Origin of the sequence: Mycobacteroides sp. H001 (assembly GCF_001440005.1) — a bacterium.
Lineage (GTDB): Bacteria > Actinomycetota > Actinomycetes > Mycobacteriales > Mycobacteriaceae > Mycobacterium > Mycobacterium gwanakae.
This window is the reverse complement of the sequence record NZ_LJYH01000024.1, coordinates 401,924-459,594: the sequence shown is the minus strand read 5'-3', so window position 1 is coordinate 459,594 and position 57,671 is coordinate 401,924. Positions and strand designations below refer to the sequence as shown.

The following is a 57,671-nucleotide window of genomic DNA, read 5'->3' as shown; positions in this document are numbered from 1 at the left end:
CCTGCGCCTGGAGCTGGAACCACAGCACACACACGTGCTGGGCGTACACGCGGGATTCATCGACACCGACATGGTGTCCGCCCTCGACGTTCCGAAGACACCGCCCGGCGTGATCGCAGCACGCATCATCGATGCACTGGAGAAGGGCGATAACGAGGTGTTGACCGACGAGCTCACCGCGCAGGTGAAGTCGCAGCTATCGGGCCCTGTCGAGAATCTCGCCTACCGTCCCGGCCACTGACCTCGCATCCACCAGGAGAAGATCGACATGCCCCTCTGGACTATCTACCACACGCCAAACATGTTTTCCGACAAGGAAAAAGCCGATCTGGCCACGAGCATCACCGAGGTATACGTCACTGTCGGGCTTCCGCGGTTCTACGTGGTCACGGTGTTCAAGGAGATCCCACCGTCCGACTTCTACGTCGGCGGAGAACCCACCACACACGCGGTACGGATCGTCGTGGATCACATCGCACGGACGCTGCCCGACAAAGCCGGGCGCGAGCGCATCACCCAGCACCTCGGCGGCGTCCTGGCACCGCATCTGGACCGGGCGGACCTGCACTGGGAGTTTCACATCGACGAGACCAGCGAGGAGCTCTGGATGATCAACGGACTGGTGCCGCCGCCGATGAACTCCGACGCCGAACGTGACTGGGCCCGAACCAACCGGAGCAGTCCTTACCCGGCGCCCGTCTAGCCAATCAGCTTGCGGAACTTACTGCGGTGGAACACGATCGGAGCCACTGCGGAGTGCACGGTCAATCCGTGGATGTTGAGGATGACGATCGCGTGGTCACCGGCAGGCACCTCGGACTGGATGGAGGTCTCGATCCAGGCGGTGGTGCCGCCGATGAACACGGCACCGCTCTCGGTGGTCGAGGTGTCCAGGCCCGCGAACCGATCGCCGGTCTTGGCGGCAAGCGTGCGGGCAGCATCGTCATGCGCCTCACCCAGCACACTGATACCCAGACGTGGGGCCACCCGCAGGTTGGGCCACGTTGTCGAAGAGTTCTGAACGCAGAACGCCACGAGCGGCGGATCCAGGGAAACCGGCACAAACGTGCTGGCGGCCAATCCGGTTCGCGTTCCACCGATCTCGGCAGCAATGGCAACCACGCCGGTCGGGAAGTGCCCGAATGCCTCGCGCAGCGTCGCCGCGTCCAAAGTGGTATCGCTCGTCATAACTGGATGTCACCTCTAGTCTTGCTTCATGACGTCACATGTGACCCTACGCGTCGACGGCGAGGTAGCCCGCGTCACCTTGTCCCGGCCCGAGAAGCTCAACGGACTCACCCTCGACATGCTCAACGGGCTGACTGCCGCCGCCCGCCATATTGCCTCAGATACCTCGATCCGTGTGGTGGTGTTGTCCGGTGAGGGGGACGCCTTTTCTACCGGGCTGGATTTCGCGGCCGCAGGCAAGGACCCGGCGCGCGTCGTCGCGAACTTCATTCCGCTCCCCTGGCTGGGTACCAATGGTTTTCAGGAGGCGTGCTGGGCCTGGCGCCGGTTGCGCATCCCGGTGATCGCCGTCATCCACGGCCGTTGCTACGGCGGCGGGCTTCAGTTGGCCCTGGCCGCCGACTTCCGGTTCACCACACCCGATGCGGAGTTCTCGATCCTGGAAGCCAAGTGGGGCCTGATCCCCGATATGTCCGGAAGCGTCACGCTGAGTCAATTGATCGGAATCGACACCGCCAAACGGCTCACCATGACCGGTGAGATGTTCGACGGCTTCTACGCCAAGGAAATCGGACTGGTGACCCAGGTAAGCGCCGACCCCGAGGCCGACGCCGCCGAACTCATCGACCAGATCCTGTCGCGCTCCCCCGATTCGGTGGCAGCCACCAAGACCTTGTTCGACAAGGCATGGTCCATGGTCCCGCGCCGCGCGTTTGGCCTGGAGCGACGCCTGCAACTGCGGCTCATGCGGGGACCCAACTTCGCCATCGCACGCAAGGCCGGCATCGATAAGACCGAACCTCAGTTCAAGGCCCGCAGTATCTAGCCCTCTGTAAGAGGTTGCCTACTCGGCCCTTGGCCCCGTGATCTTTGCTTCGCTCGTTACGCCGCAGGCACACAGTCACGGAGCTCGGGCGCCATGCCGTACGGGCCCCACATCTGACGCTCCGCATCCTGCCGGGCTTCAGGCTCGTTACTTCCGTGGCCGATCACAGAGCCAGCCCACTGCTTCATGCCGAAACCCATGCCCGGCATGCTTCCCGGGCCAAACCCAGGTGGGCCGAAATTGTTGTTGGCATAGACCTGACACTGAACGGCAACCGGGCCCTCCCCCGGCACCGCCGAAGCAGCGGGTGCGGCGAACACCGAAACCAGCACCGCCGCCACACCAACCCCCGCGACTACCGAACAAATCGTCCGCATAGCTCCTCCTCCTCGGTATCTGGCAATAGTTTGCCACAACCCGAGTATTTCGAGCACAAAAGGTTCGCGGAGGGAAATCCGACGATCGCTAGCGCAGATGCCCGTGCGCGGCCGCCACATCGGGATGCGCCCGTAGCCGGCTTTTCCAGGCGTTCTCGCCGTAGGTCGCATGGATCGGATCGTCCGGGTCCGTCGACGCACCTCGAGCCCGCGCCCGAAGTTCCGGCGGGAGATCCAGCGTCGGGATACGCGCGTCAAGCCTGGGATTGAAGAAGTAGGCGATCGAGATCCGGGGCGTGCCCGTCAGCGTGACGCGATGGCGCGTCGCACGCAGATACCCGCCGCTCGCCCGCTCGAGCAGCTCACCGATGTTCACGATGAATGCACCCGCCCGCCCCGGCGCCTCCACCCAAGTGCCGTCCACCTCCACCTGCAGTCCGCCCACGTCCGGTTCGGCCAGCAGCAAGGTGAGCACACCAGAGTCGCGATGCGCACCCACTCCCTGGTCGGTAGTGCCGCGGGCCGGGTACCGGATGACCTTGATCAGGGTCGCAGGTTCAGAGCCAAAAGCCTCGTCGAACACTCCATCCGCAGACCCAAGAGCAATGGCCCACTCCCGCAGTAGCTTTCGCCCCACCGCAGCCAGCTCAGCGTCCCAGCTCGCGAGGGCTGCTCTTAGCTCGGGCACCCCCTTCGGCCACTGGTTGGGCCCCTGCAACCACAGGTAATCGAGATCCTTTCCGCGCGCAGTCGCCCGACGTTCCGGCCCGACATCAATCTGCTCACGCCAATCGGTCAGCCCGCCGGTCAACTCTCCGCCCAACCGGGTAAACCCACGAAAATGGGGGCTGCGCACCATGGCAATGGCATCCTTGTCCTCCGCGGGCAGCGCGAAAAGCCTGCGGGCGGCCGACAACACCTCGTCCACCAGCCGCGGCGAGACACCGTGGCCGGTGAGATAGAAGAACCCCACCTCATGGGTGACCTCGCGCAGCACCGCACGCAACCGATCCGGGTCGCCGGAAAGGTCTACGACGGGTAGCTCAACCATGCCCCCATGGTCCCCCGTCCGGCCTCGCGGGGGCCACCGTCTTGACCGCCATGAGGAAATATCACAAGTACGATGACCACACGGCCGGGCGAGAGGGACGCACAGGGGAAATGACGTCATCGGAGATGCCGCCGTCGGGTCCAGATAGCCAGCAACCTGGAGACCTACCGCCGGGAACGGTCATATCCGGATACCAGGTCGAGCGCGTCCTCGGCCGCGGCGGCATGGGCACCGTGTACCTGGCCGCCAATCCGAATTTGCAACGTCCCGAGGCTCTGAAGATCCTCAACGCCCAGGCCTCACGCGACCCTGACTTCCGGGCCCGATTCATGCGCGAGGCCTCGCTGGCCGCGTCTCTGGATCACCCCAACATCGTCACGGTGCACAACCGAGGCGAAACGCCCGAGGGCGATCTGTGGATTGCCATGCAATACGTCCAGGGCAGCGATGCGCACTCGGAGTCGAGGAACGGACGCATGTCGCTCACCCGCGCCATTCACATCATCAGCGAGGTGGCCAAGGCGCTCGACTATCTGCATGCCCGCGGTCTGGTACACCGCGATGTGAAGCCGGCCAACATCCTGCTGTCCGAGGGCGATCGGCGAATCATGTTGGGCGACTTCGGTGTCACTCGCGCGCTCGACGACAGCAACTCGGTTACCTCCGCGGGGAACGTGACCGCCACGATCGGGTACGCGGCACCGGAGGTGCTGTCCGGCGCCGCGGTCGACGGGCGCGCCGATGTGTATGCCTTGGGCTGCACGCTCTTTCGGATGCTCACGGGTCAACCACCATTTGGCTCCGGGGGCTCGCTACCCGCGGTTATCAATGCACACCTCTCGGCGCCGCCGCCCCGCATCTCCCAGTTCGCCTCTGTGCCCGAGTCAATGGACGCATTGATCGCCAAGGCGATGGCCAAGAATCCCGCCGATCGGTATCAAAGTGCCGGGGAGTTTGCCCAGGCCGCGCAACAGATTCTGGCCGACCCGCATCAGCACCGGCAGACCGTGACCCAACCCGTATCCACCGTGACGCCGCGGCCCGCACCCCATCTCGTACAGAACCCCGCCACGCCGACAGACTCCGCGCGAACATTGGTCAAGCACAGACGCATCGTGGCGATTGTCGGCACCATCGCCCTGCTGGCCGCATCGACGGTGGTCGCTGTCGTGATCTGGCCCCGCCATGGTGGGGGTAAACCCGCTCCCTCGTCTGGCGCGACCGCCTCGGTGGTGAAGCCGGGTGAATCACTTGCCGGACAACCCAACACCGTCCTGGACACCTTGCTGCCTGGCCAGTTCGACTATCCAGACGGATGGGAGAAGAACCCCTCGCCCACATTCAGGTCGGGCGAGTTCAACCCGGCCGTGGCGCCCGGTGCGGCGACCATCATTGGTGGGACCCCAGTGGGGTGCAACACCATTGATCCCGTGTGGGCGCTGCGCGCCCAGGGCCGTGAGACACCGACGTTGTATCTGCGTGATCGCAAGAAGCCCGAGAGGGAGATCCTGATCCGGGTTGTCCCGGCATCCGATGCCCTCTCCCCGGACGGCACCTCCGACGCATTAAAGAGGTGCGACGCGGTCGCGTACACGATCCCCGGCGCGAGTACCACGTGGCGATGCTCGTTCGAGTTCGATGAGCCGGCTCCGGTCCAGAATGGCCAAAAAGAGCTCACCGCAACGGAATCGTGCTTCATGTTTCCATCCGGAGCGAACAGCATTCGGCAGCACGTGTCATTCAATGTGGTTCGCGGCCTGCTCGTGTACATCCTGGCCAGCGGTGCGTCGAACCGAAACGACGCGGCAGGCTCTCTTAGCGCGACCGCCCTGAACTTCGCGACCGCCATGAAGATCCTGCGTTACGGCCGCTAGTTCTTGGGAGACCAGGGTGTGAGCCAATCCGTGGGCTCCCAGCCCTCGGCGGCCGCCAGCAGCTCGTACATCGTTGCGCCATCGACGGACTCACGGATGATGTCGGCGTGGCCGGCGTGCCGGGCCAACTCCTCGATGAGGTGCAGGGCCACCCATCGCACACTCCACGCGTCGACGTCCTTGGGAAACCACGGCGCCGACGGAACAGGCACCGGAGTCTCCAGCCCCTTGTCCTTGATCGCGGCGAGGATCGCTTCACTCTGCGCGGCGAACGCCGCCAGTGCCCCCGCAAGCGTCTCGTCTTCACGCAAGGTGAACTCGTCGTCGGCCCGCTGTCGGTCCGGTCCCGGGTCGGGCGCAGCGACGATCTTGTCCATCCACGCGCGCTGCATGTTGGTGACGTGTTTGATCAACCCACCGACAGAAAGAGTGCCCGCGGTTGGGGTCAGGCGAGCCTGCTCGTCCGTCAATCCGAAGGCCACGATCCGGAACGCATCTTGCTGCTGGGCGATGTACTCGACCAGCCCGTCCAATTCGGTCGCGACGGGCGGAGGCATGGCAGGCATACGGGGGTTCCTCTCAGGGGCTGTGAGCTGGCACGCATAAGCCAACACCACCGGTCCGACATCACTCGCCCGGAACCGTGAAAAATGCCCCCTGACCTGCGATATCTAATTGTGACAACAACCACAAGGCCAGGACTTTTGTCATACGCTACTCAGCGGTATAGTTCAGTTGTTACCGGTGGGTAACTTAATCAGTAGTAAGAACCCAACCGAATATCAGAACAGCCCCACGAGACCCAGTTAGACCCACGAGAAAAGGCAATGACGCACATGGGCCACTACAAGTCGAACGTCCGCGACCTGGAGTTCAACCTCTTCGAGCTCTTCAACATTCAGCAGGTATTCGGTGGTGAGGAGTACCCCGAGCTGGACGAAGAGACCGCTCGCACGTTCCTTTCCGAAATGCGCACCCTCGCTGAGGGGCCACTGGCCGATTCCTTCGCTGAAGGCGACCGCAACCCGCCGGTCTTCGACCCGGAGACCCACTCGGTGGCCATCCCCGAAGCTTTCAAGAAGTCCGTCAAGGCAGTCACCGATGCAGGCTGGGATCGCCTCGGCCTGATCGAAGAACTCGGCGGCAGCCCGGTTCCGCGCTCGCTCATGTGGGCCATCCAGGAGATGATCCTCGGCGCCAACCCCGCAGTCTGGATGTACAGCGGCGGTGCCGGTTTCGCGCAGATCTTCTACAACGTCGCCACCGATGAGCAGAAGAAGTGGGCCGAATTCATCGCCGAGCGCGGCTGGGGCGCCACCATGGTGCTCACCGAGCCCGACGCCGGTTCGGACGTGGGCGCCGGCCGCACCAAGGCCGTCAAGCAGGAGGACGGTTCCTGGCACATCGACGGTGTGAAGCGCTTCATCACCTCGGCCGACTCCGATGACATGTTCGAGAACATCATGCATCTGGTGCTGGCCCGCCCCGAGGGTGCCGGCCCCGGCACCAAGGGTCTGTCGCTGTTCTTCGTGCCCAAGTTCATCCCCAACTTCGAGACCGGCGAGCCGGGCGAGCGCAACGGCGTCTTCGTCACCAACGTCGAGCACAAGATGGGCCTGAAGGTTTCGGCCACCTGTGAGCTGAGCCTGGGCCAGCACGGCGTTCCCGCCAAGGGCTGGCTGGTCGGCGAGGTGCACAACGGCATCGCCCAGATGTTCGACGTCATCGAGCAGGCCCGCATGATGGTGGGCACCAAGGCCATCGCGACTCTGTCGACCGGTTACCTGAACGCGCTCGAGTACGCCAAGACCCGCGTGCAGGGTGCGGACATGACGCAGCTGACCGACAAGACTGCTCCCCGCGTCACCATCACGCACCACCCGGACGTGCGTCGCTCGCTGATGACCCAGAAGGCTTACGCCGAGGGCCTGCGCGCGCTGTACCTCTACGCCACCACCTTCCAGGACGCCGTGGCCGCCAAGGCCATCAACGGTGTGGAGGCCGAGGAAGCGGTACGGCTCAACGACCTGCTGCTGCCGATCATCAAGGGTGTGGGCTCCGAGCGTGCCTACGAGAAGCTCACCGAAAGCCTGCAGACCTTCGGCGGATCCGGCTTCCTCCAGGACTACCCGATCGAGCAGTACATCCGTGACGCCAAGATCGACTCGCTCTACGAGGGCACCACGGCGATCCAGGCCCAGGACTTCTTCTTCCGCAAGATCGTCAAGGACCAGGGCAAGTCGCTGGCCTTCGTCTCTGGTCAGATCGAAGAGTTCGTCAAGAGCGAGACCGGCAACGGCCGCCTGAAGGCCGAGCGTGCGCTGCTCGCAACGGCTTTGGAAGACGTGCAGGGCATGGCAGCGACCATGACCGCCAACCTGATGGCCGCCCAGCAGGAAATCACCCAGGTCTACAAGGTCGGAACGGCCTCCGTGCGCTTCCTGATGAGCGTCGGCGACCTGCTGATCGGCTGGCTGCTGCAGCGTCAGGCCGCCGTGGCCATCGAGGCTCTGGACGCGGGCGCCACCGGCGCCGAGAAGTCCTTCTACGAGGGCAAGATCGCGGTTGCCTCGTTCTTCGCCAAGAACATGCTGCCGCAGCTGACCTCTACCCGGGCCATCCTGGAGAACGTCGACAACGACATCATGGAGCTCGACGAAGCCGCCTTCTGATTCAGCAACGCAAAGGCCCCCTGTTCCTCCGGGAACAGGGGGCCTTCTGCATTCCGGGGTACCGCCGTGATCACACCCCACCTAAGGTTGCCGTATGCCTCGTTACTACCGCGACCAGCACGCGTGGAAAGACCTCCAGATGCTCCTTCCCGAGCGGCTGCGCCTGGATGAGTCGACGGCACCGCACGAGGAGTTCTGGGACTGGCGTGGCAACCAGGTGCACCTGGACCGGTACCCCAATCCCGCGGCACCGGTGAAGGTGGTGCTGCTGCACGGCGTCGGCACCAACGGCCGTCAGATGTCGCTGATCCTCGGTGCGCCGTTGGCGAGCAGGGGCTTCGAGACGATCGCGATCGACAATCTCGGCTATGGGCTCACCGATGTAGCGCCGGGTTCGGTACCGGGATACGGCGACTGGGTGGACCTGGTGGTCGACTATCTGGAGTACGAACGCCGCCGCGACGTGCGACCCATCGTGCTGTACGGGCTGAGCGCCGGCGGGATGCTCGCCTACCACGTCGCGGCCAAGGCGCCGCGTGACACGGTGCGCGGAATCATCGGCATGACGTTCCTGGACCAGCGAGTGCGTGAGGTGGCCGACGGCACCGCCCACGACCTGCTCACCGCACGCGTCGGGGTGCCTTTTCTGCGGCTCGCCGCCAAGACACCGGCCCGGCGGGTGCGCTACCCCATGTGGCTGGCCGCGAAGATGAGCACACTGGCCAACAGCCGGGCAGCGATGAAGATCTTCATGAAGGACCGCACGTCCGCCGCCAACTGGGTCAGCGTGAAATTCCTGGCCGAGTACATGAGCTACGCACCCGCCGTCGAACCCGCCAATTTCGATGTCTGTCCCATCCTCCTCACCCAGCCCGATGAAGACCGTTGGACCCCTTACGAATTCAGCCGGCCCGTGCTGGACCCCATCACCAAGGTTCCGGTGACAGTGGTGCCGCTCGAACAGGCCGGGCACTACCCGCTGGAGGATCCTGGACTGAAGCAACTCGAAGAGGCGGCGGTCGGATTCATCCGCGCAGTCGCCGGCTGACCGCTTCGGTCAATCTTCGGGCAAACTTGACGCATGACCGAAGCCCGACGTGCCGTGCTGGTTCTCTCGCTGGTCGCAACCAGCCTGTTGACCTTCCTGCTCGGGGTCACCGATCCGGCGGCGCCCCTGTTCTACCCCACCCGGTTTCTCATCTGGAATCTGTTCCTGGCGTGGCTTCCCGTCTTCGCGGCACTGGCATTCTCTGCCGTCCGGCGCAAGATCTGGCTGATACCGATTGGCTTGGTGTGGCTCGCATTCTTGCCCAACGCACCGTATCTGGTCACCGATCTGGTGCACCTCATCGACGGCATCGCATTCTGGCGTCATGTGCTGCAGTACGGCGTCGCGGCCTGGACCGGGATCATCCTCGGCGTGGTCTCACTGCGGTTGGTACACCGGCGAATTCAGCGTGATTTCGGCATTGTCACCGGATGGATAGTCGTCGTCGTCTCGGTCGGGCTGTGCGCCGTCGGCGTGGTGATCGGCCGCTTCCAGCGCTGGAACTCCTGGGACCTGATTCACCGTCCCGGCGCGGTCGCCGCGAGCACCCTGGAATGGGTCAGCTCTCCGTTCGCGTTTGTGGCCCACACCGGTGTGGCCGTGGCGGTCGCCGCGTTCTTCGGGCTGGCCTACCTGACCGTGTGGTCGCTATCGGCTCCCGACGAGAATTCCGAAAAGGACCCCGTGCCAACAAATGCCGCAAAGGTGCCCGTCTAGCAGCCTTTCGGCCCCGTCTCACACATCACCGCGCCAATGCCCCGACGCGTTCGGCCAGTTCGGCCACGGAAAGGCGCCCATCCAATTCCACGGTGGCGCTCTGGCGCAGCAGCGGCTCCACCTCGTCCGTGTACCGGGCGATCTCGGCACGCTCGATTTCGGTTCGACCGTAGGGGTTGTCGGTACGAGAGCTCACCCGTGCGATGGCAACCTCCAACGGCACGCTGAGCAGCACCACGTGGCCGAAGCTGTCGTAGAAGTCCACCTGGTTGTCCACGGTTCCGGACACGACGACATCCGGATACCGGCTCAGCAGCGCCGCCATCCTGACAGCGTCCCAGCCGCCGTCAGACAGCGTCCAGCCGTCGTAATCGGTGTCGACGGTCCGAAATCCGCGACGCGCCAGCTCCGCCAGCAGCGTGCTCTTCCCTGTTCCCGACATGCCCGTCACCAACACCCGCGCCACATCTGAACCATATGCGGTGGCGGCTCGTTGAAAGCAGGAGAAGAGTGGACCCCAAACGGAGGTGACGATGGAGCAGGCAGCACGACGGATCATCGCGGGCCTTATCGCCGCGGGCGCCGCACTGGCGGCCGGACAACTGACCGCCGCAGCCGTCGCACCGGATTCCGCACCCTTTTTCGCGGTCGGGAACATGGTCGTCGACCACACCCCGGCGGCCATACGCGAATGGGTGATCGGGGTCTTCGGTACCTCCGACAAAGCCGTGTTGTTCGCGTGCCTATTCGCGATCATCGCCCTACTCGCGGCAACCGCCGGTCTCGTGGAGCGAGAACGACGGTATGGCTCGGCGCTTATCGCGGCGCTCGGTGTCGTCGGCGCGTTGGCTGCGGTAACCCGGCCGACCGGGGCATTCACCTGGATCTGGCCATCAGTGATCGCGGCCGTGGCCGGAGTGCTCGTACTGCGAGCCCTGGTGGGCCGTGCCGACGGCCAGGACGCGCCCGACCGACGCAAATTCTTCGGAACAGCAGCGGTTTTCGCCCTCGGATCAGCCGGCACCTACTGGCTCGGCAACCGCTGGAGCAAGGGTGCCGTCGTCGCCGAGGAACGCCGCGAGGCTGTACTGCCCGCACCCGTCGCGCCCGCTCCGCCGCTGCCCGAAGGCATCAACGTCAAAGGTGCGGCCCCCTACATCACCGGTAATGCGGACTTCTACCGCATCGACACGGCGCTGCGGGTGCCCCAGCTGACCACCGCCGAGTGGCAGCTCAACATTCACGGCATGGTCGACCGCCCGCGCATCCTGACGTGGGCAGACCTGAACGCCATGGCCGCAACGGAACGCGCCGTCACCTTGACCTGCGTCTCCAACGAGATCGGCGGAGATTTGATCGGCAACGCGATGTGGACCGGCTTTCCCATCAAGGCGATCCTGGAATCCGTTGGAGTCCACGGTGATGCGGACATGCTGTTGTCGAAGAGCGCCGACGGCTGGACGGCCGGCACCCCACTCGATGTACTCACCGATGGCCGTGACGCCATCTTGGCCGTTGCGATGAACGGGACACCGCTTCCCGTCGAGCACGGATACCCGGTCCGGCAGGTGGTGCCCGGGCTGTACGGCTACGTGTCCGCGACCAAGTGGGTTGTCGACTGGGAGATCACCCGATTCGACACCGCACGGGCCTACTGGACCGTTCGCGGCTGGTCGGCGCGCGGCCCCATCAAGACGGGATGTCGCATCGACACGCCCCGAACGGGCGGCCGCCTGGGCACAGGCACTCAGATCGTGGCGGGCACGGCATGGGCCCAGCATCGGGGCATCACCAAGGTGGAAGTACAGATCGACGACGGCCCCTGGCAGCCCGCAACGCTTGCTCCCGAGTACTCGGTCGACACCTGGCGGCAATGGTGGTTCGGTTGGCAGGCGACGCCGGGTGAACACATCATCACCGCACGCGCCACCGACGGCACCGGAGCGGTGCAGACCGATCAGATCGCGTCCCCCGTACCCGATGGGGCGACGGGATATCCGAAACGGCTTGTCACGGTGGCGGCCTGACTAGCTGAACTCCACAATGCTGCGAATATTCTTACCCTGCTTCATGTCCCGATATCCCTGAGCGATCTCGTCAAGGGCATAGGTGCGGGTCACCATCTCGTCCGTCTTGAGTTCACCGCTGGCATAGAGCGCCAGCATGGTGGGCACTGCCTCAAACGGGCTCCAGTTCCCGTAGATGACGCCCTTGATCGTCTTCTGCATCAACGTGACCATGCTCAGATCCAGTGACACATCCTCGGGACGGAAGGCGCCCATGCTGGTCATCGCCACCGTGCCGCCCTTACGGATGGAGTCCACAGCGGCCGTGAGATCGCCCGGCTCCATCCGGCCCACCGTGATCATGGTGGCGTCCGCGCCCTGACCGTTGGTGTAGGAGCGGGCCCGATCGGCGGCTTCCTCCATCGAGGCGAACACCTCAGTCGCGCCGAATGTTTTTGCCGCCTCACGCTTGTACGCCACCGGGTCGACCAGCAGAACATTCGCCGCTCCTGAATGCGCGGCCCCCTGGACCGCGGCGGCACCGACTCCACCCAGGCCCATGACGATCACCGTCTGCCCGGGCTTGACCGCGGCGGCGTTCACGGCGGTACCCCATCCGGTGCCCATCGCACATCCCAACAGACACAACCGATTCAACGGAAGCTCTTTGGGAACCTTGTACGCGGACTGAACCGAGACGGTGGTGTACTCGCTGAACGCCGAGAGCCCCAGCTGCTGCCCGCACGGCTGCCCGTCGAGACGCAGCCGGTAGCTGGTGGGGTCGTCGAATCTGGATCCGGTGAGCGCATAGGCACCGGCATCGCAGAGCTGCTGCATACCGCGCGAACACCACAGGCAGCGGCCGCAGGCGGGCAGAAACGTCAGCACCACATGGTCTCCGACGGCGAATTGCGTTGTGCCATGGCCAACCTTCTCCACAACGCCGGCGCCCTCGTGACCCCCACACATCGGCAGCATCTCCACCGGGAAGTCTCCGGTGGCGATGTGATCGTCGGAATGACACAGACCGACCGCGGCCATCCGGACCATGATCTCGCCGGGTCGCGGATCTTCCACCTCTACCACGCAGGGCTCGAATTCCCCTGGCACGCTACGTATCACCGAAGCGTGAGAACGACGATAGGACGTCATGCACTCGCCCGCTGGGCACGCCGGACAGCAGACGGTTCGCCCTTGTCGTGCGCTGCGAAATTGGCCAGTTCACGGCCGCGCATCCGGTTGATCACTCGCTGATGTTCGCGGGCATGGTAGGCGAGCGGCGAATAGGTGACACGCTCGGGCAGCACCCGAGCGGCGACACGATAGGCGGTGAAAAACCTGCGCAGCAGACGCTCATCCCGCTGGGTCCATGCGACGCCGAGAATGTCCCGCACCCGCTGATCCATGGCCCCGAAAGTCAGGACGAAGAATACGCGGGAAATCGGTGCCAGCACGGGCTTTAACGCTGCGACCACGAGACTCGAGGGAACCCAACGCGGGAGCCGGCGCAGCAGCGGTGAATCCTCGATGCCGCTCAAAGGATCGACCAGTTTCCCCAGATTCTCTGCGACCGCAGGATGATTGATCAGAACCTGCCCGACCATGCGGTCGTAGTACTCCCAGAACTCCGCGCGGGTTCTGGGATACCCACGCTCGGGCACCTGTGTGATCCGGGCCAGTAGACGATTGTCCTGAAAGAGCTGCTCGTCTTCCTCGTCGGTCAGGTCCCGTCCCAGGAATCGCGGCGTCACCCGGCGCCCCGCCACATACGCCGTCGCGATCACCCAGGCGTACGCCTCCGGGTCCAGGGCGCTGATGTGCTTACCCTGCCTCCCGCCGCTCTCACCCTGCATCTGCAGCGGCTTGTGCATCGTGCGTAACCAGTAACCCTGTTCGATCGCGGCCTTACCCCCGAAGATCCACTGCTGCACCGCGTCGAAAGAACGAATGGCCCGGCCCGCCGGGTCTCGATCTGCCACCGAGTACCGATCGGTCACATCCCCGATCACCGGATGCATGCCCTGCATGATGAACGCCGCACCGACAGCGGGCAGATACAGCCATTGCCCACCCAGGGACGCGGTCACACCGAGGGGATCGAACAGCTCGGGCACCGGCTGCGCCCAATCTCGCGAAACCGGGTCCTGCGTTGCCGGGGACTCCACCAGTGCAGTCACAACGAAACCTCCTTGTGTCGTTACCCGAGAAGCTAACGTGAACACCAGGTCGCATATAAGTCTCGTCTGGGGGCCGTCATGGCATCGGAAAATCGCAGTTCACGGCTGCGCAAGGCGCCACAGCAGCAGAGATCGCGGGAACTGGTCGCAAAAATCGTGACGGCGACCGGGCAGCTGCTGCGCACCGAAGGCCCGGAGGCGATCACCACCAACCGCATTGCCGCCATCACGGGTATCGGCAAGGGCTCGATCTATCAGTACTTCAGCACCAAAGACGACATCATCATGGCCGCGATCCGGGACGCCGCTGACCGACAGCTGCCGGGTGTCCGGTCAGCGCTGGCGGCCAACGCACTGGCGCCACCGCAGCAGATGATGGACTCCGCCATCGACATGTTGATCGCATTCACCACCGACAACGCCCCTACCCTGCGCTATCTCAACGAGAATCCCGAGTTCGCACGCGAGGTCGAGGCCAGCTCGAATATGCCGGTACTGATGCAGACGATGATGACCCTGCATGTTCAGCAGTATCGCGATCAGTACCACGCCGATCTGGAAGCCGAGACGATCGCGTGGCTCTTCATCAACTCGGCAATCACCACCACGCTGATGTTCTTCCAGACCGATCGGAGTCCGATCGATCTCCAACAACTGCGGGTGGGCCTCAAACGAATGGCATACGGTCTGCTGACTTCGTAGCCGTACCGGCGGGCTGCCCAAAAATTAGGTAGCCCCGCGCCGCCGTCGGGTCGGGGGGTCGGACGGTGGCGCGAGGCTACCCATGTATCGACACCTACTTCCAGAGCGTTACAGCCTCTCCGAAAAATCTTGAAACTTTTTTTGACCAGATTCCGGGAATGACAAAACCCCCGGTCACAGGCGTAGTGCCGATGACCGGGGGTCTCGATGGGGTGCTTAGGTCGCTCAGGCTTCCAGGATTGCGGTCACGCCCTGGCCGCCCGCGGCGCAGACCGAGATGAGTCCGCGCACCGGCTTACCGGTCTCGGCCTTCTTCTCGGCGAGCTGCTTGGCCAGCTGGGCCACGATGCGGCCGCCGGTGGCCGCGAACGGGTGCCCGGCCGCCAGCGACGAGCCGTTGACGTTGAGCTTGGATCGGTCGATGGCGCCCAACGGCTTGTCGAGGCCGAGGCGCTCCTTGCAGTAATCCGCCGACTCCCACGCCTGCAGTGTCGCGAGCACCACCGAGGCGAACGCCTCGTGGATCTCGTAGAAGTCGAAGTCCTGCAGGGTCAGGCCGTTGCGGGCCAGCAGACGCGGCACCGCGTAGGTCGGCGCCATCAGCAGACCATCGGGACCGTTGATGTAATCCACCGCGGCGGTCTCGCCGTCGACGAAGTAGGCCAGCACGGGGATGCCGCGCTCTGCGGCCCACTCCTCACTGGACAGCAGCGCCACCGAAGCGCCATCGGTCAACGGGGTGGAGTTACCCGCGGTCATGGTGGCGTCGCCGTGTTTCACACCGAACACCGGCTTCAACGTCGCCAGCTTCTCCACGCTCGAGTTCGGGCGCAGGTTGTCGTCGCGGTACAGCCCCAGGAACGGGCTGATCAGGTCGTCGAAGAAGCCGCGGTCGTAGGCAGCGGCCATCTTCTGGTGGCTGGCGGCGGCCAGCGCGTCCTGCTCGGTGCGCTTGACGCCCATCTGCTTGGCAGTGATGGCGGCGTGCTCGCCCATGGACAGCCCGGTGCGCGGCTCGCCGTTCTGCGGAATGTCGACGCCGAGCGCGGCCGGCAGCTTGCCCAGCAGCTTGAGCCGGGTGACGTTGTCCTTGGCACGACGGATCGCCAGCAGGGTGTGGCGAAGATCATCACCGAAGTTGATGGGCGCATCGGAGGTGGTGTCCACACCGCCGGCCAGCACCGACTCGTAACGGCCCAGCGCGATGCCGTCGGCACCCACGATGGCCGCCTGCAGACCCGTGCCACATGCCTGCTGCAGGTCGAACGCCTGCGAGTACGGGGACAGCGGGCTGCCCAGCACCGATTCGCGGGTGAGATTGAAATCACGGCTCAGCTTGAGCACCGCACCGGCGATGACGGCGCCCAGGCGCTCGCCCTTGAGGTTGAAGCGATCGGACGCGCCGGTGATGGCGGCGGTCAACATGTCCTGGTTGGAGGCGTTCGCATAGGCGCCGTCCGAACGTGCGAAGGGGATGCGGTTACCACCGAGAACCGCGACGCGGCGGCGACCTTGCGAAGCGTCTGACTTGCGTGCCGAGCTAGTTGCCACTTGTCTCTCCACTGTTGAGGGGGCAGGATTACCGAGCATTCTTACTCTGGAGTAAGTTCTTTGTCGAATTCACCCTAGACCAATTACGAAGGACGGCACATGTCCCCCAAGCTCACTGACGACCTGTACGCGCTGCTGGTCAACTCCGGGCCCGGCAACCTGCTCGCCGGCCGCCTGGGTATCCCGCAGCCCGAGAACCTGCGCCGCTACAAGAAGGGCCAGCCCGCACTGGCCGGGCCCGTGCTGATCGGCGGCGAGGGCCGCCTCGCCGAGCCGCTGCGCGCCGCGCTGGCCGAGGACTACGACCTGGTGTCCAACAACCTCGGCGGCCGCTGGGCTGACAAGTTCGGCGCCCTGGTCTTCGACGCCACCGGTATCACCACACCGGTCGAGCTCAAGGGACTGCACGAGTTCTTCACCCCGCTGCTGCGCAATGTCGGCAAGTCCGGCCGCCTGCTTGTCATCGGCACCACCCCGGACAAGGCAGCCACCACCGACGAGCGCATCGCCCAGCGCGCCCTGGAAGGCTTCACCCGCTCGCTGGCCAAGGAGTTCGGCAATGGCGCCACCGTGCAGCTGGTCTACGTGCACCCCGACGCCAAGACCGCGGCCACCGGCCTGGAGTCGACCGTCCGCTTCATCCTGTCGGCCAAGTCGACCTACGTGGACGGTCAGGTGTTCTACGTGGGCGCCGACGACTCCACCCCTCCCGCCGACTGGGACAAGCCGCTGGCCGGGAAGGTCGCCATCGTCACCGGCGCCGCCCGCGGTATCGGCGAGACCATTGCCGAGGTGTTCGCCCGTGACGGCGCCGCCGTCGTCGCGATCGACATGCCGTCCGACGACCTGACCGCCGTCGCCCAGAAGGTCGGCGGCACCTCGCTGGCCCTGGACGTCACCGCGGCCGACGCCATCGATCAGATCACCGCGCACCTCAAGGAGCACCACGGCGGCAAGGCCGACATCCTGGTCAACAACGCCGGCATCACCCGCGACAAGCTGCTGGCCAATATGGACGACGCCCGCTGGGACTCCGTCATCGCCGTGAACCTGCTTGCCCCGCAGCGTCTTACCGAAGGCCTCATCGACAACGGCACCATCGGAGAGGGCGGACGCATCATCGGCCTCGCCTCCATCGCCGGTATCGCCGGTAACCGCGGCCAGACCAACTACGGCGCCACCAAGGCCGGCATGATCGGCATCACCCAGGCGCTGGCCCCGTCGCTGGCCGAGAAGGGCATCACCATCAACGCCGTCGCACCGGGCTTCATCGAGACCAAGATGACCGCCGCGATCCCGCTGGCCAACCGCGAGGTCGGCCGCCGCATCAACTCCCTGAACCAGGGTGGAGAGCCGGTGGATGTCGCCGAGACCATCGCCTACTTCGCCAGCCCCGCCTCGAACGCGGTGACCGGCAATGTGGTTCGCGTCTGCGGCCAGTCCTGGCTGGGGGCGTAGCCATGGCTCAGCCGTCCGGGCTCCAGAACATGGTGATGGCGGCAGTGGGTGCACTGCCGTTCATCCCCCGTCCGTCCACCCTGCCCAGCAGGGTGGTTCGGACCCACGGTGTACAAATCGACCCCGCACACGTCGCCGCCTACGCCAAGGTGACCGGCTTGAGCTTCACCGACAAGGTGCCGGTGACGTATCCGTTCGCGCTGCAGTTCCCCTCGGTCATGGCATTGGTGACGGGACTGGACTTCCCGTTCCCGGCCATCGGCACCGTGCACCTGGAGAACCACATCACCCAGCACCGCGCCATCACCGCGACCGACACCGTCGATATCGAGGTGCGCACCGAGAACCTGCGCGAGCATCGCAAGGGCCTGCTGGTGGACGTCCTGACCGACATCACGATCGGCACGGACACCGTGTGGCAGCAGACCATGACGTTCCTGCGCCAGCAGCGCACCAGCCTGTCCGACGGGCCCAAGTCGGAACCGCCCAAGGCCGTCAAACTGCCGCCGCCGAACTCGACACTGCGGATCAGCGGTGGACAGATCCGCAGGTACGCATCGGTGGGTGGGGACCACAACCCGATCCACACCTCGTCGATCGGCGCGAAGGCGCTGGGCTTCCCGAAGGCAATCGCTCACGGAATGTTCACCGCCGCAGCAGTTCTGGGGAACATCCAGGGCGAGATCCCCGACGCTGTGCGTTACGACGTCAAGTTCGGCAAGCCGATTCTGCTGCCCGCCTCGGTGGGCGTGTGGATCGAGAAGGACGGCAAGGGCTGGGACATCGCCGTTCGCAATCCCAAGAAGGGTGATCCGCACCTGAACGGAACCATCACCCCGCTCTGATAGCACCTCGTTGAAGGCCCGCGACCGGTAATCCGGTCGCGGGTCTTCTGCGTTCGCCGAGTGTCGACTTTCCGCGCGAAATCGCGAGAAGGCGGCCCAACAACTCGACACTCGGCGGCGAAGTGTTGCCAGGCCCTCCGGTAATACTCACGCTGATCTCGACGGCTGCACTTCGGCGAACCGCTCGTTAGGATCGCTCGTCATTTCCTGCAGCAAATTCGAGGAGTACGTCGTGCCAGCGGACGAGGATCACCAAGAAGCGCCATCCGTCGACTGGCGCGCACTGCTGCGACAGCTCCCTTTGTTGAACATCCTCGGCGTGGTCGCCGTCCTCGTCGCGGCCACCCTGGTTGTGGTCAAGAATCTGCCCGATCACAGCACCGACCAGCTACTCAACGTGTCCTACGACCCGACGCGCGAGCTCTACAACGTCCTCGACGGCACCTTCACCAAGCAGTACAAGGACAAGACCGGCAAGACGATCGAGATCAAGCGCACCAACGGTGGATCGGGGCGCCAAGCCCGCAGCGTCCTGGATGGCAGTCAGCGCGCCGACGTGGTGTCGCTGGCATCTGTGAGTGACGTGGACACATTGAGCCTGCGCGGGCTGATCGCGCCCAACTGGCGGCAGCGGCTGCCCAACAACTCCGTCCCCTACACCTCGACCATCGTGTTCGTCGTGCGCAAGGGCAACCCGCGCGATATCCACGACTGGCCCGACCTCGCCAAGGAAAACGTCGCCGTCATCACGCCGAACCCCCGCACCTCCGGGAACGGGCAGCTCTCCGTGCTCGCGGCATGGGGCTCGGTGGTGACGCGCGGGGGCACCGAGGCGGACGCACGTTCCTATCTCACGGCGCTGTTCCGCAACGTGGCCGCGCTCGACAGCGGAGCACGCGGTGCCACCAACACATTCTCGGTTCAACGGCTCGGCGACGTGCACCTGACGTGGGAGAACGAGGCGATCAACGAGGTGAACGCCAACAAGGGCGAACTCGAGATCGTCTATCCGCCGGTGAGCATCCGCGCAGAGCCTGCGGTCGCCTGGGTGGACGCCAACTTGCACGACACCAAGCGCGCCGCGATCGCCAAGGCGTATCTGGAATACCTGTTCACCGATGAGGCGCAGGAGGTCGCCGCCCAGCGCGGTTACCGTCCGATCAAGCCCGAAATCCTTGCTCGCCACAGCAATACGCTGCCCGCGATAAACCTGTTCCCCATCACGGCCATCGCGACCAGCTGGGATGACGCACGACAGAAGTTCTTCTCGGACAACGGGATCTACGAGACCATCCCGCGCACTACCGACCGGGGCACCACCACCTTCGCCTCCGACAGACAAGGACGCTAGATGCCCTCGGCACTGCGAGTATTCGAGAACTACGACGCGCTCAAGGCCCGTCGCGACATCGTCGCCGGCTTGACGGTGGCGGCGATATCCCTTCCCCAAGCCATGGCCTATGCGCTCATCGCCGGGGTCGACCCGAAGTACGGTGTCTACTCCGCGATCGTGGTCACGGCCATCGCATCGATCTTCGGGTCCTCGTCGCATCTGATCAACGGACCCACAAGCGCCATCTCACTGCTGGTGTTCAGCTCGCTGGCATTCCTTGATCCGGAGAACCGCACCGGGCTGTTCGAAGCCCTGTTCCTGCTGGGTGTGCTGGTCGGCGCCATCCAGATCCTCATCGCCGTCTTCAAGCTCGGTGACCTCACCCGATACATCTCCGAGTCCGTCGTCATCGGATTCATGGCAAGTGCTGCCCTGCTGCTGGCCATCGGCCAGCTGGCCAATGCTATTGGTGTGCGGGACAAGGGAGATGGGCACATGCAGGTGCTGCAGCGTGCCTGGCTCACCCTGTTCCACGGCGATGCCGTGAACTACCGCGCGTTGGTCCTGAGCGTCTCCGCGGTGGTGTTGGCGATACTCCTGCGCCGTCTGGTTCAACGCTATGGCCTGCCGCAGATCGACATGCTGCTGGTGCTCATCGTGACGGCGGTCATCGCGTACGCCTATGGCTGGTCGGTGCCGGACGGCACAGGACATACCGATGTGAAGATCTCCGGCAAGATCCCCGCCAGCCTTCCGGAATTCCACATCCCCGAGGTTCAGGTGAGCACCCTCGGTGAGCTTTCGCATGGCGCATTGGCCATTGCGTTCATCGGTCTGATCGAGGCGTTGTCGATTGCCAAGGCCATCGCACACCACACCGGACAGCAGATCGATTACAACCGTCAGATCCTCGCCGAGGGGCTGGCCAACCTCACCGGTGGCTTCTTCCAGAGCCTGCCCGGGTCGGGTTCGTTGTCCCGATCGGCCATCAACTACCAATCCGGTGCGGCGACCAGGTTCTCCGGAATTGTCAGCGCCGCAACGGTGACCATCGCGCTACTGCTGTTCGCGCCGCTGCTCCGGTACATCCCGCAGGCGGCGCTGGCCGGCCTGTTGTTGGTCACCGCGGTGCGGCTGGTCGACTTCCGGCGCCTCTCGTACGCGCTCAAGGCCTCGCGGTACGACGCGGGGCTGGTCATCATCACGGCGCTGGTCGGCGTGGCCGTGAACCTGGACACCGCGGTGCTGATTGGTGTGGTGCTCTCGATCCTGCTGTTCGTGCCGCGCGCGGCCAAGCTCAAGGCTGCCGAACTCATCGTCACCGACGAGGGTGTGATCCGTGAGCGGACCCCCCAGGACAACCCCGCCGAGGCCGCCAGCTCGGTTCGCGCGTCGTCTCCCGTCATCTACGACCTGGAGGGCGAGCTGTTCTTCGGCGCGGCACCCGAACTCGACCGCTATCTCGAGGCGCTGCACGCCCGGATCCGCGACGAGAATCTGAAGGTCGTGATCCTGAGGTTGAAGCGGGTACGCCATCCCGACGTGGTCTGCATCGAGCGCCTGGAGCACTTCATCCGAGAGCACCAAGAACTGGGCGTCACCGTCCTGCTCGCCGGAGTCCGGCCGGATTCGCTCGCGCTGCTGCAGAACGTGGGTTTCACCGATTGGCTCCCCGCCGAGCAGGTGTTCCCGGAGGAAGACCGCGAATTCTCGGCGACGCTGAAGGCCGTGCGATACGCGCAGACCCGGTTGGCCGAAACACCTTCGGCCCCGGAGGCACACCAGGAAAAGCTCTACTACCTGGTCTGAGGACTTAGGCGCGCTTGGCCACCGGCTCATCGCGCGGACGACCACGCAGACCGCGCCAACCGAGGTTGAGCAGCGTGTCCTTGGCGCTTTCGACCTTGATATCGCCGGTCGCCACCCGGGAGGCGACAGCCTCACCACCGCCGACGAGGGCCACGGCCATCGCGTCGTAGTCGGTATCGGGATCGATTTCCGGTGAAGCGGCCTTGATCAGCCGCGCCACCAGTTCGATGATGCGGTCGCGCCCCTCGCGTACTTGCTTGGCGAACAGCTGCGTACTGGTGGCCTGTCCGTAGATCACGATCCACGAGGCCCGGTGCGTGTCGACGTAGTTGAGAAACGATACGACGGTGGTGCTCAACACGTCTCGTGGCGATTTCGTGAGGTCGATATCGCCACGCACCGCCTCCACGAACCTGCCGAGTTCGCGCCGTAGGCAGGCGACAAAGAGGTCTTCCTTGGAGCCGTAGTACAGATAGAGCATCGGCTTGGAAATCTTGGCCGCCGCGGCGATGGCATCCATCGAGGTGTCCCGGAAGCCGTTGAGCGCGAACTCCTGCACGGCGGCGTCCAGCATCTGCTGCTCCCGAACCGCACGGGGCAGCCGCTTGGTGCCACCGGCCATGGATGCCTCCGAGGTTGGGTCGTCAACGCGAACTTACTCCAGAGTAAGCTACTGAGCGGTTCGACTATTGCACACACCCCAGAACTGCGGGTCCAAAGAGAGTTTATCTGCCCGACTCGGGGGCGGCGCGCAAACGTCACCCACCCGATACCCCCACCCCGTACCATGCGCGGCGTGGACTTCACCCTTGCGCTGACCCCCGACCTGGTGGCCGTCTTCCTGACCCTATTCGTGCTGGAGGTGGTCCTGGGCATCGACAATGTCATCTTCATCTCCATCCTGGCCAGCAAGCTGCCCAGCGGCCAGCAGGCCCGGGCCCGCAATCTGGGGCTGACCCTGGCAATGGTGATGCGCGTGGGGTTGGTGTTCCTGGCCGGCTGGATCATCACTCTCAAAGAGGACGTTCTCGAACTGTTCGGACAGGGTTTCTCGATCAAGGACTTCATCCTCATCGCCGGTGGGCTATTCCTGGTCTACAAGGCTGTCCACGAAATACATCTCAAACTCGAAGGCACCGGCGAAGAGAGCGGAACGTCCACGGGTGCAGTGACATTCAAGTCCGTGTTGGTGCAGATCCTGCTACTGGACCTGGTGTTCTCGCTCGACTCGGTGATCACCGCGGTGGGCATGACCAGCAACATGATCATCATCGTCACCGTGGTGGTGCTGTCCTTCGCGATCATGCTCTTCGCATCGCGATTCGTCTTCGCCTTCGTCAACCGCCATCCCACCGTCAAGATGCTCGCGCTGTCCTTCCTGCTGCTCATCGGGGTGTTCCTCATCGCCGACGGATTCGGCATCAAGATCGACAAGGCGATGATCTACGGTCCGATGGCGTTCGCCATCCTGGTCGAGGCCCTCAACCTGATGGCTGCCGCACGTAAGGCGAAGCAGGACAACATGACTCAGCGGCCCGTTGCCCTACGTCCCAGCTATCCCGATGTGGACGAGTCCGTGGCGATTGCCGCGGCCACCTCGACGAGTCCGGACGCGGGTTCGGTCGGACTATCCCGAAAGCCCGTGGCAGGCGGAGGCGGCGATACCCCGGCCGGACTCGGCTAACGTGCCACGAGCCGAACCCGCAGCTCCTCCAGGCCACGTAGTGAGCTGTTGGTAGTCCACCTCGGCGTGCCCTCAATTTCGACGCGTTGCACTCGGTTGACTAGTTCTCGCAGCACCGCTTGCCCTTCCATGCGGGCCAGCCCTGCCCCCAGACACAGATGTACACCCGACCCGAACGCCACGTGCTGGGCCACCGGCCGAGTCGCAAGAAAGCGATCCGGGTCGTCGAACTCGCGCGGATCACGGTTGGCCGCACCCCATAACAACGCCACCCGGGCACCTGCCGGGATCACCGCGTCCCCGACGGGGTAATCCTGCGCCGCAGTGCGATAGAAGTTCTGAATCGGCGAGGAATAGCGCAGCTGCTCCTCGACCGCGCCGGCAAGCAGCCGCGGATCGGACCTGATGAGCTCGAACTGGTCCGGATTTTCCGACATCGTCAAGAACATGGTGCTCAGCAGGTTGGTCGTGGTCTCGTTGCCTGCCAGCAAGAGCAACAGCGCGAAGTAGAAGAGCTCGTCGTGGCTTATCTGTCCCTCGCCGGCATCCGCGACGAGCTTGCCCAGCACGGTGTCCGCTCCCAACAGGTTTCCCTTACCGAGTTGGGTCATGAAGTAGTCATGCAGATGCCGAACACCGTTGAGAGTTCCCGGAACCTGCCGCAAGCCCTTGGGGCTGAACTCGACATTGGCCACTCGCACCGATTCGTTGGACCAGTGCCGGAAGAACGCCTCATCTTCGGGCGGAATGCCGAGAATGTGCGCGATCATCCTCATGGGTAATGGAACTGCCAGGTGCTCAACGACATCCGAGCCGGGGTCGTCCAGGAGCCCCGTCACCAACTCGGCGGCCATCCGGTCTACCGTCGGCGCCCAGCCCTCCAGTGCCCCACGGGTGAACCCGGGCAGTGCCTTACGGCGAAGTTCGGTGTGCCGCGGCCGGTCCATGTTCAGCAGCACCGGAACTTCAAACCGCGCCCGTACGACACCGTCGCGGTTGGACAACAGTGCGTCGTTGCGAGCCGCCGCGCGCACATCCTCATAGCGACACAGGATGAACGCATTGCGTTTTCGGTTGTAATGCACCCGGCCACCAGCCAGCAGCATGCGATATCCCGGGTATGGATTGGCGGCGGTCTCCGGGTCCATCGGATCGAAAACAGTCTCCTGCACGCCCGGAAACCGGCGACCGGACACCTTGGCCCGCATTTCGGTGGCTGCGTTGGTGATCAGTGACCGAACAACGGGTTTGGTGGTGGTGTAGACGAGACGTGCGTCGTGCTTCAGGGTCATTTCAGGTGCCCGACAAGTTCACCCTCGGCGCCGAAGAGCCTTTCTTGCCATTCGACCAGGAGGGCATTGGTGTCGATGTCATCCGGATGGAATCCCTTGCGCTTGTAAGGTTTCATCGCGGAGTAGAAGCCACGGAAGAGAGGCCCCCGCACCAGTCTCACCGTCTCGCGTAGCACCCGCACCGGCTGCCTGCGGGCGGTCCTATCGGTCGTCGCAATGGATACCCAGCTGCTCAGCACGATGAACGGCAGCGCGATATTGGATAGCAGGTGCATCATGCCGATACGCATGCGCTCAGAGCCGCCGACGGCCTGATACACATCGAACGCCACCGATTTGTGCTCGAGTTCCTCGATGGCATGCCAGTTCAGCAGGTTCTTGATCTCCTCATCCGACATCATGGCCTGCAGCTCGGGACGACTCAGTACGTGCTCGGCCAACACGGCAGTGAAGTGTTCAGCTCCCGCAGTGAATGCCAGCAGCAGATGACGCACGAGGCGGAGCCGGTCCGGATCCGGGAACTGGGCATCGAGGAAGTCCTCGGTCCGTTCGGTGCTGTCCAAGAGAAAATCGAACCAGGCCGTGGGGTAACCCATCTCGGACAGCTGCTCGTTGAGCTCCCGGTGATGCAGACCATGGGTCATCTCTTGGCCGATGAAACCCGCGACACGCTTCTTCAGGTCCGGATCGGTGATCTTCTCGCGGTACCGGCGCACCGACCGTACGAAGATGTCCTCCCCCGGCGGGAACACCGCCGACAAGAAGGCCACGGCATGACTGAAGACGATGTCGTCGTTCGCGAAATACCGTTGTCCAGAATCGGACTCGTCGAAGCGAAAGGCGATACGCCTGGTCTTCGGGTAGCTCGTCTGGGCAGTGACGGTCATGGGAATCCTCTCCGTTGACGTTCCGTGCATAAACGTAACGGAAATTTCCGTAACGGACAATGGGGTAATCTTTAGGCCTGATGGACCTGACTATCGATCAGCTGGCGCAGCGCGTGGCCATGACGGCGCGCAACATCCGCGAGTGGCAGACGCTCGGGCTGGTACCCCCACCCGAGAAGCGAGGACGCGTCGGCATCTACTCCGACGACCATGTCGCGATCATCAATCACGTCAAGAACTTGAAATCCCAGGGGTTTCCGCTGGATGTCATTCGCCGGGTCATCGACTCAGGCGGCGGCTCCGAGGACAGCGTCCGCAAGATGGTGATCGAGGCCCTCAGCCCATTCGCCACGGGAGAGCCGGTGGTGATGCCGCGCGCCGAGCTCATCACGCGCGTCGGCACCGGCGCCGATGTCGCACTGGCCGAGCTGGGGCTGGTGTCCGATGTCGATGCGAAAACGATCTCGGTACGCGACAGCGAAACCCTCGACGCAATCGAACTGCTGATCGCCGCAGGCATGTCGATGTCCCGCATCACCGAGACCCTGCGCGAAGTGGACCGGCTGCAACATCAGATCGCACAGCTGTTGCTGGGCGCCTACGTGGCCGACGTCTGGCAGCCCTTCGTCGAGTCCGGTTATGCGTCCGAGGACTGGGGTAAGATCGCCGAAAATGCTTCGAAGGCAAAACAATTGACTGTCACGCTGGCATCGCGACTGTTGGCGCGGGCCCTCGATGACACCGTCGACCCGATCCTGCTGCAACAGGCCGACGAGGCCGAGGCCGTGCTGGAACGCAACCGCCCGGCCTCGTCGGCCTAGTCTCAGTCGACCTCGCCGCAACCCCGGTCCAGGCCACGAACCTCGATGGGGCACCACACCGCACGGGATACCTCGGCGGCCCACTGCTGGGCTTCGGCCAGGGTCGGCACCTCGATGATGCTGAAGCCGCCGAGTTGTTCCTTGGTCTCGGTGTACGGCCCGTCAGTCGTGGTATGCCCAGAGGCGTTGGCACTCACCATGGTCGCGGTAGCGGCCGGCTGCAGACCAGCGGCGAAGAGCCACACCCCCGCCTCCTGCATACGGCGGGTGACAGCCTGTACATCGGCACCGATGGTCTCCAAGGCGGCATCGTCGGGCTGCACCGCATCAGGTGGATAAACAATCGAAAGCAGATAGCGGCTCATGTCAGGCCTCCTCGTCCTGGAAGGGCCGCACCTCGACGGGCTCCTCGCATGCCGCCGACCCCTCGGCGGCCCACTTCAACGCCGCATCGAGGTCAGGCGCGTTGATGATCCAGAAGCCACCGAGGTGTTCCTTGGTCTCCAGATAAGGGCCGTCCGTGGTGGTGACCTTTCCATCCACACTGCGGACGACGGTCGCATCCGATGGTTCGGTCAGACCGTTCGCGAACACCCAGACGCCGGCCTCTTTCATTCTCTCGTTGAGCGCGCCGGTCTGGGCGTACAGCCGCTGCACATCCTCATCACTCCAGTCGGCTGCGTTCTCCGCGTAGCTGTGGACCGCGAGTAGGTATTGCTTCATGGTCGTCCTTTCTATCCGCTTCTGGCGATGGGGACGCCCGGTCGGCTTCCCTTCAACCTCACTACGAATAGACCTGCCCGAAATCGACACCTCATCGCATAAGTCGGAAAGAAATTGCGCAGGATCTCACTGCGGGCAGCCGAACTACGAGCCGTGCGTCCCGAGCTTGTTGTCCAGGTATTCCTGGCGGCAGGCTCGGCGCGCGATCTTTCCGCTGCTGGTGCGTGGGATCGCGCCGGCCTGAACCAGCTGGACATCGGCGATGGGCAGGGCGTGCCGACGAGAGACAGCGGCCCGGATCGCCTCGACGATGGGGCCCGGTTCTGCCCGCCCGGCTCCCGCGGCGCGTTCGGCGACGATGACCAACCTCTCTCCGGCACCTTCACCTGCCTCGACGCCCACGGGCAATTCGTTGGTGGGCACTGAGAAGGCCGCCACGAATCCACGCCGCACCACCGGAGAGGCGTCCTCGACGGTGGCCTCGATGTCGTGCGGGTAGTGGTTACGGCCGTCGACGATCACTAAATCCTTGACCCGGCCGGTGATGTAAAGCTCACCCTCGAGATAGACGCCGAGATCGCCCGTGCGGAACCAGGCAGCGCCCAGTCCGGCGCCGGTGGCATGGCTACCCTCGCCCAGGCGCGCTCGCAGCGTGTTGCGGAAAGAGAAGTCCGTCTCCTCCGGACGACCCCAGTATCCGCGGCCAATATTGTTGCCGTGCAACCAGATCTCGCCCACCTGTCCGTCGGGCAGCTCCGCCCCGGCAGTCGGGTCGACAATCACCGCCCACTGACTGCGGGCGATCTGACCACAGGAAACCTGTGGCACCGCCTTCTCATGGGCGGCGTCCACCCGTACCGCGTATCCGGCACCCAGCTGTTCGCGATCCACATAGAGAACGGACGGCTCCGCTTCGGGCGCGATCGAGGAGACAAACAGCGTCGCCTCGGCCATACCGTAAGACGGCTTGATGGCGTTGGCCGGTAATCCGTGGGGACCGAAGGCCTCATTGAACTTGCGGATCGACGCGATGCTAACCGGCTCGGAACCATTGATCAGCCCCGCCACCTTGCTCAGATCCAGGGCTTCGCCATCCTTCGGCAGGCCTCGCTCGGCGGCCAGCTCGAAGGCGAAGTTGGGGGCGGCGCCAAAGGTGCGGCCCACATGAGACGCGGCCGCGAGTTCCTTGATCCAGCGACCGGGCCGCCGCACGAACGACATCGGCGACATGAGCGTCATCCGCCCCCCGCACAGAGGGAACATGAGCATGAGCAGGCCCATATCGTGGTAGAGCGGCAGCCAGCTCGCTCCGCGGACATCCACATCCAGACCAACGGAAATGACCATCTGCAGCACGTTGGTCATCACCGCACGATGGGTGATCTCGACACCGGCGGGCACTCGCGTCGATCCCGACGTGTACTGCAAGTAGGCGATGTCATCGGTATCCGGCGTCACTCGCACATACATCGCACCCACCGAGTCGGGCACGCCGTCGACGGCCAAGACCCGTGGCCGGCGCTCGCGCGGCAGCCTCCGGACGAAACCGCTGACGGATTCGGCGGCCGCCTCGTTGGTGAGCACCACCGTCGGTTGGGCATCGGTCAGCACCGCATCGAGCCGCTCGGCATGACCCGGCAGTTCCGGGGCGAAAAGGGGCACCGCGATGGTGCCGGCCTCGATGGCGGCGAAGAAGCCGATGACGTAATCGAGGCCCTGAGGCGCCAAGATCGCGACCCGGTCCCCGGGCGTGGTCACCTGCTGAAGCCTCGCCGCGACCGCACGCGAACGCGCCCGCAGTTGGGGCCAGTTCAGATCGGACGGAGCGCCGTCCGGGTCGCTGCTGAAATCGACATAGCGGTAGGCAAAAGTGTCGTGCTCGCCATCGACGGCACACTCCAAATAATGGTTGACGGTGTAACCATCCGGTAAGGAGATCGCGCCCGTCTCGTCCAGGTACTCCTCGACACGCAACCCTGACACCAGCGCACTCATCGCAACCTCCGCGTAGCCGTAACTACGACAGCCGGAAAACAACAAGCAGCAACGAATAGCCATCACGCTTTGCTACGGTCCCGACCGAACGTAGATGGTACGTGACGTACCAGTAGCAAACGGTACTCGAAGTCCCAGTAAGACGCCGCGTCTAAAAAGGCCGGAAGGCACATTGTTCACTGTGTGCTTTGACACCCCCGAGTAGCGATGTGACGGGTGCGACCGCGCCGGGACGAACCTGCGCTGGTTTTTCGGGCATTCCCTTCCCGGCCGGTGACTATTAGACTCGTGACAAATAGCGTCCAGCGTCGGAGGCGAATATGCGATCCAGGGATCTGATCAAGTACTGGTCGCGGTGGGTGACCATGCACGGCATCAGCCGCGTCGGACTGCTCACCCAGGTGCGCAAAATGCCCTTGGCGGCGTTGTTCCTCAGCCCGGATCGCGCCAACAACCATTACCGGTACATCGAACAGATCCGGTCCGTGGGCCCCATTGCTCCGGCCCGGGCCACCGGCCTGGTCTTCACCGGTCTGGCGCAGACACGCGAGATCCTGCGGGACCACCGATTCATCACCATGGCGCCCAACAACATTCCCTCCCCGGTGCTCCCCCAGGGGCTCAGCCGGTGGATCTTCAACAGGACCGAACCCGGTCTGCCCAACCCGGTAGAGCCTCCCGCCATGCTGGCCGTCGACCCACCCGAACACACCCGGTTCCGCAAGCTGGTGTCGAGGGCGTTCACACCGCGCGCGGTAAGCAAGCTGGAGGACCGCGTCCGTGAGGTGACGCTGGAGCTGCTCGACAACCTGGAACGCAAGGAGCGAGCCGACCTGCTCGACGACTATGCCTCGCAGTTGCCGGTGGCGATCATCGCCGAGATGCTCGGTGTTCCACGCGAAGACGCTCCGTTCCTCCTGGAATGGGGCAATCACGGTGCGGCGCTGCTGGACATCGGGATGACCTGGTCTGCGTATCGCGATGCCACCCAGGCGCTCATCGAGATCGACCGCTACTTCGACGCTCACCTGGTCCGGCTGCGCCGCGAGCTTGCACAAGACCCGACCATCGACGGCATCTTGGCGAGCATCGTGCGTGACGGCGATCTGGACGACCGCGAACTCAAGGCCACCATGGCGCTGCTGCTCGGTGCCGGATTCGAAACGACGGTCAACCTCATCGGGAATGGCATCGTGGCCCTGCTGCGTCACTCCGAACAGCTGGCGTACCTGCAGGAGAATCCGGAAGGCTGGCCGAACGCCGTCGAGGAGATCCTGCGTTACGACTCCCCGGTGCAGGTCACCGGCAGGGTGGCCACCGAAACCGTCGAATTCGACAGCCACACACTGCCTGCCGGCTCGATGGCGGTGCTGCTCCTCGGCGGAGCCAACCGCGACCCGGCTGTTTTCGATGAGCCCGACGTCTTCGACGTGAGCCGCGCCAACGCACGCGAACACGTGGCATTCGGCAGTGGTGTCCATGTCTGCCTGGGCGCGAGTCTGGCGCGGATGGAGGGTGTGGTGGCGCTGCAGTCGCTGTTCGAACGCTTCCCCGAGCTCGCGCTGGCAGCCGATCCCACCCCGGGCAAGCATGTCAATCTGCACGGCTTCGGAAGCCTGCCAGTGAACCTCGGCCGTGCCCGGGTACGAGCCAGCAGTTAATCTCGAGGCTGCGCGATGTCCGTTCGGCATCGAGCGAGCCGACACGGGGATCGGACGGATGCACGACCGGATCAAACAGCGCACCCATTGGGCGGTCACGCACGGGATGGCCCGTGCGTACCTCAAAGTGCTTGCCCACCGCGGTGAACCCGTAGCGCAGCTGGGAATCGACACGGCCCAGGCCGCAGGCATCTACGCAATCATCGACAAGATCCGTGGCCGCGGGAGGATGTCGCAGGCAGGCGATGGCTGGATCACCGCGGATGCGCAGATCGTCCGAACGATCTTCCGCGACAACCGGTTCGTCACGTTCAAACCCGAACACCGGTCGTCCTCACCGATCATTCAGCGCTTGGCGGCGTGGAGCGACCCGCAGCTGCTCAATCCCGCCGAACCGCCGTCCATTCTGATCACCGATCCACCCGACCACGGGCGGCTGCGACGCCTCGTCGCCGCGCCGTTCACCCCACGCGCCATCGAAGCCCTGCGCGGACGCATCCAGGACGTGACGAACGGCCACCTGGACTCGCTGGAACAGCATCCGCACCCGGACCTGATCCCCGATTTCACCGCGAAGATCCCCATCGCCGTGATCGGCGAGATGATCGCCGTGCCGCCGCAGGATTACTCACTGCTCTATACCGCGATGAATCGCGCGATCCAGCTGATCGCGACCACCGCCCCGTCATGGCGCCAATATCAAGACGGCACAGCGGCTTTACGGGAAATAGACGAATACCTTGAAAAACACGTCGCCCGTCTGCGCCGTGAAGGCACCGAAAGCGAGCTGGCCACAGGACTTCTCGACAGCGATCTGAGTCACTTCGAGCTCAAGATGTTCTTCGCAGTGTTCCTGGGCGCGGGATTCGTCACCACCACACATCTGATGGGCAAAGCTATCCTCGCGCTGCTTCGCCACCCCGAGCAGCTGGCGGCACTGCGTGCCGATCCGAGCCTGTGGCCCAACGCCGTCGAGGAACTCATGCGCTACGACACCTCGAACCAATGGTCGGCCCGCGTCGCCACCGAAACCGTCGAAATCGAAGGACACACCATCGAGGCCGGCCAGTCGGCGCTGCTGCTTCTCGGCGGAGCCAACCGCGACCCTGCCGTGTTTGAGAACCCCGAGGTCTTCGACATCACCCGGCCCAACGCGCGCGAAAACATCACGCTGGGCACCGGAATTCACGTGTGCCTGGGCCAGGTGCTGGCACGCGTCGAGCTGCATACCGCGCTGCAATCGCTGTTCGAACGCTTCCCACGGTTAGCACTGGCCGGTGAGCCGGAGTACTTCGACGGGATGGGTATTCACGGGCTGCGCAGCCTGCCCGTGACGCTGGGACGTTAGCCGCAGGCGGCGACGCCCTTGAAAGCCAGCACCCGGCGCACCGAGGCGTTGATCGCGTCGCCGTTCAGTTCGCCTGCGTTGTAGGCCGATTCGAGGCGATCCAGGACTGAGCCAACCTTTTCGGTGCTCACCCAGAGCGCCCAGTCGACACCGGCCTTGATCGACTTGAGCACCGCCTCCTCGATCGGGAAACGGTCGGTGATGGCAGCCATCGAGGACAGGTCATCGGTGAAGATCACTCCGTCGTAGGCAGGCGCGCCGTAGCCGGTTCCCTTGCGCAGCAGTTCGACTGCGGCCGGACTCAGACTGGATGGGTCGTCGCCGGTCAGTCCGGGCACCTGCATGTGGCCGATCATCACGGCGGCACCGCTGGTCACCAGCGAGCGATACGGCACCAAATCGTTGTCCTTCAGCTGCTCCAGCGGCGGGGTTACCACGCCGTTAGTGTGCGAGTCACCCGACGCGTGGCCATGGCCCGGAAAGTGCTTCACCACAGCGCGCACACCACTGGCCTGATATCCCCGCACCGCTGCCTCGGCGTACTCGGCGACCTTCTGCGGGTCGCCGCTGTACGAGCGGTCCCCGATGGCGCCGTCCGGGTCGCCGTCGGTCACGTCGGCATCGGGTGCGAAGTCGATGGTGATGCCGAGGTCCTTCATCTTCTGACCGCGCTCCTGGCTGAGCGCCTGCACCTGTTCGGGAGTCTGCGTCGCGGCCAGTTCCCGCGCGGACGGGGACGGACCGATGAGGTCCTTGAGGCGAGACACCCGCCCGCCCTCCTCATCGACGCTTACCGCTGCCGGGATCGGACCGGCGGTGACGACGTCGTGCAGGGAGCCGTCAGTCAGCATCTCCTTCTTGGTCCAGCTGCCGACGAAAATGCCGCCAACGTGATGGTCACGCACCAGCGCACGGGCGTCGTCGGCGTCCTTGACGCCCACCATGAGCAGCTGCGCCAGCCTGTCACGGGTACTCAGGCAGGCCAGGTCAGCGGCGGGCGCTGCGGTGGCGGGGGCCTTTCCCGAGGACGACGGCGAGGGTTCCTTGGACGGCTCCGAGGTGTTGCCGCCGCAGGCGGACAGCGCCACCACAACGAGACCGGTCAGTACTGCCCCTGCACGCATTCTCATGAGGCCATCGTGTCATGCGCCGGTGTCCAGCCGGGCCAGCCGGTCGCCGAGGTACCCACGGAACACCTCATTATCCGTGGATACCAACGCTTTTCGGTAGGCCTCAGCGGCTTCCCGATTCCGGCCGAGCCGGGTGAGCAGATCGGCGCGCGCGGCGTGCAACGGGTAATACGCGTCGAGGTCCTCCCGCAAAGGCTCGATAGCATCCAATCCGGCCTGCGCACCGTCGCGTTCCGCGACGGCCACCGCACGATTAAGGGCGACAACGGTGGTGGGCGTGCAGCGCATCAGCTGGTCGTACAAAGTGACGATCTGCCCCCAGTCGGTCAGCCCCGCCGAGCGCGCATCGTCATGGACGGCATTGATGGCGGCCTGAATCTGATACGGACCTGGAGTGTCGCGGCGCAGGCACCGGCGGACCAGCTCGTGTCCCTCGGCGATCATGGCGTGGTTCCATAGGGTGCGGTCCTGATCGGCAAGCAGCACCAGTGCGCCGTCGGCGCCGGTGCGTGCCGGGCGGCGGGCCTCGTTCAACAGCAGCAGCGCCAGCAGACCCAATGCCTCGGGTTCGTCGGGCATCAAATCCACCAGCACCCGCGCCAGCCGGATCGCCTCGGCGGACAGGTCCGTGCGCGTCAGCGAGGCACCCGAGGAGGCCGCGTAGCCCTCGTTGTAGACGAGGTAGAGCGCGGCCAGCACCGAAGAGAGCCGCTCCGGCAGGTCGTGATCCACCGGCACCGTGTAGGGAATGCCCGCCGAGGCAATCTTCTTCTTGGCGCGGGTGATGCGTGCGGCCATGGTCGATTCGGTGACCAGGTACGCGTTGGCGATCTCCGGCGTGGTGAGCCCACCGAGCAGGCGCAGCGTCAGCGCGACCTGTGCTTCCGGCGAAAGCGCCGGGTGGCAGCACGTGAAGATCAGCCGCAGCCGATCATCGCGCACCGCCCCCACCTCCTGCGGTTCCGGCTGCGGATCTTCGAAGGCTGTTGCCTCCTTTGAGAGTTCGTCGCGGCGCTGGTCGCGGCGCAACTTGTCGATGCCGCGGTTGCGTGCCGTGGTGGTGATCCAGGCACCGGGATTGGGCGGGACGCCGTCCTCGGGCCATTTGGCGACAGCCACCTCGAACGCCTCCTGTACGGCGTCCTCGGCAAGGTCGATGCTGCCGAAGTAACGGATCAACGTCGCCACGGTGCGGCCGTACTCCTCGCGGAAGATGCGGCCGATCTCGTCGAGTGCCACGGTTCAATGGTGCCTCTCCGGTGTCGGGTGTCCTACAGACACCACGAACGAGCCGCGCGGAAATCGACAGCGCGAGGCTTCGTTAACTGCCAGCTGACAAGGACGCACGCTCCATCACGCGAATGCGTCGATCTGAGTCGTCTCGGCCGAGTGGCTCCACAGACGTTGAGCCTGTTCCGGATCGCGGGCGTACTCCCGAACACCGACAAATCTGCCGTCCGGTGGAGCAGGAGCGGCGATGTCGCAGTCTTCGCAATACAGACCGCCCCAACCAATCAGTTGGGGTGACAGCCCTACCCAGAGCGCCGTTGCAGCGCCTTGCTCGGGCGTTTTGAAGATCTGGCCCGACAACTCACCGGTTTGGTACATGCCCATCAGAAGATCGAAGTCCGACTGTTCCAAGTGCCTGGACAGTTCAGTCGGCGCCGATCCGGGGTGGACACTGAAGGCACGGACGCCGTCTTCTCGCCCGAGAGCGTCCAGGTGCACTGCGAAAAGCGCCACTGCAGTCTTAGCCTGCCCGTAGGCCACCCACTTGTCGTAGGGGTTGTTCTGAAAGTGGATGTCGTGCCATTGAATCGGAGCGAAATGATGGCCTGCTGACGAGACCGCGACGACTCGCGCCCCTCCCGTCAGCAGTGGCCACAGCCGGTTCACGAGCAGGTAGTGCCCGAGATGGTTGACGACGAACTGTGACTCCCACCCGGCGCCGACTCTGGTTAGCGGGCATCCCATCAAGCCCGCGTTGTTGATCAGCAGATCGATGTGGTTGCCCTCGGACCGCAGACTCTCGGAGTATCGGTTGACGCTGGCGAGATCAGCCAAGTCCATGTGATCGATATAGGTACGTGGGGTTCCCGCGAGCGCTGCCGCGGCCACCTCGGTCCGCCGAGCCGGAACGTGAACCCTGGCGCCCGCTGCCGTCAGAGCCTTGGTGATCTCGAGCCCAAGACCGGCATAGCCGCCGGTGACAACGGCGGTCATCCCCGACAAATCCTGTGTGCCAACCACTTCTGAGGCAGTGGTCGTTTCGCTGAATCCTGAATTCAGCGGTGTTTGCTCGGCAATCCTCATACCCACTCCCAGCTAGTTTGTGTCGATGGTTTCTGTTTGCGTTGTCAGCGACTTTGCGAGACGGCGCGTTACACGGTCAGAGCTGCCAGAGCGCCAGTCACTGCAACCTGAAGCACCGCAAAGTCACGCTTTGTCGGGTGTCTACCGGTGTGACGTTCCAGACGTCGAAGTTCTGCGAGCGGTCCGATCAGTACCGCAGTCACGATGTGCATCGGAGCCGCCAGCGCGAGCCGCTCCGCATCCAGCCACGCTCGCAACTCGTCAACAAAATGCTGCGAATGAACACCGTCCCCACGCCACCCATTTGTCTCGACCAAACCGGCCAGACCGGGATGCGCCCGGCTCCATGCAAGGTCAGCCGCCGCAGCCGAGGCGTACCCGCTGCCATGCAATGCACTGAGAAACGCCTCCGCCCAGATTCTGATCGCCTCGTCGGCCACCAGCGACAACAGACGATCCAACGACCCGAGATGGTGATACACGCTTCCGTTGCTGACGCCAGACTCGTCAACCAGCGACCGAACCGTCAGGGCGTCGACGCCATCACGATTGATAATCACCATTGCGGCGTCCAGCAGTCGCCGGGCCGTCGGATGCCCCGAGGCGCCGGATGGAATCATCCATCCATAATAGAGCACTGCTCTAATTTGGACGCGGTGGGCCTGCTCCCTACGGGCACCACGAATAGGCGGCGCGGAAATCGGCAGCGCGACACAATTACCCCATGGCCTACGACGAGGACCTGGTGGAGCGCATCCGTGAAGTAATCGCCACGACTAGGGGCGTCACCGAGAAACGGATGTTCGGCGGCCTGGCGTTTCTGGTGGACGGGCACATGACGGTCGCCGCGAAACGCGAGGGCGGGCTGCTGGCCCGTTGCGATCCGGCGGAAACCGAGGCCCTGGTCGCGAAGACACACGTGGGCCGGATGGTGATGGGTGGACGCGAGATGGACGGCTGGCTCAGCGTCGACGCCGAGGGCGTGCGCACGAAACGTCAGCTGGAGCCATGGGTGAAACGTGCTCTGGCCTACGCCGGCTCGCTCCCGCCCAAGTGAGGCCCCGGATGCGCTATCCCCCGCGCAGCACCATCAGCTTCTGCATATCGGCCAGGCCCTGCTCCTGCGCCTGACCCAGGAAGGTTGGCAGCGGCGCCTGCACCTCGGGCAGCACCTCGTTCTCGATGAGGGCCTGCAGTTCGGCCTCCTTACCGCCACGCCCCGCCTGGTTCTCTGACTCTTGCTGGCCGGAAGGCGTTGAATAGTCGTAGAACTCACGATCCGTGGGCCGCGCGGTGTCGATCTGCATGCCACCGGGTTTCCAGTACGAGTAGTTGGCCAGCTTAGCCTCGGCGGTACGCACCGCGACGATATGACTCGGCGCGGAGGTGGGGATTTCGGTGGGCGCGTTCTCGCCCATCACCGCACGAATCCGGGGATCCTTGAGCAGGGTCGCCATCTCCTCCACCGACATGTCATCGGTGACGTGTGCGATCCACTTACGTCCTGCCGCATTGCTTTTGGCGATATCGGCAATATCGGCACGCGCGGCCAGGTACGAGAATCGCGGATCGGAACGCCACCCGTTGCCCCCGGAGCCGATGGTCAACAGCAGGGGTGCCAGGTCGACGCTGGAGGTCAGTTGACTGCGCGTCTCCCCCGGTTTCGGGGTGAGCGCGCCGTGCGGATCGCGAATATACAGCGGAACGCGGATGGCTTCCTCATACGCAGTAGCACCCTTGCCGCGCAACCCATGTGAGCCCGCGTACTCACCGTGATCGGAGGTGAACACGACCACCGTGTTGCGGTCTATCTCGGGGCGCGATGCCAGCTTGTCCAGTACCCGTCCAATCTGTGCGTCCACCTGCTGCTGCAACCACAGGTACATGTCCAGGCAGCGTGCCCATTGGCGGGCCATGTCCGGCCCCGAGTAGGTCACCGCACCCGTCATGATCGGCGACATGAAGTTGGCGTAGTCGATCTGCAGCTGCGGCTTGCCATGCTGTCGCAGCTCGTCGGGCGTCTGAAAATTGACAGGAACGTTATCGAACCAGTGCGGAACATCCTCCGGCAGAGGATTTTTCGGCCACCAGCAGATATCGTGCGGGTTTACCAGGGAGACGGTCGTGCACCACGGACCCTTACCTGCCTCTGTGTCGAACCATCCCGCGAACTGGTCGACAATCCCGGGATCCTTTTGCAACCCCTGATTCGGCATGCCGTTGGGCGACGGGAAGGTTCCGCCCGAGAAACCATGTGCGTCAAGGCCTTCGGGGGTGGTGTCGCTCCAGTCACCCAGATGCCACTTACCCCACCACCAGGTCCGGTACCCCTGCTGACGCAACATGGTGCCCCAGGTCGGGAACTGCGGAGCCAAGCTCGATTCGCTCGGCCCCTCCCCGGTGAACAGGCATCCGGTCTGATGTGAGTAGAGCCCGGTCGTCATGGCCCCGCGCGACGGGGTGCACATGTTCGACGCGGTGTAGTGTGAGGCGAAAGTGACGCTTTCCCTTTGTAATCGGCTGAGGGTCGGCAAAATGTTGGTGAGTTTCTGGACGTCGGGGAACCACTGTGGGGCCCTCATCTGATCCACGATGATCACCAGGATGTTGGGCTTGTTCCCACCGGCTGCCGAGGAATCGCTGCGCCCGGGTTTGCGGAGCAGTTCATATCCCCCGAAACCTACGGCGGCGGCACCGGCCGCAACTGCGCCGGTGGTGAGCACGGTTCTGCGGTTGAGTTCGGCCACGCGTCCAACGTAATCCCAATTCCTGGGAATGGACTTAGAAGTGCTCGAATGTTTTTGGGTACGTCCCGCTACGACCGCGCGGGTGCGGCGGGAGCCGATGGCGCCGGTGCCGGAGGTCCGGGCGGGGGTGTCTGTGCCGGCGCGGGCGCCGGTGCAGGAGCAGGTGCCGGTGCAGGGGCAGGGGCAGGGGCAGCAGGAGGCTGGGTGCCCATGATCTCGATCTCGCTCACCGAGACCAGGCCGTTGAACGCGTCCTGCCGTTGGCCGCTCTTGTTCACGATCGACACCCCGGGTTCGGTGGCCTCGATGACCATGGTCACCGAATCAGTCACCACATTCACCTTGATACTCGCCAGCGCACGACTCACCGGAACCTGCTGCTTGACCGAGCTGCCGTCGCTGAATTCCCAACGCACCCGGGTGATCTTGCGGTTCTGAGCGAAGCGGTCGGATCCGTCGATATCGGTCTTGGCGTATCCGGGGATCAACCCCACCGAGGTGATGAGTGTTGGATGATCGAACTTGGCCGTGATCGACTGCCCGTCTTGTTCCTTCCACTGGCACCGCCACGCGGTGAGTGGGTCGTTGTCGAACGCCTTGGCGGGGTCGTAGACGTATTTCACCCCGTTGCTGTCGGTGCCGTCCTCGGCCTGAACGCAATTAGTGGACACGTCCACCGGCTTAACGGCACTCGCGGGCGCAGCGGGTGGCGCCGTGGTGGCGGTCGCCGCGGCGCTGCTGGTGGTCTTCGGGTCATTCGGCGGCAGCATTCCGTGCGTCTGCTGCTGGGTGGATCCATCGCCACGCACCGCCATGTATCCGACGTAGCCGAGGCCGACGATCACGAGCAGACCGGCAAGCATCGCGAAAGCCATGATGATCCCGCGATGCGATCGCGCATTGGGGTCACGCCACGGATCGGAGAACTGCACCTGCGCGGCCAGCGCGGGCGGGCACGCGGGCAACTGCGCCAGGGCCTCACGCAGATCGGGGCGTGTGTGCCACAGCCGCAGCAGTTGATCCTGAGGTAGCGCCGGGTTGTGCGCGGCGGCGAACTCCGCGTCGTAGTCCGGCGCCGGTCCGTAGTTGTATGGACCGGTCATGGGCGGCCATTATTCCGCACGAAGCGCCGTCGGGGACCACAGGTAGCCACCCGCCATGCCGGTCTCTTCACGGTTCTCCATGTTCCGTACTCGCCCCATCGAGTATCCGCAGGCCCGCCGCGTGGTCCGCCGGAGAATCGCGACCATCTTCGGACGTGCTAGTTTGGCCGCTGGTATCTGCATGACCCAGAGGAGCTCCGATGACCAGATTTGTGGTGCCAGCCGCCGCGAGCGTGCTGATCGGTCTGCTGCTGGGCGCTGCGGCCGTCTTCGGCCTGACGCTGTCGGTTGAACAGGATAAGAAGCCCGTCGTGACCGGTATCGATCCGTCGACGGCAATCCTCAACCGTCCCGATTACGGCAACCGGAGCTGACATCGCGCGGCTCCCGGCAGCGCCGCGCCGCAATTCCTGAACCGTGACGCACCGCCTTGACTCTTCCCCGCTGAGCCGGCGGTGGCTCGCGGTCACATCGGTACTCGCCCTACTGCTGACCTTCGCCCAATCACCCGGACAGATATCACCGGATACCAAGCTGGATCTGGCGATCAATCCGCTGAGGTTCGCCGCGCGGGCCCTGAACCTGTGGAGCAGCGATCTGCCGTTCGGGCAGGCACAGAACCAGGCCTACGGATACCTCTTCCCCCACGGCGCTTTCTTCTCGATGGGTCACCTGCTCGGGGTGCCGGCCTGGGTGACGCAACGGCTGTGGTGGGCGCTGCTCATCGTGGCCGGGTTCTGGGGTGTCATCCGGGTCGCCGAGGCGCTGGGTATCGGTACCCGAGGCTCCCGGCTCATCGCGGCGACCGCCTTTGCGCTGTCCCCCCGGGTGCTGACGACCCTGGGCGCCATCTCGTCGGAAACGCTGCCCATGATGCTGGCCCCGTGGGTGCTGTTGCCGGTCATCCTTGTCTTCCAGGGCCGGATGCCTCCACGCCGGGCCGCGGCACTGTCGGCAGTCGCGGTCGCATTGATGGGTGCGGTCAACGCCGTCGCCACCGCCCTGGCCTGCGGGGTGGCCTTCATCTGGTGGCTGGCCCACAGGCCGAACCGCACGTGGTGGCGATTCACGGCATGGTGGATTCCCTGTCTGGCGCTGGCCACCACATGGTGGATCGCTGCCCTGCTCATCTTCGGCAAGATCAGCCCGCGGTTCCTGGACTTCATCGAATCCTCCGGTGTCACCACGCAGTGGACCTCGCTCACCGAGGTGCTGCGCGGAACCGACAGCTGGACCCCGTTCGTGGCCCCGACCGCGACAGCGGGGTCCTCACTGGTCACCCAGTCGGCCATGGTCATAGCCACGGCGATGATCGCCGCCGCCGGCATGGCGGGGTTGGCCATGCGGGGTATGCCGGCTCGCGGACGGCTGGTCGCGATACTTCTGGTGGGCCTGGTGCTGCTGACGGCCGGATACACCGGAGCACTCGGATCGCCTGTGGGCCAGCAGATCCAATTCTTCTTGGACGACGGCGGCACGCCGCTGCGCAATGTGCACAAGCTCGAGCCGCTGATTCGTCTACCACTGATCCTTGGCCTGGCGCACGCGTTATCGCGGATACCGCTGCCCGGGAGCGTGTCCGTGCGGGAGTGGCTCGCCGCGCTGGCACGCCCGGAGCGCAATCGGGCAGTTGCTTTGGGGATCGCCGTGTTCGTGGCACTCGCCGCGAGCACTTCGCTTGCCTGGACGGGCCGGCTGGTACCCCGCGGCGGCTTCGATGCCATCCCCGGCTACTGGCAAGACACGGCGCACTGGCTGGCGGATCATGATGACGGCGGGCGGGCACTCGTGGTGCCGGGAGCCCCGTTCGCAATCCAGACCTGGGGCCTCACCCGCGACGAACCCCTGCAGGCTCTGGGCCAAACCCCTTGGGGTGTACGCGATTCCATCCCGTTGACACCGCCGGAAACTATTCGTGCCATCGACTCCGTGCAGCAGCTGTTCGCCGCCGGCCGCCCCTCGGACGGGCTGGCCGACACGTTGGAGCAGCAGGGCATCTCGTACCTGGTGGTGCGCAACGACCTCGATCCCGATACGTCCCGTTCCGCCCGCCCGATCCTGGTGCACCACACCATTGAAGGATCCCCCGGACTGACCAAGGTCGCCCAGTTCGGGGACCCCGTAGGGGCCGGGACGGTGGAGGGCTTTGTCGCCGACAGCGACCTACGCCCAAAGTATCCGGCGGTCGAGATCTATGCGGTGGGTCGGCAAAAAGGCTACGGACAGCCGTATTTCACGGACATCGACAGCATGCCCCGGGTAGCGGGCGGACCCGAGGCCCTGCTGCGCCTGGGCGAGCGGCGCCGCCAGCTGAACCAGCCATCGCTGGGCCCATCCCTGTTGGCCACCGACGCCGCGCAGGCGGGTCTGCGCCCCGGGCCCGCGATGGTCACCGACACTCCGCTGGCTCGCGAGACCGACTACGGGCGTGTGGACGACCATTCCTCGGCCATCCGCGCACCCGGGGACAAACGCCGCACCTTCAACCGGGTGCCCGACTACCCCGCCACCGGGGTTCCCCTCGTCAACGGAAGCTGGACCGGCGGAACCATCACCGCGTCCAGTTCCGCCTCGGATTCCACGGCGCTGCCCAATGTGGCACCCGGCACCAGCACTGCGGCCGTCATCGACCGCGACAACGCGACAAGCTGGGTCAGCAGCTCACTGGAAGCCGCTCTTGGACAATGGATCCGAGTAGACTTGGATCGGCCGATCACCAACGCGATCCTGACCGTGACACCGAGCGCCACCGCATTGGGAGCGCAGGTGCGGCGGCTGGAGGTCGAGACCGACAACGGCACCACATCGGTGCGGTTCGATGAGCCGGGTAAACCCCTGGACATCGCGCTGCGGCCGGGGGAAACCAACTGGATCAAGGTGACGGCCACCGGTACCGAAGACGGCACCTCGGGTGTGCAGTTCGGGATCACCGAGCTGTCCCTCACTCAATACGATGCCGCCGGATACGCCCATTCCGTCGATTTACGCCACAGCGCAATCATTCCCGCGCCGCCCGCGGGAGCCGCGGTGCTCGGCTGGGACCTGGGATCACCGCTGGAGGGGCGGCCCGGCTGCATGCCGTCACCGGAAAGACTGCGCTGCGCGGGGACGCTCTCGCTCTCTCCCGAGGAGCCGGGCACCTTCATCCGGACACTGACTGTGCCCCAGCCTGTTTCGCTTACGCCCTCGCTCTGGGTACGGGCCCGCTCCGGGCCGCAGCTGCGCGATTTGATCACGCAGCCCGGAACCACCACGGCCTCCGGCAGTGCCGACCTGATTGACCTGCGGGGCTCGTCCTATGCGGCCACCGACGGCGATCCGGGCACCGCCTGGACGGCACCACAGAACTCGGTACTTCGCGAGCACCTCCCCTCTCTGGTGATCAAACTTCCCAAACCCGTCGCCGTCGGCGGTATTCGATTGCGCCCCAGTAGCACCGAGGTCCCCGCACACCCGAAGCAGGTAGCGATCGATCTCGGGGATGGTCCGCAGGTGCGTTCCATCGATCCCAAGGCCGACACCTCCACGCTGTCTCTGCATTCGCGCGTCACCGACACCATCACCGTCACGGTGATGAACTGGACCGACATCATCGACCGGACCGCGCTCGGAACCGATCAGAACAAACCACCCGGTATTGCCGAGCTCGTCGCACTGGACACCAGCGGCCGGCCGGTCGCTCCCGCCGACGCAAACACCAACGACAACCGTGTGATCAAAATCGGATGCGCTGATGGGCCGGTGCTGGCTCTTGCCGGCCGCTTCATCCCCATGTCCGTCACCACCACAGTGCGGAAACTATTGGACGGCAGTGCCATCCAGGCGACACCGTGCGATACGACACCCATCGAAACGGGCGCGGGGCCTCAGGACGTCACCGTCAACCCCCGCCAGCAGTTCATCGTCGACGGTGTCCAGCTCACCACACCGGGCACAACACCGTCCGCCGCCACCGTGACAGCGGCAGTCAAGGGCAGATGGGACGCGGCACGACGCGAGGTCTCCGCAGATCCCGCCCCGCAGGACCGGGTGCTCGTGGTCCCCGAAAGCATCAACCCCGGGTGGACTGCCCGCGACGGGCAAGGACACGCGCTCAAGCCGATACGGGTGAACGGGTGGCAGCAGGGCTGGGTGCTTCCGGCCGGCGTCGGCGGCCCGATCACGCTGACCTTCGGCCTCGACACCTGGTACCGCGCGGGCCTCTTCGGTGGGCTGGCACTGCTTCCCGTCCTGGCGCTGCTGGCCCTCATCCCGGCGCGGAGAAGAACCGCACTGCCTCAGGTGACCCCCTGGGGCTCCGGCCCGGTCGCGGGTGTCGCGGCGCTGGTCGCCCTCACCGCCATCAGCGGCGTCACCGGAGCCGTGGTGGGACTGGCCGCACTCGCGTTCAAGGTAGGAACACGCTGTCCGCTCCGCGCGCTCACGGCAGCGGGGGCGTATATATCGGGCGGCTCGCTTCTGCTGGCCGGGGCGGCTCTCTCGCGGCATCCGTGGCATTCAGTGGGCGGCTACACCGGCCACTCATGGTGGATTCAGCTGTTGGCGCTGATCTCCGTGGCCACGGTGGCCTTTTCCGCGGTGCGGCTCCCTTCCCGAAAACCGGTGCGCCGTTTCTGGAAGCGCCGTAATGCCTCGCGTGACGGGGATTCCACCAGCGCGTAACTGACAGCGGCCATCGCGAAGCCAAAGATCAACGTCAGAATCAGCACCAGTGGGAAGTGACCGCTGAACGGAAAGCGACCGATGACGGTGAAGACCATGTTCAGCGCCGCCAGATGCCAGATGAACAGGCCATAGGACCACCGCCCGAGTGTCACCATCAGGGGGCTGCCCAGTATCCGGTGCGGCGTGCCCGGGGTGTCCAGTGTCAACGGCAGCAGCAGCGCCCAGGCCAGCGTCGCCCCCATCGCGATCTTGACGGCGTACTGGTGCGGTGGTGCCTGCGTCAGGCCCTCCGGGCCGGCCAATGGGGACGCGGCCACCGCGAATGCGACGAGGGCCACCACGGCGAGCAGCACCCTTCGGCGCGCCAGGCGCAGCGTCCAGGCGGGAGGTGCGGCGCTCCACTCGGCCAGCAGCATGCCCGCCACGAACCACGAGAAGAAGGCCGGTGGCCATGTCAACGGATTGACGCCGACGGTGGTGTGGAAGGGGATGAACGCCCACCCAAGGCTGGCGGCTCCGGCCATCACCAGTACCGGGGCGCGCCAGCGCAGCGGTACCCGCCGCATGATGAGCGCGATGACAGGCAGCGCGATGTAGAACGCGACCTCCACCGCCAGGCTCCACATCTGTGTCAGACCCGCCGTGAGTGTTAGCGGAACGTACAGCTGTGTGAGCGTCAGATTGGCGGCCCAGACCACCCAGTTGGCCCCCGCAGCGTCCGGCAGCAGCAACAGGATGACGAAGACGGCGGCCAGGTAGGCCGGGACGATACGGACGAACCGCGACGCGAAGTACCGCCCGGTCGAGTGGGGTGCGGGCCCGTCGTGTGCCGCCAGCGCGTGTGGCCGCCACAGCAGAAATCCCGATAGCGCGAAGAAGACTGCCACTGCCAGGTCAAAGCGGCCCAGAATGCGTCCGTCGACACCGCCATTGTGGCCGGTTTGGAATGCGGTGTGTGTGACGACGACCCCCATCGCGGCACAGGCGCGCATGCCCTCCAATGCCGGGACGAAGCCCCGGGCATGGACGGCCGGAGCCGATACGTGCGCTGCTGTCACCCCGCCGAGGGTACGGTTCTAAGTCGATCCGGCGGCGTTTGACCAGAACGAGACCGGTGAATCCGTAACATCGCCGAATGACCACCTGATGGCAGCGGCTGTTAGGGTCAGACAGATTTGCCCTGGGCATGCAGTGTCATCCGGCCACCGCCGGGACCAGGGTTACCGCACGTTAAGGAGGGTTCGGCGACTGTGAACCGCGGGGTCATGATGCGTATCGCAGCGTGCGGACTGCTGGGGCTCGGCTCGGCTCTTATCATCGCCGCGCTGTTGCTCAGCACGTACACCAGCAACCGGCTTGCGAAGATTCCGCTCGACTGGGACGCCACTTTGGTGAGCGAGGGCAAGGGCCGCGCCCTAGACCCGGCGTCGCTGTCCGGACAGAAGTTCATCGCCGACCCGGATAAGCCCCTGGCACTGCAGGAGCAGATCAGCACGGTCAGCCCCGCCGATGCCACCAAGGTCGGCCTGCAGGCGGGCATCACCCTGCGACGGACCGACAAGCAGGGCGACGCCGGATTGATTCTGGCCACCGTCGACACCGTCACCGTCGATCGTCACTCCGCCGAGGCCATCTCCAGCGATGACAACCCCGGCGGCAGTGTGCAGAAGCCGCGCGCCATCGAGGACGAGACACCCCCGACGACGATCGCGCTCAAGCACGAGGGATTGAGCTACCGGTTCCCCTTCGACACCGAGAAGAAGACCTACCAGTACTTCGACGTGGTCGCCCAGCGCGCCTTCGATGCCAACTACACCGGCGAAGAAGATGTCAACGGGCTCACCGCCTACCACTTCACCCAGAATGTCGGCTACGACGCCAACGGCAAGCTGGTGGAGCCTGTCTCTTACCCCTCGCTGTACGACAAGGACGAGGACTCGAAGGTGACGGCACGCGCCGTGCAGTGGGGTGTGGAGGCCGAGCGCGAGGACGAAGAGATCACCATGACCCGTTACTACGCGGCACAGCGCGAGTTCTGGGTCGACCCGGTCAGCGGCATCATCGTCAAGAGCAAAGAGCATGCGCTGCACTACTACTCGCGTGACGCGCTCAAGCCCGAGGTTCCGATGGTCGACTACACCGTGCAGTCGAACGACGAAACCGTCGAGAAGCAGGTGAAGGCGGCCCGCGATACCCGCGACAGCCTTTCCATCTGGTCGAACATCCTGCCCATCACGTTTGCGGCCCTGGGCGTCGTGGCCCTCGTCGGCGGCGGCCTGCTGGGCTCGTTCAGCCTGCGGGCCGAGTCCGCACTGATCGATCCCGGTCTGGACACGGTGGATCACGGCTTCTTCGGCCGCCGGAGCCCGGAGAAACCCTCCGCCAGCGAGGCCGACACCGACAAGTTCCCGTCGCCTCGAAACCACCTCTAGCCGGGACGTCTTGCGCCGCACAGGCCTTATTGCGCCGCTGTACGCATTTGGCTTGGCGGCGGCGATTACCGCGCCACTTGCCGCCCCCGGCTATCTGCTGATCCGCGACGCCGTCTCGACCCCGCGCTCGTACCTGACCGACGCGGCCCTGGGGGTCGGTGAAGCAGCTCCGCGCGCCGTCCCGCAGGACTTCTTCATCGCCCTCGTGACAACGCTTGTCGACGGCGGAATTCTCGTCAAGATGCTTCTCGCAGTGGGGTTATGGCTTGCCGGCTGGGGGGCGGCGCGTCTGGTCGGCCACCTGGTTCCCACTGCAGGGATTCCCGGCGAGTTGGTAGCGGCCACCATCGCAATCTGGAATCCCTATGTGGCCGAACGACTTCTGCAAGGACACTGGAGCCTGCTGGTCGGCTATGGGTGCCTGCCGTGGGTTGCGCTGACGACAACCCGGCTGCGATCGGCATCCGGTATCGACACCTGGTGCACGCTGGCATTCTGGATCGCCTTGGCCGGATTGACGCCCACCGGAACGGTGCTCGCGCTGATCGTCGGGCTTGCGGCGGCGCCGGGCCTACGGTCACGGCTAGGCGTACTGACGATCTCGCTACTGGCCGCGATGCCGTGGCTGGTGGCCTCGGGGCTGGGAACCGCCATACCTGCCGGGGACGAGGCGGGGGTCCATGCCTTCGCGGCGCGCGCCGAGCCCGGGTTGGGCACGCTCGGAAGCCTGGCCTCACTGGGCGGTATGTGGAACGCGTCCGCGGTGCCTGCCTCACGCACGACACTGTTCGCGTTGGCCTTCTCGGCGGTACTCCTGGCCGTGGTGGCCGTGGGCGTAGTGGTGCTGTGGCGCGCCCGGGCAGCGCTCGGGTTGCTCGGCATAGCTGGCGCTGCCGTGGTCATTCCGGCACTACTGGCAACGGGCCCGGGGTTGACGCTGACCACCTGGCTCATCACCGAAGTACCGGGGCTGGGCATTCTGCGTGACGGCCAGAAATGGGTGGCATTGGCGGTGCCGGGGTACGCGGTGGCCGGCGCAGCGGCCGTCACCGTGCTGCGTGAACGTTCCTCACAACTTGTGGCTTCCGGGCTAGCTTGCGCAGCACTGATATTCACACTTCCCGACCTGGCGTGGGGGGTGGGTGGCCGCGTCGAATCGGTGACCTATCCGGCCGGATGGGCTGCCGTCGCGGCCAGCATCAACGCCGAACCGCATCCGGTGGCGGTGCTGCCCGCGGAAACCGTGCGGCAGTTCCCCTGGAGCCCCTCATCGATCCCGGTACTGGATCCGTTCCCGCGCTGGATCCGCGGTGACACGGTGAGCAGTGGGGATCTACGCGTCGATGGGCGCGACGTACGCGGGGACGGCACCCGGGGACGCCATGTCGCCGAGCTGCTACGCACGGGAGCCGCACCGCGCGAGCTCGCGGCGCAGGGCATCGGCTGGGTGGTAATGCAGTCGAAAACCCCTGGTGAACAAGGGGTTTCGTCAGCAACACTGATTCAGCTCGAGCCCGTCTACCGCGATGGCGACATCGCGCTTTATCGCGTACCCGGGCCGTGGGCACCCATCGGAGCTTCGCCGGGCCGGCGCGTCACCGTCATCGCGGCGCACCTGATGTGGATAGCGCTCCTGGCGGCAGGCTGCGCCCCCGCGATCAGTTGGCTGCGTGGGCGACGGCACGCGCCGTGATCAAGCGGGGATTTCGACCTGCGGCGCCTCCACCGGTTCGTCACCGATAATCCCGGAAATCGGGACGCCGAGAATCGCCGCCTTGAGCACCGTCCACACACCGGATGCGCTGCGCTGCCACGACAGATCGGCGCAGCGAGCTCGCGCTGCCTCGCCCATTCGGTAGCGAAGCTTGTTATCCGCCAACAAAGTAGCGGTATGCCGGACAAACTCGTCCTGATCGCGCGCCAGCAGGCCGGTGATGCCGTCGGTAACCGAATCGGTGAGCCCACCGGAGGAGCGGTAGCCGATCGTCGGCACGCCGTGCTGCGCGGCCTCGGTGACCGCCAGGCCCCAGCCCTCCTTGCGTGACGGCATCAGGTGCACCCAGGCGCGTTGCAGTACCCGATGCTTGGCCTCCTCGCCGAGGTAGCCGTGGAATGTCACCGACTCGGAAATGCCAAGCCGGGCAGCATGTTCCACCAACGGATCCATCCACCAGCCATCCCCGACGACATCGAGGTGCACATCGGACACGTGATCGCGCAGCAGCGCAAGAGTGGTCAGCGCATGCTCGATCTGCTTATGCGGCACCAGACGCGAGAGCACCACGACCCGTGGCGTTTCACTGCGGACGCCGTCCAGCGCGCCGATTGCCGGTAGACCCGGAATCTCATCGATACCGTTGCGTACCACCGCAATCCGCCCAGGCGCTACACCAAGCGACACCAGGTCCGATGCGGACGGTTGCGAGACCGTCAAATATTGGTTGCGCCGATGCATCCGCGGAGACAACCGCGATTCCAGCCACCAGCCCAGCCTGCCGATGAGCTGCCCGGCGACGGGCCACTGCTCACGGTGGCAATGATGCACGAGTACCACAACGGGCGCACTGACCACGGTGCTCGCGAAAAAGGGGATGCCATTCTGGGTGTCGATGACGACATCGGGCCGCACATCGCGCAATGCCCCCAGGCCTATGCGGCTGGCCAGCAGCGACAGCAGTGCCCGCGGATATACGGTGAAGCGCCCGCCACCGCGCGAGATGTGCACTCCGTTGACCACCTCGCGGCGGGGGGCGCCCAGGTAGGCGGCGCATCGCAGCGTCACCTTCACGCCGGATGCGGCCAGTTCGGCACCGATGCGCTGTAGGTAGGTTTCGCTGCCGCCACCCTGCGGATGGCCGGTATCGCGCCAACACAACATGAGGACCTCCCGCGGGAGGCCCTGCTGATCTGACACTTCGCTGAACACCGCTATGCACCCTAGGCCGTTAGGGTGGGCCTCCAGAAATTCCGTCTCCCTTAATAAGGAGACCAAGCAGAACGAGAACCCGTGCCGGAAATCACCGACCTATTTGCCCAAAGGGCCACTCTGCGGCGTTCTGCCAGCTTATTGTCCTCTTTCCGCTTTGAGCAGAGTGCGCCGGAGAAGTTTTACGGCACGGTGGCACAGGACACAGTTCACCTGGTCGCCGACTTGTGGCGACAGGAGATGAACATCGGGCTGCGGGGCCGCACGGTGCTCGACGTCGGGGGCGGACCGGGCTACTTTGCCTCGGCCTTCGCCGACGCCGGAGCGCGGTACGTCGGCGTCGAACCAGACCCCCGTGAGATGCATGCGGCCCCCGAGGGAACCCCGGGCATCCACGACCCACGAGCGGCCTATCTGCGCGCGTCCGGCATGGCCCTGCCGATAGCCGACGACAGCGTCGACATCTGCCTGTCCTCGAACGTCGCCGAGCATGTACCGGAGCCCTGGCGGCTCGGCGCGGAAATGCTGCGAGTCACCCGGCCGGGAGGACTGGCCGTCTTGTCCTACACCGTCTGGCTCGGCCCGTTCGGTGGTCACGAAATGGGATTGACGCATTACTTCGGCGGCGCCCGCGCCGCCCGGTGGTACACCCGCAAGCACGGCCATCCGCCCAAGAACAACTACGGGTCGTCACTTTTTCCGGTATCGGTGCGCGATGGTCTGGAATGGGCCCATGGGACGGGCGCGCTGGTCGCCGCTTTTCCCCGCTACCACCCAAAATGGGCATGGTGGATCACCAAAGTTCCCGCTGTGCGGGAGGTTCTGGTGAGCAATTTGGTGCTTGTGCTGCGCCCCCACTGAATCGGAAATTGCAACAGGTTCCACTTCCCCTGACTGCCCGGTAGTGTTGCGTACGTCACGCAACGAGGCGGACATGAAACGGAAGTCACGACACCTTGACTGAGCAGACAGCGACGCATGAGGACGTTGCACGCCCCGCCGAATCACAGCGGGACCCGGAGACCTTGCGCGGAGCACTGGCCGATTGGATTTCGGGCCAATTGCCATCCGATGCCGCACTGAGCGTCGATCACGCGGAGCTGCCCAGCGCCAACGGCATGTCCAGCGAGACGATTCTGGCCGATGCGCAGTGGACCGAGAACGGTGAGCGCGCCGCCCATCGCCTGGTGATCAGAACGGCGCCGCAGCCCGATTCGAGCCCCGTATTTCCCACTTATGACATGCGCCGCCAGTTCGACGTGATGGACAAGCTCGGCCAGTACACCAGCGCCGTGGTGCCCCCGGTGCTCTGGTACTGCGACGACCCCTCAGTGCTCGGCGGAGAGTTCTTCGTCATGAAGCGCGTCGACGGGGAGGTCCCGCCCGACCGCATGCCCTACACGTTCGGATCCTGGGTGACCGAGGCCTCCGACGCCGACCGCCGCAAGATGCAGCGGCTCACCATCGACCAGATCGCCCGGGTTCACTCCGCCCCCGTCGAAGAGTTCGCGTTCCTCAACGACGCGCGCAAGGGCGAGACGGGCCTGGATGCCCATGTACGCCGGACCCAGGACCTGTATGAGTGGGTGCGCGGCGACGGCCCCGCCATCCCGCTTATCGATCGCGGATTCGAGTGGCTGCGGGCGAATTGGCCGACCGAATCTCTGCGCGCGGCCGACACGGTCAGCTGGGGAGATTCGCGCCCGGGAAACGTCATCTATCAAGACTTCGAGCCGGTGGCCCTGCTCGACTGGGAGATGGCCACCATCGGACCGCGCGAGCTCGATTTGGGATGGATCATCTTCCTGCACAGGTTCTTCCAGGACCTTGCCGAGATCGCCGGCCTGGCTGGGCTGCCCGGATTCTGCCGGCGCGAGGACATCGCCGCCGAGTACGCCGCCCTCACCGGGCACCACGCGAGCGATCTGGACTTCTACACCACCTATGCGGCGTTGCAACATGCCGTGATCATGGTCCGAATTCAAATGCGCGCCATGGCCTTTGGCATGGCGGAGATGCCGAATGATCCCGATGACCTGATCCTGCACAGGGTCACCCTGGAGAAAATGCTGGACGGAAAGTACTGGAGCGAGGTTTCCGCGTGAGCCTGTCTCCCTTCGACGATTACCCGATCCATCAGATCGCCGATGTGGTCCGCCATGTCGGCACGTCGGACCGAAACTTCTACGACCGCTACTACTTCGGCTGTCACGGAGGCCGCGCCGACCTGCCGTACCTGATCACCGGGCTGGGCGTCTATCCGAACCTGGGTGTCACGGACGCATTCGCATCGGTACGCAATGGCGAGGACATCGTAGTGTTCCGCGCGTCGCGCGCGCTCGGAGACGACCGCGCCGATCTGAAGGTCGGGCCGTATCGCATCGAGGTTGTCGAAGGTCTGAAGAAGGTGCGGGTGATCCTGGAACCCGGCGACGACTACGACCTCGCCTTCGATATCACCTACACCGGCGAGATACCGGCCTCCCTGGAGCCGGGTCATTACCAGCGCCAGCTCGGCCGTGTCATGTTCGATACCTCGCGATTTGCCCAAACCGGCACCTGGGCAGGCCAATTGACGGTCGACGGCACCACCCACGAACTCGATGGCGTCAACTGGTCGGGCAACCGGGATCGCTCTTGGGGCATCCGGCCAGTCGGCGAGGGCGAGCCCGCCGGGCGGCGTGCCACCCTGGCGGGCGGCTTCTTCTGGCTCTACAACGTGATCTCGTTCCCCGAATACTCGATTGTGTTCATCAACCAGGAGGACGAGCACGGCACCAAGGTGGTCAGCGGTGCACGCCGGGTGTGGCGCGATCCGGCGAAGGGGATCGAGGAACTCGGCCCCATCACGCACGACATCACCTTGGTTCCCGGCACTCGCGAGGCGAGTTCTGCGGTGATCACGTTGGGTGACATCACCATCACCGCCGAGATAGTGCTGCCGCACTACTTCGGCTTCGGTACCGGGTACGGCCTGGATCCGGACTGGCGCCACGGCATGTGGCAGGGCGACCTCGTCGTGCAGGGCAAGCGGTACAAGACCGCGGAACTGGACGCCACGCTCAAACTGCTCTGCCCCGTCGACAATCTCGCGACGTTCCGCCTGGTCGAGAACGGCGTGGAGAACCACGGCAGTGGACTGTTCGAGTTCGGGCCCATAGGCCCACATAAACCCTCCGGCTTCACCGGATTCGTTGATACACATCAGGAAAGAGACAGCGATTCATGACGAATTACGACAAGCTCTTCATCGGCGGCGTATGGACCGAGCCTGCCACTGACCAGGTGATCGAGGTCATCTCGCCCGCCACCGGACAGAAGGTAGGCCAGTGTCCGCTGGCGTCCCCCGCCGACGTCGAAGCCGCGGTAAGCGCTGCCCGCCGCGCCTTTGATGACGGCCCGTGGCCCAAGCTGACTCCGCACGAGCGCCAGGCGATATTGCAGAAGGCAGTTGCCGGGCTGGAGGCCCGCAAGGACGAGATCTGCAAGGCCATCGCCGACGAGACCGGCGCTCCCCCTATGGTTATCGAAACATTGCAATGGTTGGGCGGCTTCGGTGCCATCCAGTACTACGCCAATGCGGCAGACGCGGTGAAGTGGAAGGAACTGCGCAACGGCGCCTACGGCCAAACGGTGGTAACCCGGGAGCCCGCTGGCGTTGTAGCCGCCATCGCGGCCTGGAATGTGCCACTGTTCCTGGCGCTCAACAAGATCGGCCCGGCGTTCCTCGCCGGGTGCACGGTGGTGCTCAAGCCCGCTGCCGAGACTCCGCTGTCAAGCTTCATCCTCGCTGAGGTGTTCGCCGACGCGGGTGTTCCCGAGGGCGTGCTGTCGGTGGTACCCGGTGGGGCCGAAACCGGCCGGGCACTGACCAACAACCCCGGCGTCGACGTGTTCAGTTTCACCGGCAGCACCGTCGTCGGTAAGGAGATCGCCGAGATCGCCGCCAGGAACCTCAAGAAGGTCACCCTCGAGCTGGGCGGTAAGTCGGCCGCCATCGTGCTGGAGGATGCCGACCTGGCGTCGGCCTTGCCGATGCTGGTGTTCGCGGGCCTGATGAACGCGGGCCAGGGCTGCGTCAACCAGACCCGGGTGCTGGCACCACGGTCACGGTACGACGAGGTTGTCGACGGCATTGTGGGGATGGTCTCGCTGATGGGCGTGGGCCTGCCCGACGATCCCGCCACACAGGTGGGCCCGCTGATCACAGAGAAGCAGCGCGCCCGTGTCGAGGGCTACATCGCCAAGGGCATCGAGGAGGGCGCCCGGCTTGCTTACGGTGGCAAGCGTCCTGAAGGTCTGGACGGCGGATACTTCGTCCAGCCAACGATTTTCGCCGATGTGGACAACTCGATGACCATCGCACAGGAGGAAATCTTCGGCCCCGTGCTGTCGATCATCGCCTACGACTCCGTGGACGAGGCCATCAAGATCGCCAACGACTCCAACTACGGTCTGGCCGGCAGCGTGTGGACCACCGATGTGCCCAAGGGCCTGGAGGTCGCCGCGCAGATCCGCACCGGCACCTACGGCATCAACTGGTACGCCTTCAACCCCAGCTGCCCGTTCGGCGGCTACAAGCAGTCCGGCATCGGCCGGGAGAACGGGCCCGAGGGCATCGAGGAGTACTGCGAGCTCAAGAGCGTGCTGCTGCCGATGGGCTACACCCTCGACTCGATCTAGACCCCGACACGCCGTCTCCTGGCGGATACGTCTCGCACAAGTTCGCCACGAGACGGCGTGTCGCTGGATAGGTTGGCGCAATGTCGCTGACCGCACCCCCGGACGAGCCCCAACCCGCACCCGTGTCCGGTCTGCGCAAGGTGGTCGCCGCATCAATGGCGGGCACCGTCGTCGAGTGGTACGAATTCTTCCTCTACGCCACCGCCGCCACCCTCGTCTTCAACAAGGTCTTCTTCCCCGCGGTGCAGGCCGGGGGCAATGACCTCGACAACATCATCAAGGCGTTCCTCACCTACGCGGTGGGGTTCGTCGCCCGGCCCATCGGCGGAATCGTGTTCGGGCACTTCGGGGATCGCTACGGACGCAAACACCTCCTGCAGATCGCGATCGTGCTGGTCGGCGTGTCCACCTTCCTGATGGGCTGCCTGCCGACCTTCGCGCAGATCGGCTACGGGGCCCCGATCCTGCTGGTGGCGCTGCGATTCCTGCAGGGTTTCGCGGTCGGCGGGGAATGGGGCGGCGCCGTGCTGCTGGTGGCCGAACACTCCCCCGACTCCCAACGCGGCTTCTGGGCGAGCTGGCCGCAGGCGGCGGTGCCGCTGGGCAACCTGCTGGCCACCCTGGTGCTGCTCACGTTGTCGTGGACCCTCTCCGACGCTGCGTTCCTGGCCTGGGGCTGGCGCGTCGGATTCTGGCTCTCGGTGATCATCGTCGCGATCGGCTACTACATCCGCACCCGGATCACCGATGCGCCGATCTTCCACGAGGCCCGCAAGGAGATCGAGGAGAACAAGGCCAGCTCCTACGGCGTCGTCGAGGTGTTCCGCCGGTATCCGCGCGGGGTGTTCACCGCCATGGGGCTGCGCGTCGCCGAGAACATCCTCTATTACATGGTGGTGACCTTTTCGATCACTTACCTGAAGACCCAGCTGCATATGGACACCAAGCGAATCCTGTTACTGCTCTTGATCGCTCACGTGGTGCAGGCGATCGCCCTACCGATCGTGGGCAGGTACACCGACATCGTCGGACGGCGTGCGCCGTATGCACTGGGTGCCTTACTGGCTGCGGGATGGGGCTTCATCGCCTTTCCCATGTTCAACACCAAGGACGACTGGGTGATCTTGGCGGCCATCGTGATCGGCCTGCTGGTGCACTCGTTGATGTTCGCCGGGCAGCCGGCGATCATGGCGGAAATGTTCCCCACCCGGATGCGCTACTCAGGGGTGTCGGTGGGCTATCAGGTGACCTCGATTTTCGCCGGATCGATGGCTCCGGTCATCGGCACCGCCCTGCTCAGCAAGTACCACAGCTGGGTGCCGGTGGCGATCTACCTGGCGGCCGTCGCCCCCATCACCCTGTTCGCCGTGTGGACGCTGCCGGAAACCAGGGGCAGCTCACTACATGAGCTGGATGCTGCCGACAGGGCGCGCGCCTGACGCTAGGTTGGACCCATGGCGACCTATGGCTGGATCGGTTTGGGGAACATGGGCGGCCCGATGGCCGCGAATCTGGTGGCGGCCGGGCACACGGTGCGCGGTTTCGATCTCTCGGGTGACGCACTGGCTGCCGCGGCGGCCAACGGTGTGACCGCGGTGGACGAGATCGCCGAGGTGCTGGCGGGCGCCGAAGTGGTGTTCACCATGCTGCCCAAGGGTGAGCATGTCCGCTCGGTGTTCGAAGGTCGCTACGGCATCTGGGAAAACGCTTCGCCATCAACGCTTCTGGTGGACAGCTCAACCGTCGACATCGAAACCTCGCGGTACTGTCACGCCGAATCGGCGCGCCGCGGGTTCCGGTTTGTCGACGCCCCGGTGTCCGGCGGAATCAGCGGCGCGCAGGCTGGCACGCTGTGCTTCATGCTGGGTGGGGATTTGGAAAATTCCGGCGCGGCAACCGATTACATCAAACCGATGGCCGGGCGCGTGATCCACGCCGGTGACGGTGGCGCCGGCGTGGCCGCGAAGATCTGCAACAACATGATGCTGTTCATCGACATGATGGCCAATTCGGAAGGTTCACAGCTGGCCGAGCGGCTCGGCCTGGATCCCAAGGTTTTCTGGGAGATCTGTTCGGTGTCCTCGGCGCGATCCTGGGCACAGCAGACCTGGTATCCGGTGCCGGACATCATCGAATCCGCCGCCGCCAACCGAAACTTCGATGCCACCTTCACGGTCGACCTGGCGCACAAGGATGCACGCCTGGCGCTGGCCGCCGGTGAGGCCACCGGTGTGAAGCTACCCGCCGCGACCATGGTGACCGAGCAGTTCCAGCAGCTCATCGACGAAGGCCTGGGCGCCAAGGACTGCTCGCTGATCGTCAAGTACGCGACGCCCGACGGCTCGGCGCGCGGTTACGCGCCGTGACCGGGCCGTTCTTCCCGTAGTTGCTGTAAAAACCGGTTGTACGAGGCTAACTCGTCTTCTTGCCGGGCGTCATCGGCCTCGCGTTCCTCCGTTTCGGCCTGTTCCTCACGCCGCCACCTGATGGCGAAGATCAAGGTAGTCGCGAGCGCGATCGGCTCACCGTAGGACCAGGCCAGCGCGCCCGCCACCGCCTGGTCCTTCACCGGGTCGACGGCCCACGCGGCGGGCGGATTGGCGAAGATGCCGATTAGCGGCCTGGGCGCCATCATGAGGATGACGCCGATGAACACGTGCAACGGCATTTCCACGAAGATGTCGAACATCCTGCCGAGGTTGGTCTGCCGGACCGGCAGCGGGTCGGTGGACAGGATGGGGATGACGAACAGCAGGCCGCTGGCCAAGAAAAAGATCTCTAACCCGTTATGCCCCAACCAGGTAACGGCAATAGTGTCGAACAGCTGGGATAAGTACAGGCCGTAATAGCTGAACAGGAACAGCGGAATCGTGACGGCGGGATGCAACAGCAGCGCGGCCGCGCGGCTGCGCAACCCAGCCAGCGCAGCCACCAGTACCCATCTGCCGGGCCCGTGGTGCGGCGTCGAGCGCAACAACAGCCGCCCCGGTGAGCCCAGCACCAACAACGGCGGCACCAGGATCGACAACGTCAGCTGCTGAAACATGAACGCGCTGAACAACCGAAATCCGTAGCGGTCTATCGACAATCCCATGACCGCGCCCAGAATCAGGCACCCGGACAGGAAGCACGCGGTTGACCACCACGGCCAGCTGCGGCCCATCCGGCGCAGCCGGAGCACGCTCAGCAGGTACCACCCGGCCAGCAGCGCCGCGACAACAGGAAGCACCGGAATGGCGGGCGGGTTCCAGGCGAACAGTGACCACGCTGTCGGCGGTTCGGCGGGGATTGTGGTCAGCCCGCTGAGCCACCTCACGTCGTTCATTGATTGCATTATGCGCATATTTGAATGAACTGGCCATCCGGGCGCCGAACCAGGCGTTCATCGGCAGTTCGGATCGCCGCTAGCCAAACGGCGTTGGTTCACAGCTTTGGTAGCTAGGGTGCGCCACGGGCGGGGCAAACCAGAGGAGGAACGATGGCTGTATCCGTCAATCTCGAGAAGGCACTCGACAAGGCCTACGAGAACAAGGACCTCAAGGACGTCCTCGACGCTCCCCCGTCTGCTCTCGCTGGTCTCACCGAGAAGCACGACGCCGCACTCAAGGAAGCCCTGAACATCTCGAC

General features: G+C 64.8%; 50 protein-coding genes and 2 pseudogenes (2 of these 52 running past the window's edge). 29 read left to right on the top strand and 23 right to left on the bottom strand.

What is annotated here, in order from left to right; all coding sequences use genetic code 11:
• Together AOT83_RS08510 and AOT83_RS08505 are read left to right on the top strand one after the other, a co-directional pair.
• On the top strand, positions 1-241 hold the 3' portion of the coding sequence (locus tag AOT83_RS08510) for an SDR family oxidoreductase (RefSeq protein ID WP_030097285.1). 455 nt of this gene lie to the left of the window's left edge; only the last 241 of its 696 coding nucleotides appear in the window; its start codon lies off the left edge, out of view; it ends in the stop codon at positions 239-241.
• Between the two features lie 27 nt (positions 242-268).
• Positions 269-703 carry a tautomerase family protein gene (locus tag AOT83_RS08505; RefSeq protein ID WP_057965464.1) on the top strand — a complete coding sequence of 145 codons (435 nt, stop codon included), beginning with the start codon at positions 269-271 and terminating at the stop codon, positions 701-703.
• On the opposite strand, the gene AOT83_RS08500 is transcribed toward AOT83_RS08505, so the two are convergent.
• The gene (locus AOT83_RS08500) at positions 700-1,188 is read right to left on the bottom strand and encodes a flavin reductase family protein (protein ID WP_030097287.1); all 489 of its coding nucleotides are present in this window, start codon (positions 1,186-1,188) and stop codon (positions 700-702) included. The two genes, AOT83_RS08505 and AOT83_RS08500, sit on opposite strands and share 4 nt — an antisense overlap.
• Positions 1,189-1,216: 28 nt before the next feature.
• Between AOT83_RS08500 and AOT83_RS08495 the strand changes: the two genes are divergently transcribed.
• Positions 1,217-2,014, top strand: coding sequence for a crotonase/enoyl-CoA hydratase family protein (locus tag AOT83_RS08495; RefSeq protein ID WP_030097288.1), 798 nt, complete (start codon positions 1,217-1,219; stop codon positions 2,012-2,014).
• Between the two features lie 56 nt (positions 2,015-2,070).
• Here AOT83_RS08495 and AOT83_RS08490 read toward each other — a convergent pair whose 3' ends face one another.
• Complete coding sequence (locus AOT83_RS08490; RefSeq protein ID WP_057965465.1) at positions 2,071-2,391, bottom strand: hypothetical protein; 321 nt, start codon at positions 2,389-2,391, stop codon at positions 2,071-2,073.
• Positions 2,392-2,479: 88 nt separating this feature from the next.
• Entirely contained in the window at positions 2,480-3,442 is a 963-nt protein-coding gene (locus AOT83_RS08485; protein ID WP_057965466.1) for a 2-oxoglutarate and iron-dependent oxygenase domain-containing protein, read from the bottom strand.
• A 110-nt stretch (positions 3,443-3,552) separates the two neighbouring features.
• Between AOT83_RS08485 and AOT83_RS08480 the strand changes: the two genes are divergently transcribed.
• Entirely contained in the window at positions 3,553-5,316 is a 1,764-nt protein-coding gene (locus AOT83_RS08480; RefSeq protein WP_057965467.1) for a serine/threonine-protein kinase, read from the top strand.
• On the opposite strand, the gene AOT83_RS08475 is transcribed toward AOT83_RS08480, so the two are convergent.
• Positions 5,313-5,882: a DinB family protein gene (locus tag AOT83_RS08475; RefSeq protein ID WP_057965468.1), complete on the bottom strand. Its 570-nt coding sequence runs from the start codon at positions 5,880-5,882 to the stop codon at positions 5,313-5,315. The two genes, AOT83_RS08480 and AOT83_RS08475, sit on opposite strands and share 4 nt — an antisense overlap.
• A gap of 270 nt (positions 5,883-6,152) precedes the next feature.
• Between AOT83_RS08475 and AOT83_RS08470 the strand changes: the two genes are divergently transcribed.
• From AOT83_RS08470 to AOT83_RS08460, 3 genes are all read left to right on the top strand, one after another.
• Entirely contained in the window at positions 6,153-7,988 is a 1,836-nt protein-coding gene (locus AOT83_RS08470; RefSeq protein WP_030097293.1) for an acyl-CoA dehydrogenase, read from the top strand.
• A 94-nt stretch (positions 7,989-8,082) separates the two neighbouring features.
• Complete coding sequence (locus tag AOT83_RS08465; RefSeq protein WP_057965469.1) at positions 8,083-9,036, top strand: alpha/beta fold hydrolase; 954 nt, start codon at positions 8,083-8,085, stop codon at positions 9,034-9,036.
• Positions 9,037-9,069: 33 nt separating this feature from the next.
• Positions 9,070-9,753 (top strand): DUF1361 domain-containing protein, encoded by a 684-nt coding sequence (locus tag AOT83_RS08460; RefSeq protein ID WP_057965470.1) that lies wholly within the window; start codon positions 9,070-9,072, stop codon positions 9,751-9,753.
• A gap of 25 nt (positions 9,754-9,778) precedes the next feature.
• On the opposite strand, the gene AOT83_RS08455 is transcribed toward AOT83_RS08460, so the two are convergent.
• Entirely contained in the window at positions 9,779-10,219 is a 441-nt protein-coding gene (locus tag AOT83_RS08455; protein WP_030097296.1) for an AAA family ATPase, read from the bottom strand.
• Between the two features lie 67 nt (positions 10,220-10,286).
• On the opposite strand from AOT83_RS08455, the gene AOT83_RS08450 reads away from it, so the two are divergent.
• Positions 10,287-11,780 (top strand): molybdopterin-dependent oxidoreductase, encoded by a 1,494-nt coding sequence (locus AOT83_RS08450; protein ID WP_057965612.1) that lies wholly within the window; start codon positions 10,287-10,289, stop codon positions 11,778-11,780.
• Here AOT83_RS08450 and AOT83_RS08445 read toward each other — a convergent pair whose 3' ends face one another.
• On the bottom strand, positions 11,781-12,911 hold the full coding sequence (locus tag AOT83_RS08445; protein ID WP_057965471.1) for an NDMA-dependent alcohol dehydrogenase: 1,131 nt from the start codon (positions 12,909-12,911) through the stop codon (positions 11,781-11,783). It lies immediately after the preceding gene.
• The gene (locus tag AOT83_RS08440; protein ID WP_052399560.1) at positions 12,908-13,936 is read right to left on the bottom strand and encodes an oxygenase MpaB family protein; all 1,029 of its coding nucleotides are present in this window, start codon (positions 13,934-13,936) and stop codon (positions 12,908-12,910) included. Before AOT83_RS08440 ends, AOT83_RS08445 begins: the two co-directional genes overlap by 4 nt.
• Positions 13,937-14,014: 78 nt before the next feature.
• Between AOT83_RS08440 and AOT83_RS08435 the strand changes: the two genes are divergently transcribed.
• Positions 14,015-14,638 carry a TetR/AcrR family transcriptional regulator gene (locus AOT83_RS08435; RefSeq protein ID WP_052399562.1) on the top strand — a complete coding sequence of 208 codons (624 nt, stop codon included), beginning with the start codon at positions 14,015-14,017 and terminating at the stop codon, positions 14,636-14,638.
• A 225-nt stretch (positions 14,639-14,863) separates the two neighbouring features.
• On the opposite strand, the gene AOT83_RS08430 is transcribed toward AOT83_RS08435, so the two are convergent.
• Positions 14,864-16,189 carry an acetyl-CoA C-acetyltransferase gene (locus tag AOT83_RS08430; protein ID WP_057965472.1) on the bottom strand — a complete coding sequence of 442 codons (1,326 nt, stop codon included), beginning with the start codon at positions 16,187-16,189 and terminating at the stop codon, positions 14,864-14,866.
• 99 nt (positions 16,190-16,288) lie between these two features.
• Here AOT83_RS08430 and AOT83_RS08425 point away from each other — a divergent pair, with 99 nt between their 5' ends.
• From AOT83_RS08425 to AOT83_RS08410, 4 genes are all read left to right on the top strand, one after another.
• A complete protein-coding gene (locus AOT83_RS08425) occupies positions 16,289-17,647 on the top strand; it encodes a 3-oxoacyl-ACP reductase (protein ID WP_057965473.1) in 1,359 nt (452 codons plus the stop codon).
• Positions 17,648-17,649: 2 nt separating this feature from the next.
• A complete protein-coding gene (locus AOT83_RS08420; protein WP_030097303.1) occupies positions 17,650-18,492 on the top strand; it encodes a MaoC/PaaZ C-terminal domain-containing protein in 843 nt (280 codons plus the stop codon).
• 232 nt (positions 18,493-18,724) lie between these two features.
• Positions 18,725-19,843: a sulfate ABC transporter substrate-binding protein gene (locus AOT83_RS08415; protein WP_057965474.1), complete on the top strand. Its 1,119-nt coding sequence runs from the start codon at positions 18,725-18,727 to the stop codon at positions 19,841-19,843.
• On the top strand, positions 19,844-21,634 hold the full coding sequence (locus AOT83_RS08410) for a SulP family inorganic anion transporter (RefSeq protein WP_057965475.1): 1,791 nt from the start codon (positions 19,844-19,846) through the stop codon (positions 21,632-21,634).
• Positions 21,635-21,638: 4 nt separating this feature from the next.
• On the opposite strand, the gene AOT83_RS08405 is transcribed toward AOT83_RS08410, so the two are convergent.
• Positions 21,639-22,256 (bottom strand): TetR/AcrR family transcriptional regulator, encoded by a 618-nt coding sequence (locus AOT83_RS08405; RefSeq protein WP_030097306.1) that lies wholly within the window; start codon positions 22,254-22,256, stop codon positions 21,639-21,641.
• Between the two features lie 174 nt (positions 22,257-22,430).
• Between AOT83_RS08405 and AOT83_RS08400 the strand changes: the two genes are divergently transcribed.
• Complete coding sequence (locus AOT83_RS08400) at positions 22,431-23,318, top strand: TerC family protein (RefSeq protein WP_030097307.1); 888 nt, start codon at positions 22,431-22,433, stop codon at positions 23,316-23,318.
• Here the strand turns inward: AOT83_RS08400 and AOT83_RS08395 are convergent.
• Positions 23,315-24,610, bottom strand: coding sequence for a cytochrome P450 (locus tag AOT83_RS08395; protein ID WP_044105391.1), 1,296 nt, complete (start codon positions 24,608-24,610; stop codon positions 23,315-23,317). The genes AOT83_RS08400 and AOT83_RS08395 overlap by 4 nt on opposite strands.
• Positions 24,607-25,497, bottom strand: coding sequence for a metal-dependent hydrolase (locus tag AOT83_RS08390; RefSeq protein ID WP_057965476.1), 891 nt, complete (start codon positions 25,495-25,497; stop codon positions 24,607-24,609). Before AOT83_RS08390 ends, AOT83_RS08395 begins: the two co-directional genes overlap by 4 nt.
• Before the next feature lie 80 nt (positions 25,498-25,577).
• Here AOT83_RS08390 and AOT83_RS08385 point away from each other — a divergent pair, with 80 nt between their 5' ends.
• Positions 25,578-26,318, top strand: coding sequence for a MerR family transcriptional regulator (locus AOT83_RS08385; protein WP_057965477.1), 741 nt, complete (start codon positions 25,578-25,580; stop codon positions 26,316-26,318).
• 2 nt (positions 26,319-26,320) lie between these two features.
• Here AOT83_RS08385 and AOT83_RS08380 read toward each other — a convergent pair whose 3' ends face one another.
• From AOT83_RS08380 to AOT83_RS08370, 3 genes are all read right to left on the bottom strand, one after another.
• Positions 26,321-26,683: a YciI family protein gene (locus tag AOT83_RS08380; RefSeq protein ID WP_030097311.1), complete on the bottom strand. Its 363-nt coding sequence runs from the start codon at positions 26,681-26,683 to the stop codon at positions 26,321-26,323.
• A 1-nt stretch (position 26,684) separates the two neighbouring features.
• Positions 26,685-27,041 (bottom strand): YciI family protein, encoded by a 357-nt coding sequence (locus AOT83_RS08375; protein WP_030097312.1) that lies wholly within the window; start codon positions 27,039-27,041, stop codon positions 26,685-26,687.
• Positions 27,042-27,185: 144 nt separating this feature from the next.
• A complete protein-coding gene (locus AOT83_RS08370; protein ID WP_057965478.1) occupies positions 27,186-29,036 on the bottom strand; it encodes a fatty acyl-AMP ligase in 1,851 nt (616 codons plus the stop codon).
• 320 nt (positions 29,037-29,356) lie between these two features.
• On the opposite strand from AOT83_RS08370, the gene AOT83_RS08365 reads away from it, so the two are divergent.
• Both AOT83_RS08365 and AOT83_RS08360 read left to right on the top strand, forming a co-directional pair.
• Complete coding sequence (locus tag AOT83_RS08365) at positions 29,357-30,697, top strand: cytochrome P450 (RefSeq protein ID WP_057965479.1); 1,341 nt, start codon at positions 29,357-29,359, stop codon at positions 30,695-30,697.
• A 58-nt stretch (positions 30,698-30,755) separates the two neighbouring features.
• Entirely contained in the window at positions 30,756-32,045 is a 1,290-nt protein-coding gene (locus AOT83_RS08360) for a cytochrome P450 (protein ID WP_057965613.1), read from the top strand.
• Here AOT83_RS08360 and AOT83_RS08355 read toward each other — a convergent pair.
• The 4 genes from AOT83_RS08355 to AOT83_RS08340 all read right to left on the bottom strand — a co-directional run bounded on the left by AOT83_RS08355 (position 32,042) and on the right by AOT83_RS08340 (position 36,108).
• Positions 32,042-33,169, bottom strand: coding sequence for a glycoside hydrolase family 3 N-terminal domain-containing protein (locus tag AOT83_RS08355; protein ID WP_057965480.1), 1,128 nt, complete (start codon positions 33,167-33,169; stop codon positions 32,042-32,044). The genes AOT83_RS08360 and AOT83_RS08355 overlap by 4 nt on opposite strands.
• An 18-nt stretch (positions 33,170-33,187) precedes the next feature.
• Positions 33,188-34,414 (bottom strand): RNA polymerase sigma factor, encoded by a 1,227-nt coding sequence (locus AOT83_RS08350; protein WP_057965481.1) that lies wholly within the window; start codon positions 34,412-34,414, stop codon positions 33,188-33,190.
• A gap of 114 nt (positions 34,415-34,528) precedes the next feature.
• Positions 34,529-35,488 carry an oxidoreductase gene (locus tag AOT83_RS08345; RefSeq protein WP_057965482.1) on the bottom strand — a complete coding sequence of 320 codons (960 nt, stop codon included), beginning with the start codon at positions 35,486-35,488 and terminating at the stop codon, positions 34,529-34,531.
• A gap of 68 nt (positions 35,489-35,556) precedes the next feature.
• On the bottom strand, positions 35,557-36,108 hold the full coding sequence (locus AOT83_RS08340; protein WP_057965483.1) for a TetR/AcrR family transcriptional regulator: 552 nt from the start codon (positions 36,106-36,108) through the stop codon (positions 35,557-35,559).
• Between the two features lie 104 nt (positions 36,109-36,212).
• Between AOT83_RS08340 and AOT83_RS08335 the strand changes: the two genes are divergently transcribed.
• Positions 36,213-36,545 (top strand): TfoX/Sxy family protein, encoded by a 333-nt coding sequence (locus AOT83_RS08335; protein WP_057965484.1) that lies wholly within the window; start codon positions 36,213-36,215, stop codon positions 36,543-36,545.
• A 13-nt stretch (positions 36,546-36,558) separates the two neighbouring features.
• Here AOT83_RS08335 and AOT83_RS08330 read toward each other — a convergent pair whose 3' ends face one another.
• On the bottom strand, positions 36,559-38,235 hold the full coding sequence (locus AOT83_RS08330; protein WP_057965485.1) for a sulfatase-like hydrolase/transferase: 1,677 nt from the start codon (positions 38,233-38,235) through the stop codon (positions 36,559-36,561).
• Positions 38,236-38,303: 68 nt separating this feature from the next.
• Entirely contained in the window at positions 38,304-39,338 is a 1,035-nt protein-coding gene (locus AOT83_RS08325; RefSeq protein WP_057965486.1) for a hypothetical protein, read from the bottom strand.
• A 200-nt stretch (positions 39,339-39,538) separates the two neighbouring features.
• Between AOT83_RS08325 and AOT83_RS26740 the strand changes: the two genes are divergently transcribed.
• Positions 39,539-39,712 (top strand): DUF2613 domain-containing protein, encoded by a 174-nt coding sequence (locus tag AOT83_RS26740; protein WP_005063958.1) that lies wholly within the window; start codon positions 39,539-39,541, stop codon positions 39,710-39,712.
• Between the two features lie 43 nt (positions 39,713-39,755).
• Positions 39,756-41,819, top strand: a pseudogene (locus AOT83_RS28420) (DUF3367 domain-containing protein); the annotation flags it as partial.
• Between the two features lie 2,051 nt (positions 41,820-43,870).
• On the opposite strand, the gene AOT83_RS26735 reads toward AOT83_RS28420, so the two are convergent.
• A complete protein-coding gene (locus AOT83_RS26735) occupies positions 43,871-45,061 on the bottom strand; it encodes an acyltransferase (protein WP_109394514.1) in 1,191 nt (396 codons plus the stop codon).
• 192 nt (positions 45,062-45,253) lie between these two features.
• Between AOT83_RS26735 and AOT83_RS08315 the strand changes: the two genes are divergently transcribed.
• Together AOT83_RS08315 and AOT83_RS08310 are read left to right on the top strand one after the other, a co-directional pair.
• Positions 45,254-46,435 (top strand): DUF3068 domain-containing protein, encoded by a 1,182-nt coding sequence (locus AOT83_RS08315; protein ID WP_030097323.1) that lies wholly within the window; start codon positions 45,254-45,256, stop codon positions 46,433-46,435.
• Positions 46,436-46,487: 52 nt separating this feature from the next.
• Positions 46,488-48,128, top strand: coding sequence for a hypothetical protein (locus AOT83_RS08310; RefSeq protein ID WP_057965489.1), 1,641 nt, complete (start codon positions 46,488-46,490; stop codon positions 48,126-48,128).
• Here AOT83_RS08310 and AOT83_RS08305 read toward each other — a convergent pair whose 3' ends face one another.
• A complete protein-coding gene (locus AOT83_RS08305; RefSeq protein ID WP_109394518.1) occupies positions 48,129-49,361 on the bottom strand; it encodes a glycosyltransferase family 4 protein in 1,233 nt (410 codons plus the stop codon).
• An 81-nt stretch (positions 49,362-49,442) separates the two neighbouring features.
• Here AOT83_RS08305 and AOT83_RS08300 point away from each other — a divergent pair, with 81 nt between their 5' ends.
• From AOT83_RS08300 to mmsB, 6 genes and pseudogenes are all read left to right on the top strand, one after another.
• Positions 49,443-50,222 (top strand): class I SAM-dependent methyltransferase, encoded by a 780-nt coding sequence (locus AOT83_RS08300; protein ID WP_057965490.1) that lies wholly within the window; start codon positions 49,443-49,445, stop codon positions 50,220-50,222.
• 43 nt (positions 50,223-50,265) lie between these two features.
• A pseudogene (locus AOT83_RS08295) lies at positions 50,266-51,466 on the top strand (phosphotransferase family protein).
• Complete coding sequence (locus tag AOT83_RS08290) at positions 51,463-52,590, top strand: hypothetical protein (protein ID WP_057965492.1); 1,128 nt, start codon at positions 51,463-51,465, stop codon at positions 52,588-52,590. The pseudogene AOT83_RS08295 and the gene AOT83_RS08290 overlap by 4 nt, the downstream one beginning before the upstream one ends.
• Positions 52,587-54,044: an aldehyde dehydrogenase gene (locus AOT83_RS08285; RefSeq protein WP_057965493.1), complete on the top strand. Its 1,458-nt coding sequence runs from the start codon at positions 52,587-52,589 to the stop codon at positions 54,042-54,044. The genes AOT83_RS08290 and AOT83_RS08285 overlap by 4 nt, the downstream gene beginning before the upstream one ends.
• An 80-nt stretch (positions 54,045-54,124) precedes the next feature.
• Positions 54,125-55,483, top strand: a complete 1,359-nt coding sequence (locus tag AOT83_RS08280; RefSeq protein WP_057965494.1) for an MFS transporter — start codon at positions 54,125-54,127, stop codon at positions 55,481-55,483.
• A 15-nt stretch (positions 55,484-55,498) separates the two neighbouring features.
• Entirely contained in the window at positions 55,499-56,410 is a 912-nt protein-coding gene (mmsB, locus tag AOT83_RS08275; RefSeq protein WP_057965495.1) for a 3-hydroxyisobutyrate dehydrogenase, read from the top strand.
• Here mmsB and AOT83_RS08270 read toward each other — a convergent pair.
• Positions 56,398-57,369, bottom strand: a complete 972-nt coding sequence (locus AOT83_RS08270) for a cytochrome c oxidase assembly protein (protein WP_057965496.1) — start codon at positions 57,367-57,369, stop codon at positions 56,398-56,400. The genes mmsB and AOT83_RS08270 overlap by 13 nt on opposite strands.
• Before the next feature lie 153 nt (positions 57,370-57,522).
• Between AOT83_RS08270 and AOT83_RS08265 the strand changes: the two genes are divergently transcribed.
• Positions 57,523-57,671, top strand: partial view of a hypothetical protein gene (locus tag AOT83_RS08265; RefSeq protein ID WP_030097333.1) — the 5' portion only. It continues 76 nt past the right edge of the window; the window shows 149 of its 225 coding nt (coding positions 1-149); the start codon lies at positions 57,523-57,525; its stop codon lies beyond the right edge, outside the window.

Coding starts and splice junctions, on each gene's coding strand:
- AOT83_RS08435 (WP_052399562.1), top strand. CDS start 14,015: ATGGCATCGGAAAATCGCAGTTCACGGCTGCGCAAGGCGCCACAGCAG.
- AOT83_RS08335 (WP_057965484.1), top strand. CDS start 36,213: ATGGCCTACGACGAGGACCTGGTGGAGCGCATCCGTGAAGTAATCGCC.
- AOT83_RS08505 (WP_057965464.1), top strand. CDS start 269: ATGCCCCTCTGGACTATCTACCACACGCCAAACATGTTTTCCGACAAG.
- AOT83_RS08450 (WP_057965612.1), top strand. CDS start 10,287: ATGGAGCAGGCAGCACGACGGATCATCGCGGGCCTTATCGCCGCGGGC.
- AOT83_RS08345 (WP_057965482.1), bottom strand. CDS start 35,488: ATGAGGATTGCCGAGCAAACACCGCTGAATTCAGGATTCAGCGAAACG.
- AOT83_RS08425 (WP_057965473.1), top strand. CDS start 16,289: ATGTCCCCCAAGCTCACTGACGACCTGTACGCGCTGCTGGTCAACTCC.
- AOT83_RS08475 (WP_057965468.1), bottom strand. CDS start 5,882: ATGCCTGCCATGCCTCCGCCCGTCGCGACCGAATTGGACGGGCTGGTC.
- AOT83_RS08280 (WP_057965494.1), top strand. CDS start 54,125: ATGTCGCTGACCGCACCCCCGGACGAGCCCCAACCCGCACCCGTGTCC.
- AOT83_RS08375 (WP_030097312.1), bottom strand. CDS start 27,041: ATGAAGCAATACCTACTCGCGGTCCACAGCTACGCGGAGAACGCAGCC.
- AOT83_RS08485 (WP_057965466.1), bottom strand. CDS start 3,442: ATGGTTGAGCTACCCGTCGTAGACCTTTCCGGCGACCCGGATCGGTTG.
- AOT83_RS08420 (WP_030097303.1), top strand. CDS start 17,650: ATGGCTCAGCCGTCCGGGCTCCAGAACATGGTGATGGCGGCAGTGGGT.
- mmsB (WP_057965495.1), top strand. CDS start 55,499: ATGGCGACCTATGGCTGGATCGGTTTGGGGAACATGGGCGGCCCGATG.
- AOT83_RS08285 (WP_057965493.1), top strand. CDS start 52,587: ATGACGAATTACGACAAGCTCTTCATCGGCGGCGTATGGACCGAGCCT.
- AOT83_RS08500 (WP_030097287.1), bottom strand. CDS start 1,188: ATGACGAGCGATACCACTTTGGACGCGGCGACGCTGCGCGAGGCATTC.
- AOT83_RS08385 (WP_057965477.1), top strand. CDS start 25,578: ATGGACCTGACTATCGATCAGCTGGCGCAGCGCGTGGCCATGACGGCG.
- AOT83_RS08390 (WP_057965476.1), bottom strand. CDS start 25,497: ATGACCGTCACTGCCCAGACGAGCTACCCGAAGACCAGGCGTATCGCC.
- AOT83_RS08495 (WP_030097288.1), top strand. CDS start 1,217: ATGACGTCACATGTGACCCTACGCGTCGACGGCGAGGTAGCCCGCGTC.
- AOT83_RS08325 (WP_057965486.1), bottom strand. CDS start 39,338: ATGACCGGTCCATACAACTACGGACCGGCGCCGGACTACGACGCGGAG.
- AOT83_RS08460 (WP_057965470.1), top strand. CDS start 9,070: ATGACCGAAGCCCGACGTGCCGTGCTGGTTCTCTCGCTGGTCGCAACC.
- AOT83_RS08270 (WP_057965496.1), bottom strand. CDS start 57,369: ATGAACGACGTGAGGTGGCTCAGCGGGCTGACCACAATCCCCGCCGAA.
- AOT83_RS08480 (WP_057965467.1), top strand. CDS start 3,553: ATGACGTCATCGGAGATGCCGCCGTCGGGTCCAGATAGCCAGCAACCT.
- AOT83_RS08465 (WP_057965469.1), top strand. CDS start 8,083: ATGCCTCGTTACTACCGCGACCAGCACGCGTGGAAAGACCTCCAGATG.
- AOT83_RS08395 (WP_044105391.1), bottom strand. CDS start 24,610: ATGACCCTGAAGCACGACGCACGTCTCGTCTACACCACCACCAAACCC.
- AOT83_RS08340 (WP_057965483.1), bottom strand. CDS start 36,108: ATGATTCCATCCGGCGCCTCGGGGCATCCGACGGCCCGGCGACTGCTG.
- AOT83_RS08360 (WP_057965613.1), top strand. CDS start 30,756: ATGCACGACCGGATCAAACAGCGCACCCATTGGGCGGTCACGCACGGG.
- AOT83_RS08355 (WP_057965480.1), bottom strand. CDS start 33,169: ATGCGTGCAGGGGCAGTACTGACCGGTCTCGTTGTGGTGGCGCTGTCC.
- AOT83_RS08380 (WP_030097311.1), bottom strand. CDS start 26,683: ATGAGCCGCTATCTGCTTTCGATTGTTTATCCACCTGATGCGGTGCAG.
- AOT83_RS08405 (WP_030097306.1), bottom strand. CDS start 22,256: ATGGCCGGTGGCACCAAGCGGCTGCCCCGTGCGGTTCGGGAGCAGCAG.
- AOT83_RS26740 (WP_005063958.1), top strand. CDS start 39,539: ATGACCAGATTTGTGGTGCCAGCCGCCGCGAGCGTGCTGATCGGTCTG.
- AOT83_RS08365 (WP_057965479.1), top strand. CDS start 29,357: ATGCGATCCAGGGATCTGATCAAGTACTGGTCGCGGTGGGTGACCATG.
- AOT83_RS08490 (WP_057965465.1), bottom strand. CDS start 2,391: ATGCGGACGATTTGTTCGGTAGTCGCGGGGGTTGGTGTGGCGGCGGTG.
- AOT83_RS08410 (WP_057965475.1), top strand. CDS start 19,844: ATGCCCTCGGCACTGCGAGTATTCGAGAACTACGACGCGCTCAAGGCC.
- AOT83_RS08370 (WP_057965478.1), bottom strand. CDS start 29,036: ATGAGTGCGCTGGTGTCAGGGTTGCGTGTCGAGGAGTACCTGGACGAG.
- AOT83_RS08470 (WP_030097293.1), top strand. CDS start 6,153: ATGGGCCACTACAAGTCGAACGTCCGCGACCTGGAGTTCAACCTCTTC.
- AOT83_RS08445 (WP_057965471.1), bottom strand. CDS start 12,911: ATGACGTCCTATCGTCGTTCTCACGCTTCGGTGATACGTAGCGTGCCA.